This is a genomic window from Kosakonia sp. HypNH10, from assembly GCF_029850615.1.
Classification (GTDB): domain Bacteria; phylum Pseudomonadota; class Gammaproteobacteria; order Enterobacterales; family Enterobacteriaceae; genus Kosakonia; species Kosakonia cowanii.
This window is the reverse complement of record NZ_JAOTIU010000002.1, coordinates 287,541-344,847: the sequence shown is the minus strand read 5'-3', so window position 1 is coordinate 344,847 and position 57,307 is coordinate 287,541. Positions and strand designations below refer to the sequence as shown.

Annotated in this window: 55 protein-coding genes and 1 tRNA gene; 19 read left to right on the top strand and 37 right to left on the bottom strand. The window is 56.2% G+C overall.

The window, feature by feature from the left end; all coding sequences use genetic code 11:
- Positions 1-257: 257 nt before the first annotated feature.
- Positions 258-1,193: a transcriptional regulator LrhA gene (gene lrhA, locus N7V53_RS07870; protein ID WP_023479801.1), complete on the bottom strand. Its 936-nt coding sequence runs from the start codon at positions 1,191-1,193 to the stop codon at positions 258-260.
- 941 nt (positions 1,194-2,134) lie between these two features.
- On the opposite strand from lrhA, the gene N7V53_RS07865 reads away from it, so the two are divergent.
- Together N7V53_RS07865 and yfbR are read left to right on the top strand one after the other, a co-directional pair.
- Positions 2,135-3,349 (top strand): pyridoxal phosphate-dependent aminotransferase, encoded by a 1,215-nt coding sequence (locus tag N7V53_RS07865; RefSeq protein ID WP_023479830.1) that lies wholly within the window; start codon positions 2,135-2,137, stop codon positions 3,347-3,349.
- Between the two features lie 79 nt (positions 3,350-3,428).
- The gene (gene yfbR / locus N7V53_RS07860) at positions 3,429-4,028 is read left to right on the top strand and encodes a 5'-deoxynucleotidase (protein WP_124967760.1); all 600 of its coding nucleotides are present in this window, start codon (positions 3,429-3,431) and stop codon (positions 4,026-4,028) included.
- 19 nt (positions 4,029-4,047) lie between these two features.
- Here the strand turns inward: yfbR and N7V53_RS07855 are convergent, their stop codons facing one another.
- The 4 genes from N7V53_RS07855 to yfbV all read right to left on the bottom strand — a co-directional run bounded on the left by N7V53_RS07855 (position 4,048) and on the right by yfbV (position 7,733).
- Positions 4,048-5,880 (bottom strand): SLC13 family permease, encoded by a 1,833-nt coding sequence (locus N7V53_RS07855; protein WP_279792986.1) that lies wholly within the window; start codon positions 5,878-5,880, stop codon positions 4,048-4,050.
- Between the two features lie 76 nt (positions 5,881-5,956).
- Positions 5,957-6,616, bottom strand: coding sequence for a sugar phosphatase (locus N7V53_RS07850; RefSeq protein ID WP_023479691.1), 660 nt, complete (start codon positions 6,614-6,616; stop codon positions 5,957-5,959).
- Positions 6,617-6,626: 10 nt separating this feature from the next.
- Entirely contained in the window at positions 6,627-7,121 is a 495-nt protein-coding gene (locus tag N7V53_RS07845; RefSeq protein WP_124967757.1) for a YfbU family protein, read from the bottom strand.
- A gap of 156 nt (positions 7,122-7,277) precedes the next feature.
- A complete protein-coding gene (yfbV, locus tag N7V53_RS07840) occupies positions 7,278-7,733 on the bottom strand; it encodes a terminus macrodomain insulation protein YfbV (protein WP_023479712.1) in 456 nt (151 codons plus the stop codon).
- A 336-nt stretch (positions 7,734-8,069) separates the two neighbouring features.
- Here yfbV and ackA point away from each other — a divergent pair, with 336 nt between their 5' ends.
- Entirely contained in the window at positions 8,070-9,272 is a 1,203-nt protein-coding gene (gene ackA, locus N7V53_RS07835; RefSeq protein ID WP_023479643.1) for an acetate kinase, read from the top strand.
- Positions 9,273-9,354: 82 nt separating this feature from the next.
- Positions 9,355-11,496 (top strand): phosphate acetyltransferase, encoded by a 2,142-nt coding sequence (gene pta / locus N7V53_RS07830; RefSeq protein WP_279792985.1) that lies wholly within the window; start codon positions 9,355-9,357, stop codon positions 11,494-11,496.
- A gap of 216 nt (positions 11,497-11,712) precedes the next feature.
- Here pta and yfcD read toward each other — a convergent pair whose 3' ends face one another.
- The 3 genes from yfcD to yfcF are packed head-to-tail and all read right to left on the bottom strand — an operon-like array spanning position 11,713 to position 13,566.
- A complete protein-coding gene (gene yfcD / locus N7V53_RS07825; RefSeq protein WP_023479717.1) occupies positions 11,713-12,261 on the bottom strand; it encodes an NUDIX hydrolase YfcD in 549 nt (182 codons plus the stop codon).
- Positions 12,262-12,315: 54 nt separating this feature from the next.
- On the bottom strand, positions 12,316-12,867 hold the full coding sequence (gene yfcE, locus N7V53_RS07820) for a phosphodiesterase (RefSeq protein WP_270221745.1): 552 nt from the start codon (positions 12,865-12,867) through the stop codon (positions 12,316-12,318).
- A 54-nt stretch (positions 12,868-12,921) separates the two neighbouring features.
- On the bottom strand, positions 12,922-13,566 hold the full coding sequence (yfcF, locus tag N7V53_RS07815) for a glutathione transferase (protein WP_279792984.1): 645 nt from the start codon (positions 13,564-13,566) through the stop codon (positions 12,922-12,924).
- Between the two features lie 134 nt (positions 13,567-13,700).
- On the opposite strand from yfcF, the gene yfcG reads away from it, so the two are divergent.
- The 5 genes from yfcG (at position 13,701) to N7V53_RS07790 (ending at position 17,041) form a co-directional block, all read left to right on the top strand.
- The gene (gene yfcG, locus N7V53_RS07810; protein ID WP_023479771.1) at positions 13,701-14,330 is read left to right on the top strand and encodes a GSH-dependent disulfide bond oxidoreductase; all 630 of its coding nucleotides are present in this window, start codon (positions 13,701-13,703) and stop codon (positions 14,328-14,330) included.
- A gap of 39 nt (positions 14,331-14,369) precedes the next feature.
- The gene (locus tag N7V53_RS07805; RefSeq protein ID WP_279792983.1) at positions 14,370-15,266 is read left to right on the top strand and encodes a TIGR01777 family oxidoreductase; all 897 of its coding nucleotides are present in this window, start codon (positions 14,370-14,372) and stop codon (positions 15,264-15,266) included.
- Positions 15,267-15,331: 65 nt separating this feature from the next.
- On the top strand, positions 15,332-15,904 hold the full coding sequence (locus tag N7V53_RS07800; RefSeq protein WP_279792982.1) for a hypothetical protein: 573 nt from the start codon (positions 15,332-15,334) through the stop codon (positions 15,902-15,904).
- A 68-nt stretch (positions 15,905-15,972) separates the two neighbouring features.
- Positions 15,973-16,470, top strand: coding sequence for a GNAT family N-acetyltransferase (locus N7V53_RS07795; protein ID WP_279792981.1), 498 nt, complete (start codon positions 15,973-15,975; stop codon positions 16,468-16,470).
- Complete coding sequence (locus N7V53_RS07790; protein ID WP_279792980.1) at positions 16,439-17,041, top strand: hypothetical protein; 603 nt, start codon at positions 16,439-16,441, stop codon at positions 17,039-17,041. Before N7V53_RS07795 ends, N7V53_RS07790 begins: the two co-directional genes overlap by 32 nt.
- A 103-nt stretch (positions 17,042-17,144) precedes the next feature.
- Here the strand turns inward: N7V53_RS07790 and hisP are convergent, their stop codons facing one another.
- From hisP to pdxB, 15 genes are all read right to left on the bottom strand, one after another.
- On the bottom strand, positions 17,145-17,918 hold the full coding sequence (hisP, locus tag N7V53_RS07785; protein WP_023479919.1) for a histidine ABC transporter ATP-binding protein HisP: 774 nt from the start codon (positions 17,916-17,918) through the stop codon (positions 17,145-17,147).
- 7 nt (positions 17,919-17,925) lie between these two features.
- Positions 17,926-18,642, bottom strand: a complete 717-nt coding sequence (locus tag N7V53_RS07780) for an ABC transporter permease (RefSeq protein WP_023479676.1) — start codon at positions 18,640-18,642, stop codon at positions 17,926-17,928.
- Positions 18,639-19,325 (bottom strand): histidine ABC transporter permease HisQ, encoded by a 687-nt coding sequence (locus tag N7V53_RS07775; protein WP_023479875.1) that lies wholly within the window; start codon positions 19,323-19,325, stop codon positions 18,639-18,641. The genes N7V53_RS07780 and N7V53_RS07775 overlap by 4 nt, the downstream gene beginning before the upstream one ends.
- An 83-nt stretch (positions 19,326-19,408) precedes the next feature.
- Positions 19,409-20,191 carry a histidine ABC transporter substrate-binding protein HisJ gene (gene hisJ, locus N7V53_RS07770; RefSeq protein ID WP_279793174.1) on the bottom strand — a complete coding sequence of 261 codons (783 nt, stop codon included), beginning with the start codon at positions 20,189-20,191 and terminating at the stop codon, positions 19,409-19,411.
- Positions 20,192-20,456: 265 nt separating this feature from the next.
- Positions 20,457-21,239, bottom strand: coding sequence for a lysine/arginine/ornithine ABC transporter substrate-binding protein ArgT (argT, locus tag N7V53_RS07765; protein ID WP_023479789.1), 783 nt, complete (start codon positions 21,237-21,239; stop codon positions 20,457-20,459).
- A gap of 268 nt (positions 21,240-21,507) precedes the next feature.
- Positions 21,508-22,089, bottom strand: coding sequence for a UbiX family flavin prenyltransferase (locus tag N7V53_RS07760; RefSeq protein ID WP_279792979.1), 582 nt, complete (start codon positions 22,087-22,089; stop codon positions 21,508-21,510).
- Positions 22,090-22,183: 94 nt separating this feature from the next.
- Positions 22,184-23,701, bottom strand: coding sequence for an amidophosphoribosyltransferase (purF, locus tag N7V53_RS07755; protein WP_023479726.1), 1,518 nt, complete (start codon positions 23,699-23,701; stop codon positions 22,184-22,186).
- 116 nt (positions 23,702-23,817) lie between these two features.
- Complete coding sequence (gene cvpA / locus N7V53_RS07750; RefSeq protein ID WP_124967749.1) at positions 23,818-24,306, bottom strand: colicin V production protein; 489 nt, start codon at positions 24,304-24,306, stop codon at positions 23,818-23,820.
- Between the two features lie 220 nt (positions 24,307-24,526).
- Positions 24,527-25,201: a cell division protein DedD gene (gene dedD / locus N7V53_RS07745; RefSeq protein ID WP_279792978.1), complete on the bottom strand. Its 675-nt coding sequence runs from the start codon at positions 25,199-25,201 to the stop codon at positions 24,527-24,529.
- A complete protein-coding gene (gene folC / locus N7V53_RS07740; RefSeq protein ID WP_279792977.1) occupies positions 25,191-26,459 on the bottom strand; it encodes a bifunctional tetrahydrofolate synthase/dihydrofolate synthase in 1,269 nt (422 codons plus the stop codon). The genes dedD and folC overlap by 11 nt, the downstream gene beginning before the upstream one ends.
- 192 nt (positions 26,460-26,651) lie before the next feature.
- Positions 26,652-27,566 carry an acetyl-CoA carboxylase, carboxyltransferase subunit beta gene (gene accD / locus N7V53_RS07735; protein WP_023479916.1) on the bottom strand — a complete coding sequence of 305 codons (915 nt, stop codon included), beginning with the start codon at positions 27,564-27,566 and terminating at the stop codon, positions 26,652-26,654.
- Between the two features lie 103 nt (positions 27,567-27,669).
- A complete protein-coding gene (locus N7V53_RS07730) occupies positions 27,670-28,329 on the bottom strand; it encodes a DedA family protein (RefSeq protein WP_023479742.1) in 660 nt (219 codons plus the stop codon).
- Between the two features lie 25 nt (positions 28,330-28,354).
- On the bottom strand, positions 28,355-29,167 hold the full coding sequence (truA, locus tag N7V53_RS07725; RefSeq protein ID WP_279792976.1) for a tRNA pseudouridine(38-40) synthase TruA: 813 nt from the start codon (positions 29,165-29,167) through the stop codon (positions 28,355-28,357).
- Positions 29,167-30,180, bottom strand: coding sequence for an aspartate-semialdehyde dehydrogenase (locus N7V53_RS07720; RefSeq protein ID WP_042718475.1), 1,014 nt, complete (start codon positions 30,178-30,180; stop codon positions 29,167-29,169). Before N7V53_RS07720 ends, truA begins: the two co-directional genes overlap by 1 nt.
- A gap of 56 nt (positions 30,181-30,236) precedes the next feature.
- On the bottom strand, positions 30,237-31,373 hold the full coding sequence (pdxB, locus tag N7V53_RS07715; RefSeq protein ID WP_279792975.1) for a 4-phosphoerythronate dehydrogenase PdxB: 1,137 nt from the start codon (positions 31,371-31,373) through the stop codon (positions 30,237-30,239).
- A 113-nt stretch (positions 31,374-31,486) separates the two neighbouring features.
- Between pdxB and flk the strand changes: the two genes are divergently transcribed.
- A complete protein-coding gene (gene flk / locus N7V53_RS07710) occupies positions 31,487-32,494 on the top strand; it encodes a flagella biosynthesis regulator Flk (protein WP_034813031.1) in 1,008 nt (335 codons plus the stop codon).
- Between the two features lie 96 nt (positions 32,495-32,590).
- Here the strand turns inward: flk and N7V53_RS07705 are convergent, their stop codons facing one another.
- From N7V53_RS07705 to fabB, 3 genes are all read right to left on the bottom strand, one after another.
- Positions 32,591-34,024: a 6-phospho-beta-glucosidase gene (locus N7V53_RS07705; RefSeq protein ID WP_023479624.1), complete on the bottom strand. Its 1,434-nt coding sequence runs from the start codon at positions 34,022-34,024 to the stop codon at positions 32,591-32,593.
- Positions 34,025-34,132: 108 nt separating this feature from the next.
- Positions 34,133-35,317 carry an MFS transporter gene (locus tag N7V53_RS07700; protein WP_279792974.1) on the bottom strand — a complete coding sequence of 395 codons (1,185 nt, stop codon included), beginning with the start codon at positions 35,315-35,317 and terminating at the stop codon, positions 34,133-34,135.
- A 254-nt stretch (positions 35,318-35,571) separates the two neighbouring features.
- Positions 35,572-36,786, bottom strand: a complete 1,215-nt coding sequence (gene fabB, locus N7V53_RS07695; RefSeq protein ID WP_023479827.1) for a beta-ketoacyl-ACP synthase I — start codon at positions 36,784-36,786, stop codon at positions 35,572-35,574.
- A 155-nt stretch (positions 36,787-36,941) separates the two neighbouring features.
- Between fabB and mnmC the strand changes: the two genes are divergently transcribed.
- A complete protein-coding gene (gene mnmC / locus N7V53_RS07690; protein WP_279792973.1) occupies positions 36,942-38,942 on the top strand; it encodes a bifunctional tRNA (5-methylaminomethyl-2-thiouridine)(34)-methyltransferase MnmD/FAD-dependent 5-carboxymethylaminomethyl-2-thiouridine(34) oxidoreductase MnmC in 2,001 nt (666 codons plus the stop codon).
- Positions 38,943-39,258: 316 nt separating this feature from the next.
- Here mnmC and N7V53_RS07685 read toward each other — a convergent pair whose 3' ends face one another.
- From N7V53_RS07685 to prmB, 6 genes are read right to left on the bottom strand one after another with little or no spacing between them, the layout of a single operon-like run.
- Positions 39,259-39,537: a YfcL family protein gene (locus N7V53_RS07685; RefSeq protein WP_279792972.1), complete on the bottom strand. Its 279-nt coding sequence runs from the start codon at positions 39,535-39,537 to the stop codon at positions 39,259-39,261.
- 27 nt (positions 39,538-39,564) lie between these two features.
- Positions 39,565-40,104, bottom strand: coding sequence for an elongation factor P hydroxylase (locus N7V53_RS07680; protein WP_054804318.1), 540 nt, complete (start codon positions 40,102-40,104; stop codon positions 39,565-39,567).
- Positions 40,101-40,913, bottom strand: a complete 813-nt coding sequence (locus N7V53_RS07675) for a sulfite exporter TauE/SafE family protein (RefSeq protein WP_279792971.1) — start codon at positions 40,911-40,913, stop codon at positions 40,101-40,103. The genes N7V53_RS07680 and N7V53_RS07675 overlap by 4 nt, the downstream gene beginning before the upstream one ends.
- The gene (gene mepA, locus N7V53_RS07670; protein ID WP_279792970.1) at positions 40,913-41,737 is read right to left on the bottom strand and encodes a penicillin-insensitive murein endopeptidase; all 825 of its coding nucleotides are present in this window, start codon (positions 41,735-41,737) and stop codon (positions 40,913-40,915) included. The genes N7V53_RS07675 and mepA overlap by 1 nt, the downstream gene beginning before the upstream one ends.
- 3 nt (positions 41,738-41,740) lie before the next feature.
- Entirely contained in the window at positions 41,741-42,826 is a 1,086-nt protein-coding gene (gene aroC / locus N7V53_RS07665; protein WP_076770200.1) for a chorismate synthase, read from the bottom strand.
- A 36-nt stretch (positions 42,827-42,862) separates the two neighbouring features.
- Entirely contained in the window at positions 42,863-43,795 is a 933-nt protein-coding gene (prmB, locus tag N7V53_RS07660) for a 50S ribosomal protein L3 N(5)-glutamine methyltransferase (protein ID WP_054804316.1), read from the bottom strand.
- A gap of 165 nt (positions 43,796-43,960) precedes the next feature.
- On the opposite strand from prmB, the gene smrB reads away from it, so the two are divergent.
- The gene (smrB, locus tag N7V53_RS07655) at positions 43,961-44,512 is read left to right on the top strand and encodes an endonuclease SmrB (RefSeq protein ID WP_023479810.1); all 552 of its coding nucleotides are present in this window, start codon (positions 43,961-43,963) and stop codon (positions 44,510-44,512) included.
- A gap of 56 nt (positions 44,513-44,568) precedes the next feature.
- Here the strand turns inward: smrB and sixA are convergent, their stop codons facing one another.
- From sixA to N7V53_RS07635, 4 genes are all read right to left on the bottom strand, one after another.
- Positions 44,569-45,054, bottom strand: coding sequence for a phosphohistidine phosphatase SixA (gene sixA / locus N7V53_RS07650; protein WP_054804315.1), 486 nt, complete (start codon positions 45,052-45,054; stop codon positions 44,569-44,571).
- A gap of 209 nt (positions 45,055-45,263) precedes the next feature.
- Positions 45,264-47,411 carry a fatty acid oxidation complex subunit alpha FadJ gene (fadJ, locus tag N7V53_RS07645; protein ID WP_279793173.1) on the bottom strand — a complete coding sequence of 716 codons (2,148 nt, stop codon included), beginning with the start codon at positions 47,409-47,411 and terminating at the stop codon, positions 45,264-45,266.
- Positions 47,408-48,718 (bottom strand): acetyl-CoA C-acyltransferase FadI, encoded by a 1,311-nt coding sequence (gene fadI / locus N7V53_RS07640; RefSeq protein ID WP_094421292.1) that lies wholly within the window; start codon positions 48,716-48,718, stop codon positions 47,408-47,410. Before fadI ends, fadJ begins: the two co-directional genes overlap by 4 nt.
- A gap of 164 nt (positions 48,719-48,882) precedes the next feature.
- Complete coding sequence (locus tag N7V53_RS07635) at positions 48,883-49,167, bottom strand: YfcZ/YiiS family protein (protein ID WP_279792969.1); 285 nt, start codon at positions 49,165-49,167, stop codon at positions 48,883-48,885.
- Positions 49,168-49,544: 377 nt separating this feature from the next.
- Here N7V53_RS07635 and fadL point away from each other — a divergent pair, with 377 nt between their 5' ends.
- Positions 49,545-50,864, top strand: a complete 1,320-nt coding sequence (gene fadL, locus N7V53_RS07630) for a long-chain fatty acid transporter FadL (protein ID WP_124967735.1) — start codon at positions 49,545-49,547, stop codon at positions 50,862-50,864.
- 55 nt (positions 50,865-50,919) lie between these two features.
- On the opposite strand, the gene mlaA is transcribed toward fadL, so the two are convergent.
- The gene (mlaA, locus tag N7V53_RS07625) at positions 50,920-51,672 is read right to left on the bottom strand and encodes a phospholipid-binding lipoprotein MlaA (protein WP_023479799.1); all 753 of its coding nucleotides are present in this window, start codon (positions 51,670-51,672) and stop codon (positions 50,920-50,922) included.
- Positions 51,673-51,946: 274 nt separating this feature from the next.
- Between mlaA and N7V53_RS07620 the strand changes: the two genes are divergently transcribed.
- The 6 genes from N7V53_RS07620 to N7V53_RS07595 all read left to right on the top strand — a co-directional run bounded on the left by N7V53_RS07620 (position 51,947) and on the right by N7V53_RS07595 (position 57,265).
- A complete protein-coding gene (locus tag N7V53_RS07620) occupies positions 51,947-52,876 on the top strand; it encodes a formate/nitrite transporter family protein (protein WP_279792968.1) in 930 nt (309 codons plus the stop codon).
- Positions 52,877-53,013: 137 nt separating this feature from the next.
- On the top strand, positions 53,014-53,376 hold the full coding sequence (locus tag N7V53_RS07615; RefSeq protein WP_279792967.1) for a GtrA family protein: 363 nt from the start codon (positions 53,014-53,016) through the stop codon (positions 53,374-53,376).
- Positions 53,373-54,305, top strand: a complete 933-nt coding sequence (locus tag N7V53_RS07610; RefSeq protein ID WP_279792966.1) for a glycosyltransferase family 2 protein — start codon at positions 53,373-53,375, stop codon at positions 54,303-54,305. Before N7V53_RS07615 ends, N7V53_RS07610 begins: the two co-directional genes overlap by 4 nt.
- A gap of 5 nt (positions 54,306-54,310) precedes the next feature.
- Complete coding sequence (locus N7V53_RS07605; RefSeq protein ID WP_279792965.1) at positions 54,311-55,849, top strand: DUF6056 family protein; 1,539 nt, start codon at positions 54,311-54,313, stop codon at positions 55,847-55,849.
- A gap of 146 nt (positions 55,850-55,995) precedes the next feature.
- Positions 55,996-57,054 (top strand): acyltransferase, encoded by a 1,059-nt coding sequence (locus N7V53_RS07600; RefSeq protein ID WP_347882216.1) that lies wholly within the window; start codon positions 55,996-55,998, stop codon positions 57,052-57,054.
- Positions 57,055-57,190: 136 nt separating this feature from the next.
- Positions 57,191-57,265: transfer RNA gene (locus N7V53_RS07595), tRNA-Arg, on the top strand.
- Positions 57,266-57,307: the final 42 nt, after the last annotated feature.

Genomic DNA, 57,307 nt, shown 5'->3' with positions numbered 1-57,307 from the left:
CTTTTGTTAATTCATACAATGATTCGGCAACAATCTTGCTTGATTTTTAACATGAGCAGAGGGCATGAAAGACTATAGATGATAAAGGGGGATTGTGCTGTGAGGTGGATTAACAGATTGAAAGAAATAATGATTTAGAGCGGGAATAATTCAGTTGCTTATTATTTATGCAAAAAATGGCCCACTGTGATCGTTTCTCTCATCAGCGGGCCATTTTTACACTTACAAAATGTTACCAGTTAGCGGCGAAATTTTAGCTAGAAATCGCCATCAACCAGCAGCTGTTCATCTCCCCCCTCCGGGGTAGATCCTTTGTAATGCCAGGGATCGCGATAGTGCTCCATGGCATCGAAAATCACCTGCGCCAGCTCGTTCCCACTGTTCGGGTTGCGTGAAAGCAGATATTCCGTTTCCGGTAAAATCGGGAAACCTTCGGCGCTGCTTAAGACGCGCAGGTCGGGACTCATCATCTCCACCGGTCGCGCCGTGACGCCAAGCCCCGCTTTAACGGCAGCTTTCACCGCTGAGAGCGTAGAAGCCACATAGGCCATGCGCCATGGAATTTCGGCTTCATTAAGCGCGTTAAGCACCATATCGCGGAACGGGCTCGGCTCATCCAGCAGGACCAGCGGCACCGCCTCCCCTTTTTGCAGCACATACTCCGCCGCGCAATACCAGAGCGTCGGTGAGGTGCGCAGCGTTAAATAATCAAACGGCTGGACACGATGCGTGGTCACCACCAGATCAACTTCATCTTCCTGCAGCTGATCGCTGCTCATCGGATTGCGTTTCACCCGCACATCGAGCGCGAGCTTTGGATAGACCGAGCTAATACGATTAAGCAGGAATGGCAGTATGGTATCGGCGGATTCATCTGACGCGCCGATGGTTAATACACCCTGCAAATTGCTGAACATTAAAGAGGTGCAGGCTTCATCATTGAAGCGCAGGATCTTTCTCGCATAGCCTAATAGCTGGATACCATGCTCGGTCAGCAATTTATTGCGGCCATGACGGGCGAACAGCTCTTTTCCCACTAGCTGTTCAAGGCGCTGCATTTGCTGGCTTACCGCGGATTGCGTACGGCAAACCGCCGCGGCGGCCGCTGCAAAGGTGTTTAAATCCGCGACTGCAACAAAGGTTCTCAGCAGATCGAGGTCGAGATTCAGTATCGGACGATTTGCATTTATCATCATTTTTCACTTACGGGTTGCTCGCGCTGCGTGCCCCGGGTTTATGCTGTGTTCATAAGATTAAGTAAATCCATTTAAAAAGCGCATCCTGCACTGCCATTGCCGATGAAGCCAGACAACGTGTGTGATGTTTTTGTTCGCTACCTGGTGCAAGCAGAACTCAACGTCTTTATTTGGCGAACATCCCACGCGGAGATATATAAACCAGCCAAATTGTGTTGATGCATTTAAAACGCGTCTTTCGCGGCGAATACCGATTTAACATCGCGCGTCGCAGATAAAAGTGAACCCAACAGAGGCTCTGAAGTAAAAAAAAGAGTAATAGCAATTAAGTAAAATTAAGAATTCAACCTTACCGAACTCAGGGCTTTGCCCCTGAGCGCCCTTTCAGGCTGTCTGAGTTTACCCCAAAACCTTTTTATTTATAAGCGTTAATACGAATTATCTTAAATTCTTAAAATGTCAGTACGAAAAAATGAGACATATAAATATTAGTGATGGTCATAGTTACTATTCTCAATATTAAATAGCGAACGGTTCTGGAAATGGATCTCTTTAATAGAAATTAACATTATCTTCACAGCAACAAAGCGGGATGCTAACCGTTACTTTATATCTTCTCTTTATACACTCGATCTCATCTCTATCGTCCTGCCGAACGTCGCAAAAAATTAAATCCCGCACTGCGGGAAGGGTTCTACGCGGTGGAAAATATCATTAACAGATATTTAACTGACACTTATTACTATCAGTTTGCGAATAGTCAGCATGTAAAAGAGTAAAAGCGAACATTTAATAGTTAAAAGATCGTTAAAGGCAACTGCCCGGCCTGGCAAAATCTTCTCCTGTTAACCCTTCAAAATAAGCGGGCGTGGGAGTACATTGTTCCGTGTTCACTTCCACGGCAGGGAGTGGCGATTCCAGTAAAAAGGCAAAGGTTCATGTCCTCCATCGAAAAATCCAGCAAGTTAGATAACGTCTGTTATGACATCCGTGGCCCGGTTCTTAAAGAAGCAAAGCGTCTGGAAGAAGAAGGCAACAAAGTTCTCAAACTCAACATCGGTAACCCTGCCCCGTTCGGCTTCGAAGCCCCGGATGAGATTCTGGTCGATGTGATCCGCAACCTCCCTGGCGCCCAGGGCTACTGCGATTCGAAAGGGCTCTACTCGGCCCGGAAAGCGATCATGCAGCACTACCAGGCGCGCGGCATGCGTGAGGTCACCGTCGAAGATATCTATATCGGCAACGGCGTCTCTGAGCTGATCGTGCAGTCAATGCAGGCGCTGCTGAACAGCGGCGATGAGATGCTGGTTCCGGCGCCGGACTACCCGCTGTGGACTGCGGCGGTGTCGCTCTCCGGCGGCAAAGCGGTGCACTATCTTTGCGATGAATCCGCCGGCTGGTTCCCGGATCTGGACGATATCCGCGCCAAAATCACCCCACGCACGCGCGGCATTGTGATCATCAACCCGAACAACCCGACCGGCGCGGTTTACTCAAAAGAGCTGCTGCTGGAGATTGTCGAGCTGGCGCGCCAGCACAACCTGATTATTTTCGCCGATGAGATCTACGACAAGATCCTCTACGACGAAGCGCAGCACCACTCTATTGCCGCACTGGCACCGGATCTCTTCACCATTACCTTTAACGGCCTGTCGAAAACCTACCGCGTGGCCGGTTTCCGCCAGGGCTGGATGGTGCTGAGCGGGCCGAAAAAGCACGCCAAAGGCTATATCGAAGGGCTGGAGATGCTCGCCTCGATGCGCCTGTGCGCCAACGTGCCGGCGCAGCACGCGATCCAGACCGCACTCGGCGGCTATCAGAGCATCAGCGAATTTATCGTGCCCGGCGGGCGTCTCTATGAGCAGCGCAACCGCGCGTGGGAGCTGATTAACGAAATTCCCGGCGTCTCCTGCGTAAAACCGAGCGGTGCGCTCTATATGTTCCCGAAAATTGACGCGAAACGTTTCAATATTCTGGATGATCAGAAGATGGTGCTCGACTTCCTGCTGCAGGAGAAGGTGCTGCTGGTACAGGGTTCCGCCTTCAACTGGCCGTGGCCGGATCACGTCCGCATCGTTACCCTGCCGCGTGAGGACGATCTGGAGATGGCGATTACCCGCTTCGGGCGTTTCCTCTCCGGTTATCATCAGTAATTGACTCCGGGGGAGGGTTTGCATCTTCCCCCACTCTCTGCGCACAATGGCTCCAGTCGCATTCAAGACAAGGTTAACTATGAGTCAGAGTCACTTCTTCGCCCACCTCTCCCGCCTGAAATTGATCAACCGCTGGCCGCTGATGCGCAACGTGCGCACCGAGAATGTCTCCGAGCATAGCCTGCAAGTGGCAATGGTCGCGCACGCGCTGGCGGCGATCAAAAACCGCAAATTCGGCGGTGCGCTTAACGCAGAGCGCATTGCGCTGCTGGCGATTTATCACGATGCCTCGGAAGTGATCACCGGCGATCTCCCGACCCCTGTTAAGTACTTCAACTCGCAGATTGCCCAGGAGTACAAAGCGATTGAGAAGATCGCCCAGCAGAAGCTGGTGGAAATGGTGCCCGAAGAGTTGCAGGATATTTTCGCGCCGCTGATTGATGAGCATCACTACAGCGAGGAGGAGCGATTAATTGTTAAACAGGCCGATGCGCTTTGCGCCTACCTGAAGTGCCTCGAGGAGCTTTCCGCTGGCAACAATGAGTTTCTGCTTGCCAAATCGCGGCTGGAGAAAACCCTCGATGCCCGTCGCAGCCCGGAGATGGACTACTTTATGCAGGTGTTTGTGCCGAGCTTCCAGCTGTCGCTGGATGAGATCAGCCAGGATTCGCCCTTATAACAAGGGCGATCATGCCCGCTTAAAAGGGAAAGAGCATCGGGATCATCACCACGCACACCATCATCACCAGCAGCGTAAAGGGCACGCCGAGTTTGATAAAGTCGCTGAACCGGTAGTTGCCCGGCCCTAATACCAGCGTGTTCACTGGCGATGAGACCGGCGTCATAAACGCTGCAGAGGCGGCCATCGCCACCATCATGGCAAAGGGATAAGGCGATACGCCCATCGATTTCGCCGCAGCCAGCGCAATGGGTGCCATTAAGACAGCCGTGGCGGTATTGGAGATAAACAGCCCAATCGCCGCGCACATCACAAACAGACAGATCAGCATCAGGTGCGGGCCATAACCTCCGCCCAACTCCATCAGCCCTTTCACCACCAGATCGACACCGCCGGTTTTTTGCAGCGCCAATGCAAAAGGCATCATACCGACAATCAGAATGATGCTCGGCCAGTGGATCGCTTTATAGGCGCTTTCGGCGTCGATGCAGCGGAATTTCCCCATCAGCATGCAGGCGATAATGGCGGCAATCGGATTGGGAATATCGTCGGTCAGCATCAGCGCGACCATCAATACCAGGCAGAAAATCGCATGCGGCGCCTGGCTGTGCGCTGGCGAAGCTGCGCTCTCTTCAACGGGCAGGTTCAGCACCACAAAGTCGCGGGCGTGTCCGGCAAGCTGGCTGATTAACTTCCAGTTGCCGACCACAAGGAAAATGTCGCCCAGTTGCAGCGGCTCGTCAGTGACTGCCCCTTCCAGCGCCACGCCGTTGCGCTTCAGGCCCACCACGTTCAGGCCGTAGCGGGTACGAAAACCGATTTCGCGCACCGTTTTGCCCAGCAGTTCGGAATCAGGGATCAGCGAGACTTCTGCCATGCCGACATCCAGCGCCTGGTCGGAGAAGTACTCCCCGCGCAGGATCATCGGCTCCAGTTGCTGCTCGACGCAGAACTGACGCAGGTCTACATCGGCGGAGGACATATCAATCAGCAGCACGTCACGGGCGCGAAACTCCGAAACGCCATTGACGTTAACAATCACCCGGCGAAAACGCCGCCAGCGCTCAACGCCGATGACGTTAGCACCATAGCGCTCACGCAGTTGCAGATCGTCGAGGCGCTGACCAATCATCGGCGAGCCAGGGCGAATAGCTAACCGGCGCGCGCGGCCCGCCAGGTGATACTCGCGGATCAGATCGCGAAATGAGCGCCGCTTCCAGCTCTCGCGCTGGGCGTCGCTCCCCTCCGCGTTCAGCATAAAGCGCATTAACAGCATATAGACGATGCCAAGCAGCAGGATAACCAGGCCAAGCGGCGTAACGCTGAAAAAGCCAAACCCTTCCAACCCTTCGCGCAGCAGTTCGCTGTTCACCACCAGGTTGGGCGGCGTCGCCACCAGCGTCATCATCCCGCTGATAAGCCCGGCAAAGCTGAGCGGCATCATTAACCGCGACGGCGAGACCTGCATGCGCAGCGAGACGCTCAGCACCACCGGGATAAAAATCGCCACCACGCCGGTCGAACTCATAAAGGCGCCCAGCCCGGCGACGGTGATCATTAGCAGGATCAGCATTTTGGTTTCGCTGCTGCCCGCCATCGTCACCAGCCACGCGCCCATATTGGCCGCCACGCCGGTGCGCACCAGCCCGTCGCCGATAATAAACAGCGCGGCAATCAAAATAACGTTTGGATCGCTAAAACCGGAGAGCGCTTCGGGGAGTGTCAGGGTGCCGCTCAGCACGAAAGCGACAATGACAAACAGCGCCACCGCGTCCATGCGCACTTTGCTCGTCGCAAAGAGCAGCACGGCAATGCCCAGCAGAGAGAGAACCCAAATCAATTCACCGTTCACAACCTGTCCTTGTTTGTTGAGGGTGGTAAAAGAGTGCCATAAAAAAACCCCACCGGGGTGGGGTTACATCATTGAATCAGGCTTTTAGATCGACGCTGACGATGCCGTCATGCTCTTTTGTGACGCGTATCGCCTCCAGGCTGGTCAGCGAGAAGTCGACCTTCTCAAGCCCCGGTGAACCCGGCGGCACATTGACCGCAATCACGTGACACCCGGCCGCGAGACCGGAGAGCACGCCCGCAGCCGCATCCTCCACCACCACGCAGGTTTCGGGTGCCAGCCCTAACAGCTCGGCACCGAGCAGATAGGCGTCCGGTTCAGGTTTGCCATGCTTCACCTGTTCGGCGGTGACAAAGACTTTCGGCATCGGCAGACCGGTGGCGCGATGGCGCGCATGGGCGACCGGCACCGAGCCGGAGGTGACAATGGCCCACGGAATAGCGGATTCATCCAGATGCTGAAGCAGTTCAATCGCGCCGGGCAGCGGCGTAATGCCGTCCGTGTCTGACGCTTCAATCTCCTCAAGGCGGGTAAATTCAGCCGCAATCTCCGCTTCTGAGGCACCCGCCATAAAGTGACGCAGTGAGGTGATGGCCTGTTTGCCGTGAATAAAATTGAGCACCTCGTCATGGCTGATGCCAAAGCGATCGGCCCAGCTGCACCAGGCTCGCTCAACGGCGGGGAGTGAATTCACCAGGGTTCCATCCAGATCAAACAGAAAGCCTTTGCACTGCACGTTCACCTCCTCAGGCGTTGAGAATTTGATTAATTTCGTTACTGCTTAAGTGGTACTGGCGCGGGCAGGCGTGCCACACGCTCAGCATGCGCTGGTATTTATCCCACATCGGCGTTTGGGCATTAAAGCCGTGGGTACCGGCATCAAAGTGGGTATAGCGCCCTTCTATATTGACCATAAAGCGGACATAGCCGAGGTAGCGCGCTTCGGTCGCGGCGTCGAAGCCGAGGAACGTGACGCGGCGCTCGTCAATGGCGGCGTTATCTTTCATATTGGTCCAGGAGACATGGAGTGCGTGGTACATCTCCATGATATCGATGATGTTGCGGCACGTTTCCTCTTTCAGCTCGCCGAATTCGCGATCCAGCTCGCGCATCTGCAAACCATATCCCCGTTCAACAATGGTTTGCAAACGACGATAGCGCTCCGCATTGGCCGGGTCCATCATGGTCATCATCTTGTATTGATTGGATAAGATCAGACGTTGGGCATTGGTCATTTCCATCTTCGACTCCTGTGGCACTTCGGCGCAGTAAAATAAGTTGGCCTCAGTCTACCTGTGAGTAAAAGGCGCTTTCTTGATTTGCCGGGGGTGTTGCGCGTATCTACCAAAAAAGAAAGCATCCGGGGATGCTCTCTTCTTATCAATCACGCACAACTTTTACAGCTCATCGAGAAAGGTTTTATCCAGCTGCTTAAAGGCGCGCTTAAGGGTATCGGCCAGCGCCTGATAATCGGGCTTGCCTTCCACCGGAGCCAGCGCCTGGCCCGCCTCCTGCAACTTACCGCGCACTTCATAGAACCAGTTCAGAATCGAGGGCGGCAGCGGCGTGACCGAGCGCTTGCCCAGCCACCATAGCCCCTGCATCGGCAGGCTCAGGGCAAACAGCGCGGTGGCAACAGCCGGGCCGAGCTGGCCGCCGAGGGCGATTTGCCAGCAGAGCGTGAAGATTGCCAGCGGCGGCATAAAGCGAATCGCGTAGCGTGTCGCGCGAATAGTGCGGTTCTCTACAAACATGGGAGCGAGGCGTTTTTCCATAGGCCAGGTCTTCGCATAGTGCTGACCCCGGCGAAATAAACTGAAGAAACTGACGGGTCGAATCTCAGGATTTGACATGGCTTCACCTCAACTTCACGTATAAAAATTAAAAAAATTATGCAAAACAACAACTGTGAATGACAACGTTAAAATTTTTTGTCAATCCCACCTGCTATCGGGTATTCTGTGGCGGCCTTTACCAGGCCTTAGACGAATAGGTTTGAGTCGTCAAATAATAAGCTCATTATGCCACTGTCTGAAAATTGCGCAAAATAGCTTAAAATTTTAACTATTCTTTCATCGTGTCAGAAAGTTCTCTCGACATGATGTTAATCATAAATGTCAGCGTCAACCTGCGCTACGCTGTGCGACTCACTGACCTTTTTTAGCCACGTATCATAAATAGGTACTTCCATGTCGAGTAAGTTAGTACTGGTTCTGAACTGCGGTAGCTCCTCACTGAAATTCGCAATTATCGATGCTGTAAACGGTGAAGAGTACCTCTCTGGTTTAGCCGAATGTTTCCACCTTCCTGAAGCACGTATCAAGTGGAAAATGGATGGCGGTAAACAAGAAGCGGCTTTAGGTGCAGGTGCCGCTCACAGCGAAGCGCTTAACTTTATCGTTAACACTATTCTGGCACAAAAACCAGAACTGTCTGCTCAGCTGACCGCAATCGGTCACCGTATCGTCCACGGCGGTGAAAAATACACCCGTTCCGTAGTGATCGATGAGTCTGTGATTCAGGGTATTAAAGACGCGGCCTCTTTCGCCCCGCTGCACAACCCGGCTCACCTGATCGGTATCGCCGAAGCGCTGAAATCCTTCCCGAGCCTGAAAGAGAAGAACGTTGCCGTGTTTGACACCGCGTTCCACACCACCATGCCGGAAGAGTCCTACCTCTACGCCCTGCCGTACAAACTGTACAAAGAGCACGGCGTTCGTCGCTACGGCGCGCACGGTACCAGCCACTTCTATGTGACTCAGGAAGCGGCAAAAGTGCTGAACAAGCCGGTTTCTGAACTGAACATCATCACCTGCCACCTCGGCAACGGCGGCTCTGTTTCTGCTATCCGTAACGGCGAGTGCGTTGATACTTCCATGGGTCTGACCCCGCTGGAAGGCCTGGTAATGGGTACCCGTTCTGGTGATATCGACCCGGCAATCATTTTCCATCTGCATGACACCCTGGGCATGAGCGTTGAAGCGATCAACAAAATGCTGACCAAAGAGTCCGGCCTGCTGGGTCTGACCGAAGTCACCAGCGACTGCCGTTATGTAGAAGATAACTACGAAACTAAAGAAGACGCGAAGCGTGCGATGGACGTTTACTGCCACCGCCTGGCGAAATACATCGGCTCTTACACTGCGCTGATGGATGGTCGTCTGGACGCGGTGATCTTCACCGGCGGTATCGGTGAAAACGCGGCGATGGTACGCGAGCTCTCCCTGGGCAAACTGGGCGTGCTCGGCTTCGAAGTTGACCACGAACGCAACCTGGCTGCCCGTTTCGGCAAGTCTGGTTTTATCAACAAAGAAGGCACCCGCCCGGCGATCGTTATCCCGACTAACGAAGAGCTGGTGATTGCGCAAGACGCAAGCCGCCTGACTGCCTGATAGCTTACCCACACCGCCAGCCAACGCTGGCGGTGCTGTTTTGTAACCCGTCCGCTTCGACGGTAACGAAAGAGGATTAACCGTGTCCCGTATTATTATGCTGATCCCTACCGGAACCAGCGTCGGCCTGACCAGCGTCAGCCTTGGCGTGATCCGTGCTATGGAACGCAAAGGCGTTCGTCTGAGCGTCTTTAAACCGATCGCCCAGCCACGTGCGGGCGGCGATGCGCCTGACCAGACCACCACTATTGTGCGCGCCAACTCCGGGCTGCCGGCGGCTGAACCGCTGAAAATGAACCACGTCGAGTCGCTGCTCTCCAGCAATCAGAAAGATGTGCTGATGGAAGAGATCATCGCCCGCTACCACGAAAGCAGCAAAGACGCTGAAGTGGTGCTGGTTGAAGGCCTGGTCCCGACCCGTAAACACCAGTTCGCCCAGTCCCTGAACTTCGAAATCGCGAAAACGCTGAACGCGGAAATCGTCTTCGTCATGTCCCAGGGCACTGACACGCAGGAGCAGCTGAAAGAGCGCATCGAGCTGACGCGCAACAGCTTCGGCGGCGTGAAAAACAGCAACATCACCGGCGTTATCGTTAACAAACTGAACGCCCCGGTTGATGAGCAGGGCCGTACGCGCCCGGATCTCTCTGAGATCTTTGATGACTCCTCAAAAGCAAAAGTAGTGCATATCGATCCGGCACAGCTGCAAGAGACCAGCTCTCTGCCCGTGCTGGGCGCGGTGCCGTGGAGCTTCGATCTGATCGCCACCCGTGCGATCGATATGGCGCGCCACCTGAATGCAACCATCATCAACGAAGGCGATATCAAAACCCGCCGCGTGAAGTCCGTCACCTTCTGTGCGCGCAGCATTCCGCACATGCTGGAACACTTCCGTCCGGGCTCACTGCTGGTGACCTCTGCCGATCGTCCTGACGTGCTGGTTGCGGCCTGCCTGGCAGCGATGAACGGCGTTGAGATTGGTGCCGTGCTGCTGACCGGCGGCTACGAGATGGAAGAGAGCGTGCGCAAGCTGTGCGAACGCGCGTTTGCTACCGGCCTGCCGGTATTTATGGTGAACACCAACACCTGGCAGACCTCCCTGAGCCTGCAAAGCTTCAACCTGGAAGTGCCGGTTGACGATAACGAGCGTATTGAAAACGTGCAGGAATATGTTGCCCGTTATATCAACGCGCAGTGGATCGACTCCCTGACTGCCACCTCCGAGCGCAGCCGTCGCCTCTCGCCGCCAGCCTTCCGTTACCAGCTGACCGAGCTGGCGCGTAAAGCGGGCAAACGCGTCGTACTGCCGGAAGGCGACGAGCCGCGTACCGTGAAAGCGGCCGCTATCTGTGCTGAACGCGGTATCGCGACCTGTATCCTGCTGGGCAACCCGGATGAGATCAACCGCGTTGCAGCGGCTCAGGGTGTTGAGCTGGGCGCCGGGATCGAAATCGTCGATCCGGACGTGGTGCGTGAAAGCTACGTCGCTCGCCTGGTTGAGCTGCGTAAGAGCAAAGGCATGACCGAAGCCGTAGCACGTGAACAGCTGGAAGACAACGTGGTGCTCGGCACGCTGATGCTGGAGCAGGATGAAGTTGACGGCCTGGTCTCCGGTGCGGTTCACACCACCGCGAACACCATTCGTCCGCCGCTGCAGCTGATTAAAACCGCACCGGGCAGCTCGCTGGTCTCCTCCGTGTTCTTTATGCTGCTGCCGGAACAGGTTTATGTTTACGGTGACTGTGCAATCAACCCGGATCCGACCGCTGAGCAGCTGGCCGAGATCGCTATTCAGTCCGCTGATTCTGCGACTGCGTTCGGCATCGAGCCGCGCGTGGCGATGCTCTCCTACTCCACCGGCAACTCCGGCGCGGGTAGCGACGTTGAGAAAGTGCGTGAAGCGACTCGCCTGGCGCAGGAAAAACGTCCTGACCTGGTTATCGACGGTCCGCTGCAGTATGACGCCGCGGTCATGGCGGATGTGGCGAAATCCAAAGCGCCGAACTCGCCGGTTGCCGGTCGCGCTACCGTGTTCATCTTCCCGGATCTGAACACCGGTAACACCACCTACAAAGCGGTACAGCGCTCTGCCGACCTGATCTCTATCGGGCCGATGCTGCAGGGTATGCGCAAGCCGGTGAACGACCTCTCTCGTGGCGCGCTGGTAGACGATATCGTCTACACCATCGCTCTGACCGCGATTCAGGCGTCCCAGCAGCAGTAAGATGTCGGATGGCGGCTGTGCCTTATCCGACCTACGGTTTGATAAGCTTCTCCGCCACCAGACAAAAAAGGCGACCTTCGGGTCGCCTTTTTTATACTGAGGTGTGTAGGCCGGATAAGCGCAGCGCCATCCGGCAATAAACCAGCCTCCTTACGCCGGCTATCGGGCAATAAAAAAGCGACCCTGAAGGTCGCTTTTTCTACTAAGCAAGGAGGGTTACTCCGTCTCCTGCTCGCGCTTTTCCACATCATTGCTGGCGTTACGGCTCATCCACAGCGCCAGCGCTTTCAGTGAATCGTCGGTAAACTCATCGCAGCGGGCGGTGATCTCTTCCGGCGTCATCCAGAAGACCTCACTCACCTCCTCTTCCTGCAGGGCAAACGGCCCGTGGGAAACGCAGCTAAACAGCCCACCCCACACCCGACAATGCTCATCTTCAAAGTAGAACTGACCATGTTCGGCAAACGGTACACCGGCAATGCCCAGCTCCTCTTCCGCTTCGCGGCGCGCGGATTCCAGCAGGTTTTCACCCGCCTGTACCACGCCGCCCGCGGTGGCGTCCAGCTTACCGGGCATAAAGTCTTTTAGCTCGGTACGACGCTGCACCAGAATATTGCCCATCCCATCATGCACCACAATATAGGTTGCGCGATGACGCAGGCACTGCGCGCGCATTTGCTCCCGGCTGGCCTGTGCGATCACCTCATTGTCTTCGTTGACAATATCTACCCATTCCATGCCTGCAAAATGACTCTGTTCCACCATCGGGACATCTTCTCTTTATGGCGCTCTTACGGCGCGTTTCGGTTGACGGGTAAATTACGGATTAATCGCAACCTGCGCAATAACCCGCTGATCATTAAGTGCGATAACACGTAACATATTCTCTTCCAGCATGCCGTAGCTGGCGGCAAATCCACCTTTCGGGATAGAGACCGAACCGGGGTTGAAGTGCACAATCTCATCACGCTTTTCAGCAACCGGAATATGGGTATGCCCGTACACCAGCACATCGCCTGCTTCCAGCGGCGGAATATTCTCCGCGCCGAAGAGATGACCGTGGGTCAAAAACAGGCGGCACGCAGGTAATAAAACCTGCTGCCAGGGCGCGGTAATGGGAAAGCGCAGCAGCATCTGATCCACTTCGCTGTCGCAATTGCCGCGCACGGCGATAATCCTGCTCGCCTGCGTATTGAGCCGTTCTGCCACCTGCGCCGGATTGTACCCTTCCGGCAGCGCGTTGCGCGGGCCATGATTGAGCACATCGCCAAGCAGAACCAGCCAGCGGGCGCCGCTTTGCGCGAACCGTTCCAGTATGCGTTCCGTCGCGGGCAACGACCCGTGAATATCCGATGCAAACATCAGTTTCATCACTGCACCTCTTTGAAAAAAACGCCCATATGATACCGGAACGCGAACCGCTTATCAGCCCGCGCGCTTAGCGGAAAGTGCAACATAGCGCTGAACCGAGGAGCGCTGCCACTGGAAGGTGGCGTACTCCGCTAAGCGCTCCGGCACCGGGTCGCCATGCATCACCAGTCGGTTAAGCATCAGGGCGAGATCGACATCGGCAATAGACCACTCGCCAAACAGGTTCGGCTTACCGTGCGCCAGCAATTCACCCGCGATGGTAAACAGTTTATCGGCGCTCGCCTGGCCTGCTTCGCTGAGCGGCCCTTTTTTCGCTCCGGCAAACACCACGTCCGTTGAGCGCGCTTCGCGGATCGGCAGCAAGTCGCTGCGCAGCCAGGCCTGCACCTGCCGCGCGCGGGCGCGGTTCTCGCGGTCGTGGGGATAGAGACGCTCCCACTCCGGCGGCGCAAAACGCTCATCGAGATATTCGGCAATCGCTGACGACTCGCTCAGCACAAAGCCATCAATCTCTAAGGAGGGAACACGTTGCGTCAGACGAAAGCCGGGCCAGCCCGCGCTATGCTGCGCCCCGCTCGCCAGATCGACGGTTTTCAGCGTGAAGGGCAGCGCCTTTTCATGCAGGGCAACGTACGCCGACAGCACATACGGGGAGAAGTACTCATTGTCAGACCACAACGTGATTGCCGGTTCGCTCATAACATCCTCGTTTAGCGGGTAGGTTTCGACCAAAATATAGCCTCTTCTGCCTTCTGTCACTTGCGGAAAACTCTGTCATTACGGGGAACACCTATACTTAACAGGCGACGCCCATTCCGCTCACAGGAGTTTCGATGATAGACCTCTATTTCGCCCCGACACCGAACGGCCATAAAATCACGCTGTTTCTCGAAGAGGCCGGGCTGCCGTATCGTCTGATCCGCGTAGATATTAGTAAAGGCGAGCAGTTTCGCCCGGAATTTTTAGATATCTCACCAAATAATAAGATCCCGGCGATTGTCGATCATGAACCCGCCGACGGCGGCGCGCCGCTCAGCCTGTTCGAATCGGGCGAGATCCTGCTCTATCTGGCGGAGAAATCCGGCCAGCTCCTGAGCGGTGAGTTGCGCGAGCGTCATGTCACTTTGCAGTGGCTATTCTGGCAGGTGGCGGGGCTTGGGCCGATGCTCGGGCAGAATCATCACTTTAACCACTTTGCACCGCAGCCAGTGCCCTATGCCATTGAGCGCTACCAGGTGGAGACGCAGCGGCTCTACCAGGTGATGAATAAACGTCTTGAGCAGGTGCCGTGGCTGGCGGGCCAGCACTACAGCATTGCGGATATCGCCGCCTGGCCATGGATCAACGCCCATGCGCGCCAGCGTATTTCGCTTGAGGATTACCCGGCGGTCTTTAACTGGTTTGAGCGCATTCGCACGCGCCCGGCCACCGAGAGTGCATTGCAGAAAGCGCAGCTGCCATAAGCTGCGCCTTTTAAGGATAATCACGCTTCGGAGGGAAGCATGAAGATACTCGTTACTGGCGGTACCGGCCTGATTGGCCACCATCTGATCCCCCGTCTGCTGGAGCTGCACCACAGCGTAACGGTGGTCACGCGAAATCCGGCCAAAGCGCAGCAAAAGCTTGATGCCCGCGTCAGCCTGCTGAAGGGGCTTAACGATCTTACGGATCTCAACAACTTTGATGCGGTGATCAATCTTGCGGGCGAGCCGATTGCTGATAAGCGCTGGACGGAAGAGCAGAAACAGCGCTTATGCAACAGCCGCTGGCAGATTACGCAACGGCTGGCAGATCTGATCAAAGCCAGCGACAACCCGCCGCAGGTGCTGATCTCCGGTTCCGCCTGCGGCTATTACGGCGATCTCGGCGAAGTGGTGGTGACAGAAGAGGAGCCGCCGCATAACGAGTTTACCCATAAGCTCTGCGCGCGCTGGGAGCAGATCGCCTGCGAAGCGCAGAGCGACCGCACCCGCGTCTGCCTGCTGCGCACCGGCGTGGTGTTGACGCCGAAAGGCGGCATTCTCGGCAAACTATTGCCGCTTTTTCGCCTCGGTCTCGGCGGGCCGATTGGCACGGGCCGGCAATATATGGCGTGGATCCATATCGACGATATGGTCAACGCGATTCTCTGGCTGCTGGATAACGATCTGCGCGGGCCGTTTAATATGGTCGCGCCCTACCCGGTGCGCAACGAGCAGTTCGCTCACGCGCTCGGTCATGCCCTGCACCGCCCGGCGTTTATGCACGCGCCCGCCACGGCCGTGCGCCTGATGATGGGGGAATCGTCGGTGCTGGTGCTAGGCGGCCAGCGCGCGCTGCCTAAACGCCTGCAAGAGGCCGGGTTTGCCTTTCGCTGGCACGATCTCGAAGAGGCGCTGACGGATGTGGTAAACACATAAATTTTGTCGCCTTGAGCCTGGGATGATGGTGGTAAGCTACGCCTTTTGAAGCAAAAGGGTTGCCATTGACCAGGTCGCAAAAAATCCGCCTCTCCGCACTCTGTCTGCTGGTGCTGGTATGGGCACTCTGGATGTGGGAGAGCGATCGGCTGGGCGTAATGGTCTTTATGCGTGATGATGCGCCCGATACGCCAGTTCTGCTGGGGGTTGCCCTGCTGACTGGCCTCTGGTGTGGCAGGCGCAGGGCGGTGCGCGGCGAGGCGAGCGCATTTAAGGCGTTAGCTCCGTGGCAGCTTTGCCTCTGCGTCGCGGCCTTTGTTGGCGTCACGCTGCTCAATGTCCCGGAAGGCTGGGTGCGTCTGACGGCAGGCGAAACGATACGGAGCGACGTGACCTTTCGCCTCACCTACCCCGGCCCTTCTCTCGGGCGCAAAAGCCACTGCGAAGCGGGTCTGCGCATTGATGATGCGTGGCTCGGGCGATTAGTGACCCTCTGCACTCACACAGGGAGCGTGCCGCGCGATGCCAGCTCGGTGCAGGTCGAAAAACGCCTCGCCGCACGCGGTGCCTGGTTTACCCGCTACCGCTTTATCGCTGAGAATGGCAAAACCTACGCCTGGCAGCCCGCTACCCCCTAATATTTGTGGCGCTCGCGCCCGCCTTTGCAGTGCTAAGCTTCTTCGTTTGATTCTCACAAGGACGCGTAATGACGTTGCAGACCCCCCGTTTTACCCTGACGCCATTTCAGGCGTCTGACTGGCCCTTCTTTTTGCAGATACGTCAGGATAAAAGCGTGATGCGCTATATGGCGGAGATCGCGTCTGAAAGCCAGATCCGCACCCTGTTTGAAGACCGGCTTAACGATCCGAATGCCTTTGTGATCCGCGATGAGCAAGGCCGTGCAATCGGTGATGTCGGCCTGCGCCCGAGCCAGCATCTTTTGCAGGAAGCGGATCTCGGCTACTCAATCCTGCCTGAAGCGCAGGGCCAGGGCGTGGCGTCAGAAGTCGTTGCCGCCCTGTGCGATTTCGCCTTTACCCAGCGTGATATTCACGCCCTCAATGCCTGGGTGCTGTCGGACAACCTCGGCTCGGTGCGGGTGCTGGAGAAGAGCGGTTTCACGCGCGTACAGGTGCTGGAGCAGGCCTATTTGCTGCGCGGGAAATATTACGATGACTGGATCTATCGCCGTGAAAAACGCTAAACGGATATTGCGATCGGGGAGAGTGCAGCTCGCCTTGTGCGTGCTATTTTTCTTTCTGTGGTTAATATGGCTGCTTTACGCCGTCGGGCTTGACAACCGGGTCTACCTGCAAGCGGGTGCGCCGGACACCTGGGCGGTATTAATCGTTGCCGTGGTGTTAAGCCTGCTGATCATCTGGCGTATCCCTTTTATCACCAGGCTGCGTAGTAAGCTTATCGGCTTTGTGGTTCTCTTTATGTATTGCATTGCAACGTTGTGGAACGTGCCGGAAGCGTGGGTAAAGTTTACCGCAAGCGAAATAGTACAGAGCGAGGTGACGTTTACCATCGCCCACCCAGGCCCGATTATCAGCCGCGCCAACCGCTGCCCGGCAGGGCTGCGATTTTACGATGCGTGGTTAAAGCGCCCGGTGGAGATTTGCACCCGCGACGCGCTTGTGCCGCCTGGTGCGCAAACGGTTCAGCTTGAGAAGCGCGTCTCCGCGCGTGGGGCGATATTTACCCATTACCGTTTTATTTCCGCCTCGGGCATTCCGCAAGGCTGGTGGCCGGTTAATCGCCCCGATAAGTGATGTTGCAACGGTGCAGTGCCGGATGGCGGCGTTCGCCTTATCCGGCCTACAACTGCACTCTCCCGTAGGCCTGATAAGCGCAGCGCCATCAGGCAGTCATGGCTTACTTCAGCGATCCCTTGAGGAACTGCTGCAAGCGCAGGCTTTTCGGGTTGCCGAACAGCTCATCCGGCGTGCCCTCTTCTTCAATTTTTCCCTGATGGAGGAAGATCACGTGGCTGGAGACATCGCGGGCGAAGCCCATTTCGTGGGTAACCACCACCATGGTTTTCCCCTCTTCTGCCAACTTCTGCATGATGCGCAACACTTCACCCACCAGCTCCGGGTCGAGGGCTGAGGTCGGTTCATCGAACAGCAACACTTCTGGCTCCATCGCCAGCGCGCGGGCAATCGACACGCGCTGCTGCTGGCCGCCGGAGAGATGCACCGGGTACTTTATCTGCTGCATCGCATCGATGCCCACTTTCGCCAGATATTTCACCGCCCGCTCGCGCGCTTCCTGCTTGCTCAACCCCAGCACCTGAATCGGCGCTTCCATCACGTTCTCCAGCACCGTCATGTGGCTCCACAAATTAAAGTGCTGGAACACCATTGTCAGGCGCGTACGCAGCAGGCGCAGCTGATTTTTGTCGGCGACTTTCAGCTGACCATCTTTGTCACGCACCAGATTGATATTCTGCCCGCTCACCACAATGGTGCCTTCGCTTGGTTTCTCAAGGAAGTTGATGCAGCGCAGGAAGGTGCTTTTGCCGGAGCCGGAGGAGCCGATGATGCTGATCACATCCCCGGCATTAGCCTGCAACGACACGCCTTTCAGAACTTCATGCTGGCCGTAGCGCTTATGCAGATCGGTAACGTTTAATTTATTCTCAGACATCGTGCTCTCAGTGCGTCGAAGAGGGCTTCATATGCTGTAAAAAGCGCTTTTCCGCGCGGCGGAAGAGGCTAATCAGGACATACGAAATAATGAGATAGAGCACCGCCGCAATACCGAACGCCGTAAAGGGCTGGTAGGTGGCGGAGTTAATATCACGGGCGATTTTCAGCAGATCCGGCACCGTCGCGGTAAAGGCCAGCGCCGTAGAGTGCAGCATCAGGATCACCTCGTTGCTGTAGGCCGGCAGCGCGATACGCAGCGCCGAAGGCAAAATAATGCAGCGGTACATTTTAAAGGATGAGAAGCCATACGCCCGCGCCGCTTCAATTTCACCGTGCGGCACCGAGCGGATCGCCCCGGCGAAAATCTCGGTGGTGTAAGCGCAGGTATTCAGCGTCAGCGCCAGCACCGTACAGTTGAGGCCGCTGCGGAAAAAGGCGTTTAACAGCTCGGTGCCTTTCACGATCTCCAGCGTGTACATGCCGGAGTAGAAGACCAGCAGCTGCACATAGAGCGGCGTGCCGCGAAAGATATAGGTGAATAACCAGATCGGGAAGCAGATGAATTTGTTGCTGGAGACGCGCCCGATAGCAAGAAACAGCGCCAGAATGCCGCCCATCACCACGGAAGCGATCAGCAGCCATAACGTAATCGCCACGCCGGTAATGCGGTAGCCATCGCTCCAGAGCAGGGATTGCCAGTACTCCTGAATAATCTCAATCACAGGTCGGCCCTCTTCACACCCACCGAGTAGCGACGTTCAAGCAGTAGCAGGACGCCGTTGGAGGCCGTGGTAAAAATGAGATAGATTGCGCCGCAGACAATGGCGAAGTAGAACGGCTCCCAGGTGCTTTTGCCGGCGAGCTGGGTCGCTTTCACCACATCTTCCAGCCCCAGTAAGGAGACCAGCGCCGTCGCTTTCAGGATCACCTGCCAGTTGTTGCCGATGCCCGGCAGCGCAAAACGCATCATCGCCGGAAACAAAATTCGGCGGAATACCTGGCGGCCGGTAAAGCCAAACGCCGTCGCCGCTTCAATCTGCCCTTTCGGTACCGCCATAAAAGCGCCGCGAAAGGTTTCGGTAAAGTAAGCGCCGTAAATAAAGCCGAGGGTGATGATACCGGCCACCATCGGATCGATATCCAGCTGCGCCATGCCGAGCGCGTCGGTAATGGCGTTAAGGGCAATTTGCAGGCCGTAGAAGATAAGCAGCATCAGCACCAGATCGGGCACGCCGCGAATAAGGGTGGTATAGCCTTCAAAAATCAGTGCCAGCGCGCGGCTTTTCGATAGCTTCGCGCCCGCGCCCGCCAGGCCAATCAGCACCGCCAGCACCACGGAGCTGAGCGCCAGCTCGAGGGTCACCAGCGCGCCCTGGAATATCACTTGAGAAAACCCGTGCAGCATGCAGCCTGTCCTGTCGTGTGTGGTGTTTGCCGTGTCTCTTCCCCTCCCTTGCGGGAGGGGTCGCACGTTAGTGTTGTGTGGGATTAACCACCGTAAACATTAAAATCGAAATACTTTTTCGCCAGCTTGTCGTAGGTGCCATCAGCGCGCATCTCGGCGAAGGCTTTGTTCAGCGCGTCACGCAGTTCGCTATCGCCTTTGCGCACGCCCATGCCGGTGCCGACGCCAAACAGCTTCTCATCTTTAATCGACGGCCCGCCGAATTTGTAGGCTTTGCCCATCGCGGTTTTCAGGAAACCTTCGCTGGCGGCGACTTCATCCTGGAACGCGGCATCAATACGGCCTGCGGTCAGGTCGGCGTAGATATTGTCCTGCCCCTGATAGGAGACGATTTCGACCCCTTTCGGCGCCCAGTGGACGTTACCGTAGGTCTCCTGGGTGGTGCCCTGCAATACGCCGATGCGTTTGCCTTTCAGCTTGTCCAGCTCCGGCTGGATAGCAGAATCTTTTGCTACCACCAGGCGGGAATCCGCCGCGTAGAGCTTGTCGGTGAAGTCAATCTCCTGCTGGCGCTTTTCGGTGATCGACAGCGAGGACATAATCGCGTCGATTTTCTTCGCTTTTAAAGAGGGGATCAGCGCGTCCAGCGGGTTCTCAACGAACACACACTGCGTACTAATGCGCTTACAGAGCTCTTTTGCCAGATCGATATCAAAACCGACTAACTCACCCTGCGCATTTTTTGACTCAAACGGGGCGTAAGTCGGATCGGTACCGATACGTAATTTTTGCGGGATGGCAGCAAATACAGTAGAGACGCTGGATACAGCGAGCACCAGAGAAAGGGAGAGCACCAATTTTTTCATCATTATCCTCAACAGACTGTCTTTCCTAAGGGAATTCTCACAACTTAACGGTGCGTTATCGTGCCATCATCTCCCCCGGCAAGGCAAAAGATAAACGCGGCAGCCTAACTTTTTTTGCAATCTGAATGCGTAACTATGCAGCTCTGCACTGTTGTGATGCAGCCGCTGCACCACGCTGGAACAGGCACCGTTTGCTGCACCATGCCGCGAAAGGCGCATGGCGCACCGTTTTCCCTCACGGCCCGCTGGCGCAGGCCGTACAGCCTTACTCGCCGTAGACGTTAAAGTCGAAATACTTTTTGGCGAGCTTGTCGTAGGTTCCATCTTTACGCAGCTCGGTAAAAGCTTTGTCGAACGCCGCTTTCAACTCGGTATCATCTTTACGTAGGCCAATCCCGGTGCCGTCGCCAAAGTATTTTTTGTCTTTCACCGATGGGCCTGCAAAAGCAAACTCTTTGCCCGCAGGCTGTTTCAGGAAGCCTTCGCTGGCGGCTACTTCATCCTGGAATGCCGCATCGAGACGACCGGCAGCCAGGTCAGAGTAGATCTGATCCTGGTTCTGGTAGGCGACCACGTCGATGCCTTTGCTGCGCCAGTTATCGTTGGCGTAGCCTTCCTGCGTTGAGCCTTGCAGCACGCCGACATGTTTACCTTTCAGCGACTCCAGCGTCGGTTTGATGGGTGAGCCTTTGGCGGCAATCAGGCGTGAATCCGCCGCGTAGAGCTTCTCGGAGAAGGCGATCTCCTGCTGGCGTTTTTCGGTAATGGAGAGCGACGAGATAATGGCGTCAATCTTCTTCGCTTTCAGAGAGGGGATCAAGGCATCAAAATCGCTGCCGACCCAGGTGCATTTCACCTGCATGCGTTTGCACATCTCATTACCAAGATCGATATCAAAGCCCACAAACTCCCCTTTCGCATCTTTCGAGGAGAAAGGTGCATAGGTGGCATCGGTGCCGATACGGACTGTCTGGGGAAGCGCTGCATAAACGCTGGCGGTGGCGGAGAGCCCCAGCAGTAAAGACAGAGCGAGGACCGTCTTCTTCATACATTACCCTCAAGTGTGCTGTTTTTTTATTGTGTCGTGTGTTGTGTTGCAGCCAGTAGCCTTGCACGTCTTATGCCACTTTCCCGATGACGAAATAACGCGGCGCGGGAATTGTTAATAAAACGTTGCAGATTGACCGTTGTGATGAAAGATAGCAGGTCTGCGGAACGAACCGCAGCAGTAAGCGGGGGAAAAGAGGATTAAATGTTGAGGATATGATCGCGCTTACAAATTTGCCCTAAAAAAGCGCATCCGGCGATACGTTGCACTATTTTGCAGCATCGCCGCCCTGCCAGCGGGCGAAAAGATCTTCCGGCAGTTCGATATCAAACTGATCCACGACGCGGTTGACGGTCTGATCGACGATATCTATCACGCTCTGCGGACGATGGTAAAAGGCGGGCACGGGGGGCATGATCACCGCACCAAGTTCTGCCGCCTGGGTCATCAGGCGCAAGTGTCCAAGATGCAGCGGCGTTTCACGCACGCAGAGCACCAGCGGGCGACGCTCTTTCAGCACCACGTCCGCCGCGCGGGTCAGCAGCCCGTCGGTGTAGCTATGGACAATGCCGGAAAGGGTTTTGATAGAACAGGGAAGGATCACCATGCCTGCGGTCTTGAACGAGCCAGAGGAGATGTTGGCAGCGATATCGCGGGCGTCGTGCACCACGTTTGCCAGCGCCTGTACATCGCGCAGGGAGTAGTCGGTTTCAAGGGAGAGGGTTTGCCGGGCGGCCTGGCTCATCACCAGATGGGTCTCTACTTCAGCGACATCGCGCAGCACCTGTAACAGGCGAACGCCATAAATTGCGCCGCTGGCGCCGGAAATGCCCACAATCAGTCGTTTCATCTGCTTATCCACCCGCTAACATAAGCGCAAACTTTGCCTGATTACAGAGGGTGTTGCAACAAGTTGCGCCCCTCATGCGAGGGGCGCGGCGGGATCAGCCTTCGTTGTGCATCTCTAAGCTTTCAACTTCGTTCTGCAACTGTACCGCTTTGGCATCGTCATTACGCAGGGAGTCGAGGTAATCAAGATACTGCTGATCGACATCTTTGGTGACGTAAATACCGTTAAACACCGAGCACTCGAACTGCTGAATGTCCGGGTTCTCTGCGCGTACGGCATCAATCAGATCGTTGAGGTCCTGGAAAATCAGCCCGTCTGCGCCGATGATCTGGCGGATTTCATCCACTTCACGACCGTGGGCAATCAGCTCATTGGCGGTCGGCATATCAATGCCGTAGACGTTCGGGAAGCGAATTTCCGGAGCCGCGGAAGCGAGGTAAACCTTCTTGGCCCCGGCTTCGCGCGCCATCTCGATAATCTGTTCCGAGGTGGTGCCGCGCACGATGGAGTCATCCACCAGCAATACGTTCTTATCACGGAACTCGGCGCGGTTGGCGTTCAGCTTGCGGCGCACCGATTTACGGCGCAGCTGCTGGCCCGGCATGATAAAGGTGCGGCCAACGTAGCGGTTTTTCACAAACCCCTGGCGGTAAGGCTTGTCCAGAATGCGGGCGATCTCCAGCGCGATATCGCAGGAGGTTTCCGGAATCGGGATCACCACGTCAATATCAAGATCTTCCCACTCGCGGGCGATCTTCTCGCCGAGCTTCATGCCCATATTGACGCGGGCGCTGTAGACGGAGATTTTGTCGATGAAAGAGTCCGGGCGCGCAAAGTAGACGTACTCGAACAGGCACGGGTTGCTGACCGGGTTTTCCGCGCACTGGCGGCTATAAAGCTGCCCTTTCTCGGTGATATAGACCGCTTCGCCCGGGGCGACATCGCGCAGGAACTCAAAGCCCAGCGTATCGAGCGCCACGCTCTCGGAGGCCACCATATATTCGGTGCGGCCATCGCCCAGTTCGCGCTTGCCCAGCACCAGCGGACGAATGCCGTTCGGGTCGCGGAAGGCAACCATACCGTGACCAATAATCATCGCCACGCAGGCGTAGGCACCGCGGATCTGGCGGTTGGTCGCGGCAATCGCGGCGAAAACGTTATCCGCTTCAAGCGGATAGTGACGGAAGTTATCCAGCTCGCTGGCGAAAATATTGAGCAGGATTTCAGAATCTGAGGTGGTGTTAATGTGGCGACGCTTCTCTTCGAACAGCTTTTTACGCAGTTCGTGCGCGTTGGTCAGGTTGCCGTTGTGCGCAAGCGTAATGCCGTACGGGGAGTTAACGTAAAAGGGTTGCGCTTCTGAAGCGCTGGAGCTGCCCGCGGTGGGGTAACGAACGTGGCCAATCCCCATATTGCCCTGCAGGCGCTGCATATGGCGGGCTTCAAATACATCATTCACCATGCCATTCGCTTTACGCAGACGGAAACAGTTATTGGCATCAATGGTGATGATGCCCGCTGCATCCTGCCCACGGTGCTGCAGCACCGACAACGCGTCATAAATCGACTGGTTTACCGGCATGAAACCGGCGATACCGACAATACCGCACATACGTCTTTTCCTCGTTAAGAGCTTGGTTTACCAGGCGTAATCGTCAAAGACCGCTTGAACAGCGACAGCGCGCGAAAACCGCCTGTTAAACCAAACTCTAAGCCACATCTCAGGGCTTAAACCCTGGGCAAGAAACTCGACGAGCTTTGCAGATAGTCAAAGAACCACCTGATGATGAAGCTGAATTGCGGGATAAGCTGCGACTTTTGCCAGTCTTCGCTTTTCGACAGGCCTGTAAAGGTATCCAGAAAGAACAGAATGGCGGCGACGATCAGCACGCCGCGAAGCGCACCAAAGCAGATCCCCAACACCCTGTCTGTACCCGACAGGCCGGTTTTCTCCACCAGCGTACCGATAACGTAGTTAACGATAGCGCCCACAATCAACGTCGCGATAAACAGCACCGCGATGGCAATTCCATTACGTACCAGTTCCTCTTCAAAGCCCGTGAACCAGACTGACAGGTAAGTGTAGTAATGGCTGGCGACAAAGAAAGCACAACCCCATGTCACCAGCGATAACGCTTCACGAACAAAGCCGCGGATCAGGCTTACCAGACAGGAAAAACCAATCACCGCGATGATGGCGTAATCAATCCAGACCATATGTGTCCCACGATTTTACGCCCTGTCATCCAGTTCGGGGCGCATTCTAACAGAAAAAGAAAACGTTTGCGTAGGGATTTCCTTCCCGCGCGGAAATAAAAATGGCGCTGAAAAAATATTCAACGCCAGCAGAACATTGGCCTTAATGACCGCACATTTATCTGGCTCCCCTGCCCCGTTTTACGGGCCATTGCCAGCAAAATAGCGCAGGGTTGCGCGGTTAATTGGCGCTGTAGTTCATCACCACGCCATTGAGGCCTGACAGCTGGTTCAGCTCACCAAGCGACGCTTTGAGTTTATCGCGCGAAGCATCAGGGCCAACCAGAATGCGGGTGATTTTACCCTGAACTGGCGTCGTCGGCGATGTGTAAGCGCGATAGCCCGCAGCGCGCAGTTTACTTACCACTTCATTCACTTTATCGGCGTTTTTCAGCGCACCCAGCTGGACCACATAAGCTTTGCCGGTCGGAGCAGGTTTCTCCTCCTGCGCTTTAGCCGGAGCCTCGTTCGCCGCCGTCTGCTGCTCGCGCACAGGCTGCGGTTTAGGCTGCGGCTTTTCAACGGGTTTTGGCTTCGGCGTTACCGGCGTGGTGGTCACTTCCGGGTCGGGATTGCTGTTTGCCGCAAGCCTTGAAGCATCAAGCGACGGTGCGGCGGCATCGCCAGCACGCACCTCTTCCGCAGCACCTTCCGGCGGCTGCGCGGGCAGCGCCTGGGTTGCGGCCGGCATCATATCCGGCTCGTCGCGATCGCCCGGCTTCGGCACCAGCGGGATCGCCGCGAACTCATCCTGATAATGCTTTTTCTGCCCGTCGAGCAGCCCGGGCAGAATAATCACCCCGAGCGCGACCAGTATAACGGTGCCCATTAAACGGTTCTGAAACTTACTTGCCACCGGTTCTCCCCGCTTCCATCGCTTCCATGACATGCGCCACGGTGTGGAACGAGCCACACACCAGCACGGTATCGCAGGCGTCGGCCTCCGCCATTGCCGCCTGCCAGGCCTGGGTCACGTCCGGGAATGCTTGCCCCGACGCCAGGTGCGCCAGCAACTGCTCCGCCGTCGCGCCGCGCGGCCCCTCCAGAGGGGCACAATACCAGCTATCGACCACCGGCTCCAGACAGGCAAGCGTTCCGCTAATGTCTTTATCATGCAGCATGCCAACCACCGCCAGCACGCGACCGCTTTTCGGCAGCGCTGCCAGGCGTCCGGCAAGATAGCTTGCGGCATGAGGATTATGCGCAACATCGAGGATCAGACGTGGTGCTTCGCTCACAATCTGAAAACGACCGGGTAAAATCGCCCGCTCAATGCCGTCGCGGATCGCCTGCTCGCTTACTGCCAGTTTACTGGCGCGCAGCGCGGCCAGCGCGGTAGCCGCGTTCGGCTGCGGCACCTGCGGCAGCGGCAGATCGTTCAGCTCGCCCTGCGCATCGCGAAAACGCCAGCTTTGTGCGCCAACCTCGTAGTGCCACGCCACATCGCGCTGTAACAGCTGCGCGCCTTTCTCCTGCGCCACCTCCGCGATGGTGTGCGGCATATCCGGCTCGCCAACCACCGCGGGTTTGCCGGTGCGGAAGATACCCGCTTTTTCACGGCCGATGCTTTCACGATCCGGCCCGAGCCAGTCGGTATGATCGAGCGCGATGCTGGTGACCACCGCGACATCGGCATCGACCATATTGGTGGCGTCAAGACGTCCACCAAGGCCCACTTCGAGGATCACCACGTCCAGCTGTGCCTGCTTAAACAGCCACAGGGCTGACAGGGTGCCAAATTCAAAATAGCTTAAAGAGATATCGCCGCGCACGGCTTCGATCTCCGCGAAGGAAGCGGTGTGCGCGCTTTCTGCCAGCTCCCCGCCCTGTACGCGTACGCGTTCGGTGTAGCGCACCAGATGCGGCGAGCTATAAACGCCGACGCGATAACCGGCCGCCAGCAGGCTCGACTCCAGCGTGCGGCAGGTGGTGCCTTTGCCGTTAGTACCGGCGACCGTGAAGACAAACGGCGCGGGACGCAGCACATCAAGCCGCGCCGCCACCTGGCTTACGCGATCGAGCCCTAAATCAATAGGTTTACTGTGCAGCTGTTCCAGATAAGAGAGCCATGCGGCCAGGGGCGACGTGGCTTGCGGAGTAGAGAGAGTGTCCATGATGCCCGTTGATAGTGTGCGGTTTGAAAAGCAAAAGGGCAGTGCCTTTTGGCCCTGCCCTCATGAGTATACACATGCTCGTTTTCGCTGCTGGCGCGTGGTCACATAGCCATCCCGCTTTCCTGTGTGGAGAAAGAGCGAGCTAAGCAAGGCGCGTCAACGCACCTGCAGCAGAAAGCGTGACGTGTATTATCAGGCTTCGCCTTCCTGATCCGGCTCTGGCGTTACCACCGTGCCAATATGCGTATCGTCCGCATCCGGCGCAGGCAGATTCATCATCTTCGCCAGAATACGCGCCAGCTTAAAGCGCAATTCCGGGCGGCGAATGATCATATCGATAGCGCCTTTTTCGATCAGGAACTCACTGCGCTGGAAACCGGCAGGCAGTTTCTCGCGCACGGTCTGCTCGATAACGCGCGGGCCGGCAAAGCCGATCAGCGCTTTCGGCTCAGCGATGTTGAGATCGCCCAGCATCGCGAAGCTGGCAGAAACGCCGCCCATGGTCGGGTCGGTCAGCACGGAGATGTACGGCAGACCGCGCTCCTGCATTTTCGCCAGCGCTGCAGAGGTTTTCGCCATCTGCATCAGCGACATCAGCGCTTCCTGCATACGCGCACCGCCGGAAGCGGAGAAGCAGATCATTGGGCAGTTATCTTCCAGCGCCTGCTCAACCGCACGCACAAAGCGCGCGCCAACTACGGAACCCATTGAACCGCCCATGAACGCGAACTCAAAGGCCGCTGCGACAACCGGCATGCCATGCAGCGTGCCCTTCATCACTACCAGCGCGTCTTTCTCGCCGGTCTCTTTCTGAGCTGTCGCCAGACGGTCTTTATACTTCTTCGAGTCGCGGAACTTCAGCACATCTTTCGGCTCAAGTTCGCTGCCCAGTTCAACCAGCGATCCTTCATCCAGCAGGCTATGCAGGCGATTACGCGCTGACATCCGCATGTGGTGATCACATTTCGGGCAGACTTCAAGGTTACGCTCCAGTTCGGCGCGGTAAAGCACCTGACCACAGCTATCGCATTTTGTCCACACGCCCTCAGGGATGCTCGCCTTACGGGTGGGGGTGATGTTGCTTTTAATTCTTTCAATCCAGCTCATTGATAACCTTTCTACATGAACCTGGTAGCCCTTGACTGGGGCACATTAAAACATAACGGTTCGCAACTTGGGATAAAAAAGTGGTCGAACCGCCAACAGGTGATTATTTTGTCTGCCGGGACGCGGCGCGGCGATGGCGGATAATCTCAAAGACCCCGGGAAGTATAGACACTACGATAATTCCGACAATCATCAGCTTGAGATTCTCCTGAATCATCGGGATGGTGCCAAAGAAGTATCCGGCGTAGGTGAAAAGTAACACCCACAGCAGCGCGCCCGCGACATTATAGAGAGCAAAATGGCGATAAGACATATGCCCCATGCCGGCAACAAAAGGTGCAAAAGTACGCACAATCGGCACAAAACGCGCGAGGATAATCGTTTTCCCACCATGTTTCTCATAAAACTGATGCGTTTTATCAAGATGGCTGCGACGGAAGATCTTTGAGTTGGGGTTACTGAATAACCGCTCACCGAACAGCCGCCCGATGGTGTAGTTCACCGCATCGCCCGCAATAGCGGCCACCAGCATCAGCAGCACCATCATATGCACATTGAGATCGTTGGTCTCAAGGGACGCCAGCGCGCCCGCGACAAACAGCAGCGAGTCGCCCGGCAGGAACGGCGTGACCACCAGACCCGTTTCGCAAAAGAGAATAATAAACAGGATCGCGTAGACCCAGACGCCATACTGCGCCACCAGCTCAGCGAGGTGAACGTCAATGTGAAGAATGAAGTCAATCAGGAAGCGTATTAAGTCCATCTACTTATGCCTTATTAATGTGCGACTAGTCCGCCAGGAACAGCGGGCCCATTGGCGCAGCGGGCAGCGCAAAGTGTGATGGATAATCCACCGACACCAGATAGAGCCCTTCCGCTTTCGCCGTTGCTGCTGCAAGCGTTCTGTCCTTTGCCGCCAGCAGCTCTGCTATCCAGCTCTCCGGCTGGTTGTGGGCGCCTACTTCCATCAGGCTGCCGACAATATTCCTGACCATATGATGTACAAAGGCATTGGCTTTGATATCGACCACAATATAAGTGCCGTAGCGGCTGACGTTGATATGCATCAGATTGCGCCAGGGCGTACGCGACTGGCACTGCACGGCGCGAAACGAGGTAAAGTCGTTTTCGCCAATCAGACACTGCGCCGCGCGGTGCATGCGTTCGGCATCCAGCGGCTGATGATAGTGCGTAACACCATGACCGAGCACCGCCGGACGCAAGCGATGATTGTAAATGACGTAGCGGTAACGGCGCGCCGTCGCGCTAAAACGCGCATGAAAATCATCGGGCACATCTTTGACCCAACGCACCGCGATGTCTTTAGGCAAATTCGCATTTACGCCCAGCGTCCAGGCGGCGTCTTTGCGCAGCGCAGTCGTCTCAAAATGGACCACCTGCCCTGTTGCATGCACGCCGGCATCGGTGCGCCCGGCGCAAAAGATTGAGATCGGCTCATTGGCGACCTGCGAGAGCGCCTTTTCCAGCTTCTCCTGCACGCTGCGCACTTCCTGCTGACGCTGCCAGCCGTAGTAGTGGCTGCCGTCATACTCAATTCCCAGCGCGATTTTGTAGCGCGGCGCGGTGGTTTCTTCCTGCATCAGTACAGATACTCCTGCACCAGTTTCTCCGCGGTTTTCACTGCCATCAGCGCGCCGCCAAAGCGGACGTTATCAGCGACCGACCAGAACTGGATCTGCTCCGGCATGCCGTAGTCGTTGCGTATGCAGCCGACGGAGAGATGCGCCTGACCGGAAGCATCCGCCACCTGGGTCGGGAATGCGTTCGCTTCAGAGAGCGCAATATCCTCAAAGCGGGCAAACGCATCGCGCGCCTCTTCCGCCGCCAGCGGGCGTAACGCTTCGAAGTTCACCATCTGCGCGTGACCGTAGAAGACCGGCGACTGCACGCAGTTAGCGGAGATCATCAGCCCGTCGTCCTGCAGGATTTTACGCATCTGATCGATAATGATGCGCTCTTCGCGCACGCTGCCTTCACTGTCCGGCAGCAGCGGCAGCATATTGAATGCCAGCTGGCGACCGAAGAAGTCATCATCATCAATGGGAATACCGTTCAGCAGTTTGGCGCTCTGCCCTGCCAGCGCATCCACCGCCTGTTTACCGCTGCGGGAAACAGAGAGCAGGCTGGTCACGGCAATACGCGACAGGCCGCCTTCGTCGATCAGCGGCTTCAGGCCTGCCAGCAACTGGCTGGTGAGGCTGTCCGGGATAGCGATAACGTTGCGGTTGCGGTAATCCGCCAGCACGAACGGGTTGACGTCCGGCATCACCAGCGGCACGTCCGGCTCGAGGGCAAACAGACCGCTGGTGTCGATCACCAGACAACCGGCGTTGGTTGCTTCTTCAATATAGGTGGCGGTGGCTTGCGCACCGGCCACAAAGAACGCCAGCTGCGCCTGCGTCCAGTCGAATTCGGCAGCATCTTCTACGCGTACGGTTTTACCGGCATAACGCAGGTTTTCTCCGGCACTTTCGCTCCTTGCCAGCGCATAGAGTTCGCCAACCGGGAACTGGCGCTCTGCCAGCGTTTCGAGCAAGGCTTCTCCGACCGCGCCGGTGGCGCCGAGAACGGCAATATTCCAGCCTTCAGACATGGTGATTCACTCCAGAAAAAAGCGTCCCCGTCGGCGACGGGGAGCATAAAGATGAATTAACGTACCGGGTGATAAACGGCGTCGAAGCCCAGTTTTTGCAGCAACGCCGAGGCGTCCGCGTCGTCGCACTCAACGGTGAGTGACGACCATTCACGGCGCTCAAGATAGTGCTTACGCAGCTTATCGAACTCACCCGGTGTGCCCGCCGCTTTTCGCAGCAGGGCATCGTCGCGGCGCACATCATACACCAAATGCACCAACCTTTTTAACATTGCCTGTCCAACCGGACCATGAAGGGAGATGCGGCTGCACTCTGGCGCAGGAAGCAGCGTATTCAGCGCCACCTGCTGCGGCTGGCCGAGGAATTCACTATAGGCTTCAAACACCTGCGTGGTGCCGCGCGCTTTCCCCTCCAGCGTGTAGCCCGCGATATGCGCCGTGCCGATATCCACCTTTGCCAGCAGCTCAACGTTGAGATCCGGCTCCGGCTCCCAGACGTCCAGCACGACGCTGAGATCCTGCCCGGCCTGCAGGTGCTGCAACAGTGCGGCGTTATCCACCACCGGCCCGCGACAGGCGTTAATCAGAATAGTGCCAGGTTTGAGGCGGCTAAGCAGCGCGTCATCGACCAGATGCAGGGTTTTATAAGACCCCTCTTTAAACAGCGGGGTATGGAAGGTAAGGATATCTGCTTCATTGACCAGCTCATCCAGCGAGCGGAAGTCGCCCGCGTCACCGCGATCGGCGCGCGGCGGATCGCACAACAGCGTGCGGACGCCCAGCGCTTCCAGCCGCGCCTGTAAGCGGCTGCCGACGTTACCGACACCGACAATCCCCACGGTACGATCCGTGAGCGCAAAACCGTCGCGCTCCGCCAGCATCAATAAAGAGGAGAAGACATACTCCACCACGGCGATAGCGTTACACCCCGGTGCTGCGGAGAACGCGATGCCCGCCTGTTTCAGAAAATCCTCATCAACATGGTCAGTTCCCGCCGTGGCGGTACCGACAAATTTGATCCCGGTCCCTTGCAGCAAATCGCTATTCACCCTGGTGACGGATCGCACCATTAATGCTTCTGCATCAGCCAGTTCTGCCAGCGGAATCGGGCGTCCGGGCACGGCTTTAACCTCGCCCAGTCGGCTAAAAAGATCGCGGGCGTAAGGCATATTTTCATCAACAAGGATTTTCACACTACAGTACCTGTTTGAGAGCGGGAGTTGAGCGCGCAAGTGTGCCATAATCTCGCCGCCAGGCATACCCGCAATGCCGGCCACCGCCATGCGAGAGTAAGAGGAAACCCATGATTCAACCCATTCCGGGCGCACCCGCGCGTCCTCCCGGGCAAGAGCCACCGCAAGCCGCTAACCCTGTCGGCGAGCAGCCATTATCCACCCAGCAGCGTACGGTGCTGGAGCGGCTGGTGACGCGTTTGATCGCCCTGACGCAACAGCAGAGCGCTGAGGTCTGGGCAGGCGTAAAGCATGACCTGGGGCTGAAAAACGATGCGCCCCTGCTCTCGCGCCACTTCCCTGCCGCTGAGCAGAATCTGACTCAGCGTATGGAGACGGCCACGCAGAACCACACCACGCGCCAGATGGTGACCCAGTTGACCGAGCTGCTCGGCAAGGGGAACAATCGCCAGGCGGTGAGCGATTTTATTCGTCAGGAGTTCGGCCAGACGGCGCTCAGCCAGCTTACGCCGCAGCAGTTAAAGACCGTGCTGACGATGTTGCAGAACAACCAGATTGCGATCCCGCAACCGCAGCAGCGCCCGGCAACCGAGCGTCCTCTGGTGGCGGCGGAGCACAACTCCCTCAACCAGGCGGTGACGAAACTGGCGGCGGCAACCGGCGAATCGAGCAAGCTTATCTGGCAATCGATGCTGGAGCTCTCCGGCGTGAAGAGCGGCGAGCTGATCCCGGCGAAACATTTTACGCCGCTGATGACCTGGCTGCAGGCGCGCCAGACGCTGGCGACGCATACGGCACCGACACTGCAAACGGTGCAGGCCGCGCTGAAACAGCCGCTGGACAGCGCCGAGTGGCGCGGCATCAGCGACTATGCGCAGCAGACATTCCAGGTGACGCCTCAGACGGTGCTGACCAATGCCCAGGTGCAGGATATTCTCAATCAGGTCTTTTTACGACGCACCGAGCGCGCGTCGGGAATGATCGAAGTGCGTGATGTGCAGCCGATTTACAGCCCCTTCGTCGCGCCGATAGTCGATACGGTAAAAGCGATGTCGATGCGTCCGGGCCTCTTTTTTATTGCCCTGCTGGTGGTGATGTTTGTACTGTGGCTGGTGATCTAGCTTTCTGTAAGCCTGTAAAAAAACCGCAGGCCTGATAAGCGAAGCGCCATCAGGCAAAGACCTGATGGCGCTTTTAACATCCTACGGCCCAACCTCTTACTTGATGTTATCGCCGTTCTGTTTGATCACATCCTGGTACCACCAGAAGGATTTCTTACGGCTGCGCGCCAGCGTGCCGTTCCCTTCATTGTCCTTATCGACGTAGATAAAGCCGTAGCGTTTTTTCATCTCGCCGGTGCCGGCAGAAACCAGGTCGATACAGCCCCACGGCGTATACCCCATCAAATCGACCCCATCTTCCACCACCGCTTTTTTCATTTCGCGGATGTGGTTGTGCAGGTACTCAATGCGGTACTGGTCGTCGACCACGCCGTCGCTTCCCAGCTGATCGATAGCCCCAAAGCCGTTTTCAACAATAAACAGCGGCAATTGGTAGTGGTCGTAGAAGTAGTTCAGCGAGTAGCGCAGGCCAACCGGATCAATCTGCCAGCCCCAGTCCGATGCCTTGACATACGGGTTTTTCACCAGACTTTTGGTTTCGTCGTAATCAAGCTGCGGGTTATCTTCCGTCGCTTTGGTGGCAAAAGACATGTAGTAGCTAAAGCCGATGTAGTCGACGCAACCGCGGGTCAGGATCTGCAAGTCTTCGTCGGTAATATCAAGCTTGAAATCCCGGCGGGCAAAGTAGTTGAGCAGGTGCTGCGGGTAGTAACCGCGCACGTGTACATCGGTGAACCAGTAGCGGCGATGCATCGCTACTACCGACATCATCATGTCGTTTGGATCGCAGGTGAGCGGGTAGATCGGGCACATGGCGATCATGCAGCCAATCTTGAAATCGGGGTTAATTTTATGACCCGCTTCCACCGCCAGCGCGCTGGCTACCAGCTCATAGTGCGCGGCCTGGTACATGATCACTTCACGATCTTCGCCCGGCTGATACTTCACGCCGGAGTTGGTAAATGGCGCGAAGTCTTCGTTGTAATTAGCCTGGTTGTTGATTTCGTTGAAGGTCATCCAGTATTTGACCTTGCTGCGATAGCGGGTGAAGACGGCGTTGGCAAAACGCACAAAGAAGGTAATGACTTCACGGTTGCGCCAGCCGCCATATTTTTTGACGAGGTGATAAGGCATTTCGAAATGGGAGAGCGTGATTACCGGCTCAATGTTGTACTTCAGGCACTCGTCGAACAGATCGTCGTAGAACTGCAAACCGGCTTCGTTTGGCTCCAGCTCATCCCCATTAGGGAAGATACGCGTCCAGGCGATCGAGGTGCGAAAACATTTGAAGCCCATCTCGGCAAAGAGTTTGATGTCCTCTTTGTAGCGGTGATAAAAGTCGATGGCATCGTGGTTAGGGTAGTTTTTCCCCGGCAGTACGCCATCGGTGATCTCACGCGGTACGCCGTGCGCGCCTGCGGTCATCACATCCGCTACGCTGACGCCTTTACCGCCCTCCTGCCAGCCGCCTTCCAGTTGATGCGCAGCAACCGCTCCGCCCCACAGAAAATCCGCTTTAAAACCGGACATATCTCTCTCCTTTCGCTCATCAGTGCGAAAAGCATAAACGCGACCGCGCAGAGATGACATCGCCGCGGTCGCGTTTTGTGAAACCGGTTGCAAAGAGAGTATTTGCTTCTATTTATTGCGCGGGCGAAACGCGATCAGCGTTACGACAATCCCGATTGCCGCTGAGATTGCCCCTGCAAGAAAGACGGAGGCGTAACCGAGCGAGGTGGCCAGAAAGCCGGTCAGCGGGCCACTGGCGGCGTAGGCAATATCCTGAAACGCCGCATAGCCGCCCAGTGCCGTCCCACGAACCTGCGGCGGTACGCGTTTGACCACTTCTACCCCTAACGCCGGGAAGATCAGCGAGCAGCCACAGCCGGTTAACGCCGCGCCGAATAGCGCCATCCACGCACCGCTGGCCTGCCACAGCAATACCAGCCCGGCGATTTCCACCAGCAGAGAAACGAGCGCTACCCGCACGCCGCCAAAACGGTCCGGCGTCCAGCCAAACAGGATACGCATCAGAACGAATGCGCCGCCAAACGCGGTCAGCGTAAAGCCTGCCATCGGCCAGCCTTCGCTGGCGAAATAGAGGGAGATAAAGGTGCCGATCACCGCAAAGCCGACGCCCTGCAGTGCCAGCCCGAGGCCCGGCTGCCAGATAAGGCCGACCACGCTCCAGAGCGACGGACGCTCTCCGGCATGGGCCGGGACTTTACGCACACCGCCGTTAAATGCACAGGCGAGCAGCGGTAAGAGAAGAGAGATCGCCGCCAGCGCCGCGAAGCCAAAATAGCTATTGATCAGCAGCCCGAGCGGCGCCCCGGCGGCCAGCGCGCCATAAATCGCCATACCGACCCACGACATCACTTTGCCCGAACGCACCGGACCAACCAGGCCAACGCCCCAGGTGAGCGTGCCGGTCAGCAGCTGGCTTTCACCGAAACCGAGGATCAATCGCCCGACGATCAACAGCGCAAACCTGGCCCATACATCAACCGGCAAGAGTGCCGCCAGCAGCAAGGCGACACCCGCCAGCGAACAGGCAAACAGGCCCTGTAACGCCGAGCGTTTTGCGCCATATTGATCGGCCAGCCGACCGGCGTAGCTGCGCGTTAAGACCGTGGCGAGAAACTGCGCACCAACGGCGATACCGACCATGGTGTTGCCAAAGCCCAGCTCATGATGAACAAACAGCGGAATGACCGGCAGCGACAGGCCAACCGTCATATAGGTCAGGAACACCGCGAAGGCGATGCGAAACAGCGAGAATGTGGCTGAAGGGGTATGAACAGCGTCTGCTTGAACGGACATGCATTACTCCATAGGGCAGAGCAAGGCGGGAAGAGATTTTGACCACGCCCCCTCCGCCTGACAGTCAGGATTAGGGTGCGTTGGTTGACGTTAAACGCTTACGCATTATCAAAACGATAATGTTGGGCCGGAGTTTGCCTGTCGCGACAACGGCTTGTCAATACCAAAAAAAGGGAGCCGAGGGCTCCCTTTTTTAATACAGCTGCTCAATCATTCATGTAAAGCCGTGGCAGTACATGAATGAAATCGCTCACTTATTTCAGCTTGCGCATTACCAGCGTGGCGTTGGTACCGCCGAAGCCGAAGCTGTTGGACATCACCGTGTTCAGCGTCTGCTCGGTCGGCTTGGTCACGATATTCATGCCCGCCGCCTGATCGTCAAGATCTTCAATGTTGATGCTCGGCGCGATAAAGCCGTGCTCCAGCATCAGCAGAGAGTAGATCGCTTCCTGCACGCCAGCCGCACCCAGTGAGTGACCGGTCATTGCTTTGGTGGCGGAAATGGCAGGCGTGTTGTCGCCAAACACTTCACGAATCGCACCCAGCTCTTTCACATCGCCAACCGGCGTGGAGGTGCCGTGGGAGTTGAGATAATCGATCGGCGTATCAACACCGTGCATTGCCATCTTCATGCAGCGCACTGCGCCTTCGCCTGATGGTGCAACCATGTCAGCGCCATCGGAGGTTGCGCCGTAGCCGACGATCTCAGCGTAGATATGCGCACCGCGCGCCAGCGCGTGCTCCAGCTCTTCAACCACTACCATGCCGCCGCCGCCAGCGATAACAAAGCCATCACGCTCTTTATCGTAGGTACGGGACGCTTTGTCCGGCGTTTCGTTGTATTTGGTGGAGAGCGCGCCCATGGCGTCGAACTCACAGGCCATTTCCCAGCACAGCTCTTCGCCGCCGCCGGCAAAAACGATGTCCTGTTTGCCCAGTTGAATCTGTTCTACCGCGTTACCGATACAGTGTGCGGAAGTGGCACACGCGGAGCTGATGGAGTAGTTAACGCCGTGAATTTTGAACGGCGTGGCGAGGCAGGCGGAAACCGCAGAGGCCATCGCTTTGGTCACTACGTAAGGACCAACAGCTTTCAGGCCACGCGGGGTGCGCATTGCATCCGCGCCGAAAACCTGAGCTTTAGACGAACCACCGGAACCTGCAATCAGGCCCACGCGCGGGTTGTTCTGATAGACCTCTTCTTTCAGGCCGGCATCTTCGATGGCCTGCTGCATGGAGAGGTAGGAATAGATAGAGGCATCGTTCATGAAACGAACCACTTTACGGTCGATCAAACCCGTAGTGTCCAGTTTGACGTTACCCCAGACGTGGCTGCGCATGCCGGAATCTTTGAACTCCTGAGAAAATGTGATCCCTGAGCGTCCTTCACGCAGAGATGCCAGGACTTCCTGCTGGTTACTACCAATGCTGGAAACGATGCCCAGGCCAGTAATTACTGCACGCTTCATTCAATACCCCTAAGTCGCACTAATTAAGTTTCGTGTCGCAAGATAGCGTACACTTGTACGCCGAACAAGTCCGATCAGACATTTCACACAGAAATTTGCGCCTTTCTTTGACCCTCGTTAAGATCGACGCACTGCTTGCCGGACGAGTAACTTACGTGAAACACACCGCTATACAGACCGCTAACCTCGAATTCAACGCTGAGGGTACACCTGTTTCCCGAGATTTTGACGATGTCTACTTCTCTAATGATAACGGGCTTGAAGAGACCCGCTATGTTTTTCTCGGCGGTAACGACCTCCAGACGCGTTTTCCAGAACATTCAAGGAAGCTATTCATTGTTGCGGAAAGCGGCTTTGGTACCGGCCTCAACTTCCTCACGCTGTGGCAGGCTTTCGCCGCTTTTCGCGCCGAACATCCTGACGCTACCCTGGAAAGATTACATTTCATCAGTTTCGAAAAATTTCCGCTTACCCGTGATGACCTGCAAAAAGCCCACGCCCACTGGCCGCAACTGGCCTCCTTTGCAGGGCAGTTGCAGGCACAGTGGCCGCAGGCGTTTGCCGGGTGTCATCGGCTGTTACTGGATGAGGGAAGTGTGACGCTCGATCTCTGGTTCGGCGATATCAATCAGTTAACCGATACCCTCGATGAGAGCCTGAACCAGCAAGTCGATGCCTGGTTCCTTGATGGCTTTGCACCGTCGAAAAACCCCGATATGTGGACGCCCGCGCTTTTTCAGGCAATGGCGCGCCTCACCCGCCCAGGCGGGACGCTGGCGACCTTTACCTCCGCCGGGTTTGTGCGCCGCGGTTTACAGGAAGCGGGCTTCACCATGCAGAAACGCAAAGGCTTTGGCCGTAAGCGGGAGATGCTGAGCGGTGTGATGGAAAACGATGTTGCCTGCGCGTCGCGCGCACCGTGGTTTGCCCGCAGCGGCACAGATAAGCGGGAAGTCGCGCTGGTTGGCGGCGGTGTTGCAAGCGCGCTGCTGGCCCTTGCGCTGCTGCGCCGTGGCTGGCAGGTCACACTCTACTGCGCAGATGACGCCCCGGCAGAGGGCGCATCCGGCAACCGCCAGGGCGCACTCTACCCGCTGCTTAGCGCGCACGATCCGGCGCTGGCGCGCTTTTTCAGCGCCGCGTTTACCTTTGCCCGCAGGCTTTATGATGGGCTGCCGGTGGCATTTGATCACCAGTGGTGCGGCGTCACGCAGCTTGGCTGGGACGAGAAGAGTCAGCATAAAATCGAACAGATGCTGACACTGGAACTGCCTCACGAGCTGGCGCACCGCATCAATGCGCAGGAGGTGCTGGCACAGAGCGGCGTGGAGACTGGCTGCGGCGGCATCACCTACCCTGCCGGCGGCTGGTTGTGCCCGGCGCAATTGACCGCGGGCGCTATTGAACTGGGAATCGAACAAGGTTTGCAGGTGCGCTATTGCCATGAGGTTGAAGCGCTTGTTCGGAACAGCGATGGCTGGCAGCTGCGTTTCACCGATGGCAGTGAGCGCCAGCATGAGAGCGTGGTGCTGGCCAACGGTCACCGCATTCAGCACTTTTCCCAAACTGAGAAGTTGCCGGTTTACCCGGTCGCCGGTCAGGTAAGCCATATTCCCACCACTGAGCCGCTGGCCCGCCTGCGCCAGGTGCTCTGTTATGACGGCTATCTGACGCCGCACAACCCGCATAACCAGCAGCACTGTATTGGCGCGAGCTACCATCGCGGTCAGCAGGAAGCGACCTACAGCGAAGCGGATCAGCAGCAGAACCGCCAGCGCCTGATTGACTGCTTCCCGCAGGCTGAATGGGCGCAAACGGTGGATGTCAGCGCCGGAGAGGCCCGTTGCGGCGTGCGCTGCGCCACGCGCGATCATCTGCCGATGGTCGGTAATGTGGCGGATTACGACGCCACGTTGTCGGCTTATGCACAGCTTGCGGAACATCCGCAGGCGGCGGTCAGTGCGCCGGTGCATGAGGGGTTATTTATGATCGGTGCGCTCGGTTCGCGCGGCTTGTGCAGCGCGCCGCTGGCGGCAGAAATCCTCGCCGCGCAGATGAGCGATGAACCCATTCCGCTGGATGGCGAAACGCTGGCGGCGATGAACCCGAATCGTTTATGGGTGAGAAAGTTGTTGAAGGGAAAAGCGGTGAAATAAGGGGTTGCGGCCGTGTATCGCCGTAAACAGATTGCCGGATGGCGCGTAAACGCTTATCCGGCCTACGCCGTTTCAGCCGCTCCATACACGTTTCCGCATCCTTGACCCGTAGGCCGGATAAGGCGGAGCCGCCATCCGGCAACCCGTGCATACCCGACCACACGGTTTCAGCATCCCCGCCCCCCAGGCCGGATAAGGCGGAGCCGCCATCCGGCAATCCGTGCATACCCGACCACGCGGTTTCAGCCGCTCCATACCCGTAGGCCGGATAAGGCGGAGCCGCCATCCGGCAACTCCGCCACAGGTTAAAGCAGGCTTAGTGCGCCTTCGCCTGCTGGTAAAGATTTTCCCACATGCTGAGCACCAGCGCCTGGTCACGCGGCGACAGCTCACCGGCCTGGATGGCGTTTTCCACACTGGTGGTCACGCGTGCGGATACCGCTTCCGGCGAGTGGTCGTCGCCGCTCTCCAGATCGGCCACCGCCAGCGTCAGGTGCCCGCGCAGATAACCGCCAGCAAACAGTTCATCATCACTGGCGTGATCCACCATATTGTCAATTAACGCCAGAATGCGTGATTCAAACTCCGCGATCATCTCTCTTCCTCTCGTAAAAACGTGGCCCTACAGATCTTCCGGCCACGGAAACTGTGCTGCCGCTAATGGCGGCGTCTGGTAATAATCCTGTAATGCCTTGATAAAGCGCGCCGGACGCGCCGGGATCCCCTGCTCCAGCCACACCATCACCTGGGCGTGTACGCGGCGCTGAAACGCCACGCGATCCGGCTCGACGTCGCCTTCAAGGTTGTCGCAGCTGACATTAAACGGGAAGCCCGCTGCCGCGCAGAACAACCACTCCAGCGCCTGTGGCTTTACTTCGACATCTTCAAACTGCCCCTGGGTTGCAGCATCACGCCCGTCCGGGCAGTACCAGTAGCCGAAATCAACCAGCTTGCGCCGCTCTGCCCCGGCGATGCACCAGTGTGAAATCTCATGCAGGGCGCTGGCGTAAAAGCCGTGGGCAAACACTACCCGGTTATAAGGCGCATCGGCATCTGCGGGAAGATAGATCGGTTCGTCGTCGCCTTTAATCAGACGGGTATTAAAATCGCTGGCAAAGCAGCCATCAAAAATATCAATTAATTGCTGATAGTGGTGCGTCATACATTCCCCCCCAGAAACTGGAGGATCTCCTGGCCGTGACTGTCATAGAGAAGTTTTGCGCTCATCACCGCCGAGACAATCACAATCATCGGACGGATAAGCTTCTGCCCTTTACTGAGCACCAGCCGCGATCCCATGCGCGCGCCGAGAAACTGGCCGACAAGCATCACAAAACCGGTGCCCCAAATGACTTTGCCGCCGATGATAAACAGCAGCAGACCGCCGACGTTGGAGGTGGCGTTAAGCACTTTGGCGTGCGCGGTAGATTTCGCAAGATTGAACCCGCAGAGGGTGACAAACGCCAGCGCGTAAAACGACCCGGCACCGGGGCCGAAAAAGCCGTCATAGAAGCCGACGCAGCCGCCTGCTACCAGCGCAAACGGCAGGCCATACAGCCGACGCTGCCGATCCTCTTCGCCAAGCTTCGGCATTAATAAAAAGTAGAGGCCGATACAGATAACGAGGATTGGCAGGATCTGGCGCAGCACGTCCGATTTCACGTACTGCACCAGCAGCGCGCCGCTGGTTGAGCCAATAAAGGTCATCAGAATATTGAGCTTCTGGTCGGCGATATTGACCACTTTGCGGCGAATAAAGTAGAGCGAGGAGGAGAGCGATCCACCGCAGGCCTGCAATTTGTTGGTCGCCAGCGCCTGCGCAGGCGTCATTCCGGCGGCCAATAGCGCCGGAACGGTTAATAGCCCGCCGCCGCCCGCCAGCGCATCAATAAAGCCCGCCAGCAGCGCGACCAAAAAGAGCACCGCCAGCATCAGCGGTGTCATCATAAACAGCGAGTCAAAGAGTTCCATCAGAGGGCGTGTTCATCCAGTAGAGCCTGACAGGAAGGCGGCAACGGTGGCGGCGTCTTTTTCTCAGGCGTACTGCTGCCCGGTTTCGCCGGTTCAAACCAGCTCTGCAATTCTGCGCCACAGCCGTCGCCCGGCGGCGGCACTGGCTGATCGACACACTCAAGGCTGTCGGCCGGGCAGCGCAGGCGCACGTGCATATGCGCGCGATGCTGGAACCACGGACGCACCTTGCGCAGCCAGTCGCGATCCGTGCCGGCATCGAGGCAGAGCTGCTGTTTGATCGCCGGGTTAACGAAAATACGCGTCACCTCATCATCCTGCGCGGCAAGCTTAATCAGGCTGCTGATTTCCGGCTTCCACAGCGAAGGCACCACGCTTTTTCCATCCTGCGAGACCAGATCCAGCGCCTGCGGTTTTAGCAGCTGCGCCGCGCTCCAGCGCGTGGTCGGCAGTTGCAGGAAGATATCCACATCCAGACCCGACTGATGGCTGGCGTGACCGCCATTAAAGCGCCCGCCCGCCGGCATGCCCATATCGCCCACCAGCACTGTGCCAAGCCCAAGGTTATGCACCTGGGTGCTGAGGCGCTGAATAAACAGCACCAGATCCGGGTGACCGAAATAGCGGCGCTGATCGGTGCGCATCACCTGATAGGCGTCAGATTGCAGCGGCAGCTCCTGCGCGCCGACGATACAGCCATTCGAGAATGCGCCAATCGACTGCGGGCTGCCGGGCACCGGATGGGTCAGTTTTTGCCACGGTGTCGCCGCCGTAGCGGCGGCGCTCAGCAGCAGCGCAAACAGCGCGATTGCCGTGTTTTTCATCGGTTACCAGCGTGGAAGTGAAGGAGTGACATCAGCGTTTTGACCGCGCTGACGCAGGAAGTGATCCATTAAGACGATCGCCAGCATCGCTTCGGCGATCGGCACCGCGCGAATGCCAACGCAGGGATCGTGACGCCCTTTGGTGATCATCTCCACTTCATCGCCGGAACGCGTCACGGTTTTACCCGGCACGGTGATGCTGGAGGTAGGCTTCAGCGCGATATTGGCAACGATCTGCTGACCGCTGCTGATTCCGCCGAGAATGCCGCCAGCATGGTTGCTCTGGAAGCCGTCGCGGGTCAGTTCATCGCGGTTCTGGCTGCCACGCAGCTTCACCACCTCAAAGCCGTCGCCAATCTCAACGCCTTTCACCGCATTGATGCTCATCATAGCGTGGGCAATATCGGCATCCAGACGGTCAAACACCGGCTCACCAAGGCCTGGCGGAACGTTGTCAGCAACCACCGTCACTTTCGCGCCGATGGAGTCGCCCTCTTTCTTCAGGCCGCGCATCAGTTCGTCCAGCGCCTCGATCTTGTCCGGATCCGGGCAGAAGAAGGGGTTAAGCTCAACCTGATCCCACGCTTTGATCTCCAGCGGAATGTCGCCCATCTGGCTTAAACAGCCGCGAATGACGATGCCGAATTTCTGTGCGAGGTATTTTTTCGCAATTGCGCCAGCCGCGACGCGCATCGCCGTTTCACGGGCGGAGGAGCGACCGCCGCCGCGATAGTCGCGCACGCCATACTTCTGTTCGTAGGTGTAATCCGCATGGCCGGGGCGGAAGAGATCTTTGATCGCACCGTAATCCTGCGAGCGCTGATCGGTGTTTTCAATCAGCAGGCCGATGCTGGTGCCGGTAGTCACGCCCTCAAACACGCCGGAGAGGATTTTGACCTGGTCCGGCTCGCGGCGCTGGGTGGTGTAGCGCGAGGTGCCAGGACGGCGGCGGTCGAGATCGTGTTGTAAATCCGCTTCCGTCAGCGGAATGCCCGGCGGTACGCCATCAACAATACAGCCCAGCGCCAGCCCGTGCGATTCACCGAAAGTGGTGACGCGAAAGAGTTGTCCAATCGTGTTTCCTGCCATCACGGCTCCGTTATTCGTTGTGTGTTTGCGCGTTGATCAGTCTTTGTAGATGCTGAAATGTTCTTGTGCCGCAATCAGTTGCGCTTTGGTCAGCATAAAGACACCGTCCCCGCCGTTGTCGAACTCCAGCCAGGTGAACGGCACATCGGGGTACTGGTCCATCAGATGTACCATGCTGTTGCCGACTTCACAAATCAGGATGCCGTTATCAGAGAGGTACTGCGGAGCGCAGGCGAGAATGCGGCGCGTCAATTTCAAACCATCGCTGCCGGAGGCAAGACCCAGCTCCGGTTCATGACGGTATTCCGACGGCAGGTCGGACATATCCTCTTCATCAACGTACGGCGGGTTGGTGACAATCAGGTCGTACTGCACTTTCGGCAGATCGCGGAAGAGATCGGAGCGGATTGGCGTGACATGGTGAATAAGGCCATGCTCTTCAATATTGTGTTCCGTTACCGCCAGCGCATCGGCAGAGATATCCACCGCGTCCACTTCCGCTTCCGGGAAGGCGTACGCGCAGGCGATAGCGATACAGCCGCTGCCGGTGCACATATCAAGTATGTGCTGCGGTTGCTGATCGATAAGCCCGGCGAAGTGGTTGTTAATCAGCTCGCCAATCGGCGAACGCGGCACCAGCACGCGCTCATCGACATAAAATTCGTGGCCGCAGAACCAGGCTTTATTGGTGAGATAGGCCACCGGAATGCGCTCGTTAACGCGGCGGATCACGCGCTCAACGATGCGGTGGCGCTCGCTGGAGGTGAGGCGCGCGTTACGCATCTCTTCGGGAATATCCAGCGGTAAATAGAGAGTTGGCAGCACCAGCTGCACCGCTTCATCCCAGGGGTTGTCGGTGCCGTGGCCGTACCAGATGTTGGCGGCGCTAAATCGGCTGACCGACCAGCGCAACATGTCCTGAATGGTGTGCAGCTCGTTCACTGCTTCGTCGACGAAAATTTTATCCATACTATCCCCCAGGGCATGCTCGCAATAAATTCGGCGGCTAGTTTGCCATGAAGATGGGGATAAATCAGCATCCACGCGCATCTGCGCGGCGTAAAAATGCATTTTGCTGCACCGCAGCCGCCTGCAGTCGGGTACACTGGCGCAAAGAAAAAACAGGATGCGCAAATGAAAAAGAAACCATCGCTTAGCGAGGAGGAGCAGGCCCTGTTCCGGCAATTGATGACCGGGACGCGCCAGATGAAGCAGGACACCGTTGTTCACCGCCCGGCGCGCAAGAAGATCGCCGAAGTGCCGGTCAAGCGCCTGTTGCAGGAGCAGGCGGATAACAGCCACTACTTTTCCGACGAGTTTCAGCCGCTGCTCAACACCGATGGCCCGGTGAAATATGTTCGCAGCGATGTCAGCCACTTTGAGTTGAAAAAACTGCGCCGCGGCGATTACTCCCCGGAGCTGTTTCTCGACCTGCACGGTTTAACGCAGATGCAGGCCAAACAGGAGCTTGGCGCGCTGATTGCCGCTTGTCGCCGCGAGCATGTCTTTTGCGCCTGCGTGATGCACGGCCACGGCAAGCACATTCTTAAGCAGCAAACGCCACTCTGGCTGGCACAACATCCGCACGTGATGGCGTTTCACCAGGCGCCAAAAGAGTACGGCGGCGATGCGGCAGTGCTGGTGCTGATTGAAGTCGAAGAGTGGCAGCCGCCGGAGTTGCCGTGAGGCAGAAATGAGAAGAGCCGCACAGTGCGGCTCTTTTTTTGCATCGGTCCGATGGATCAGATGGCTTTCGGCATCTTCAGGTTGCAGGGACTCATTTGCCAGTTGAACACCCCTTTGCCCTCTTTATCCAGCGTGACGCTGGCGATAGCCGAGGTGGTGAACATGGGCGGCGTTTCACCGGGACAGAGCTCGGCGACCAGGTAGCCTACCAGCGGCAGGTGCGAGATCACCAGCGCTGTTTCGGTGCCTTCATTGGCCAGCGCCTGCAGATAAGCGCTTACCAGGCCGACATCGCCGCAGGGCGTCAACTCCGGCAGGACATCCACGTTGTCAGGCAGGTTCATGCACTCCCCTACCTTCTCCAGCGTCTGTTCAGCGCGTAAAAACGGGCTAACCAGAACACGATCGATATCCACTTTTTGGCCTTTCAACCACGTTGCCATTTGACGCGATTCGTCGCAGCCGCAAGGGGTAAGCGGACGAACGGAGTCACTGGCTGCATCGAGGGCAGCATCGCCGTGACGCATGATAAAAACTTGCATATTGCACCGCTTTTGTTAACCAGAAGCATCGCGCTTTTGCCGGTGAAAAGAGATCACGCTGGCAAAAAAACGGGATGGCCGGGCATTTTGCCTGATTCATTCGTTGAATGAAACGCTGTTTTTTACCTCAATGGCGCAAGTATAGTCAATCACTGTTTATGAAATAACCGCAAAGGCCATGAGGTATAACAAATTTACTTTTTTCGACCTTAACTTACAGGCTCACTTTCCGCTGTCGGCCAGAAGCGTTTCCCCTCCTGAGCCATGCGTAACAGGGCTTCACACGGTGCAAATCGTGCCCCATAACGCGCCTCCATCTGCTGCAGCGACGCCACGACGCTTGCCGCGCCCAGCGTATCCATATAGTGGAAAGGCCCCCCTAAAAAAGGTGGGAAGCCAATGCCGAAAACGGCACCGATATCGCCATCGCGCGCGCTACGGATCACCTGTTCATCAAAACAGCGCGCCGCTTCGTTAAGCATCAGCAGGACGCAGCGCTCGGCAATCTGCTGCGCCGACGACTGCCCTTTCGCCGACACGCCGATTAAACGGTAGATCGAGGGGTCGGGCTGTTTTTTGCTTTTACGCCCTTTTGTCGGGTAAAGATAGAAACCACGACCATTTTTTCTCCCTTTGCGATCGTCATTCAAAATCGCGGAGACAAGCGTTGCAGGCGCGCTAAAACGTTCGCCATAAGCGGCCTCAAGCACCGGAATGATCTTCGTCCCGGTATCGATGCCTACTTCATCCAGAAGCTGAATCGGGCCTACCGGGAAACCAAACTTCACCAGCGCCCGGTCGATGGCTTCAATCGGCTCGCCCTCGCTCAGCATGCGCATCGCTTCACTGATATAGGGTGCGAGGATGCGGTTAACGTAAAAGCCCGCTTTATCGGCAACGACAATCGGCGTTTTGCCCTGCTTCTTCGCCAGCTTCACCGTGGTGGCAATGGTCTGCTCATCGGTACCGGCATGCGGAATCACTTCCACCAGCGGCATCTTCTCTACCGGGCTGAAAAAATGTAATCCGATCACCTTACCGGGACGCGCCGCGTTTTCGGCAATATCTGCAATCGGCAGCGACGAGGTATTAGAGGCAAAAATGGTGTGCGGCGCGCAGTGCGCCTCCACTTCACTCACCATCTTCTGTTTAAGGGAGAGATCTTCAAACACCGCTTCGATTACAACATCGCGATGCGCAAAGCCGCGGTAATCAAGCGAGCCGGAGATCTTCGCCATCTGGCTGTCGCGCTCGCCGGGTTTGATAAAGCGGCGACGCACTTTTTTATCTAATTCCTGCCAGCTGTACTTCAGCGCGTGGTTAATGCCTTTCGCATTAATATCTTTAATGCGAACCGGCAAACCGCCCTTGCTGGCGGTGACATACGCAATGCCGCCGCCCATCAATCCGCCGCCGAGAATACCGACGGTATGCAGCGGCGCGGCAGCAACAGTGCTGCCAGGATCTTTTTTGATGTCGGTCGAGGCAAAGAAGATGTTACGCAGCGCCTGCGACTGCGGCGTCATCGCCAGTTGACCAAAGGCGCGCGCTTCCGCTTCATAACCACTACTGCGCCCCTGCGCCAGGCCGGTTTCAATCACCGATAAAATTCGCGGTGCAGCTGGATAGTTACCGTGGGTTTTCTGCTCGGTGCGCTTCGCCGCCATCTTAAACAGCACCGTGCGGCCAAGCGGCCCGGCGAGAATGCGCTCACGCACCGGTAAACGGCGGCTGAGCGGACGCTCCTGCTGCGCCAGCTCGACTGCGGTTTCCAGCAGAATATCGTGCGGCACCACATCATCCACCAGCCCCACTTTCAGCGCCTGCCGCGCACGAAGCTGCTTGCCGGTCAGGATCATATCCAGCGCAGTGCTGACACCGACAAGCCGCGGCAAACGCTGGGTGCCGCCGGAGCCGGGCAGCAAGCCGAGCTGCACTTCCGGCAGGCCGAGAATGGTTTTGCCATCATCCGAACAGACGCGGCGATGGCAGGCCAGCGCCAGCTCCAGCCCGCCGCCGAGACAGGCACCGTGGATGGCGGCAACAACCGGGATCGGCAGGGCGTGGATCTCTGCCATGATCTTCTGCCCCTGGCGCGCCAGCTCTTCCGCCTCTTTCGCGCTCTGGCAACGGCCAATCATGTTGATATCGGCCCCGGCAATAAAGTTGTCCGCCTTCGCCGAAATAAACACCACGCCGCGCAGAGCGCGGTTATCACGGATCTCTTTTAAGATGGCGCGCACCTGTGCGCCAAACTCCGCTTTCAGGGTGTTCATCTTTTCATTGGGTACATCAATGGTAACGACCGCGACATTGTCGGGGCGCACATTAAGGGTAAATGCAGAAACCGTCATTATTCCGCCTCCAGAACCATTGCCGCGCCTAATCCTCCCGCCGCGCAGGCGGTGACCAGACCGAAACCGCCGCCGCGACGTCGCAGCTCATGCAGGGTTTGCGTGATCATCCGCGCGCCGGTGGCGGCAAAGGGGTGACCATAGGCAATCGAGCCGCCAAGCACGTTAAATTTGCTCTCATCCACCTCGCCGGTGGCCTGCGAACGCCCGAGCACCTCGCGGGCAAAGCGGTCGCTGGCCATCAGTTTCAGGTTGGTTAAGGTCTGGGCGGCAAAGGCTTCATGCATATCAAAAAGGGTCAAGTCGGCCATGGTTAACCCGGCGCGATCCAGCGCCAGCGGCGTCGCCCAGGCCGGGCCGAGCAGCATATCTTTCTGCACGCCAATTGCCGTAAAGGCGTAGCTGCGCAGATAGCCCAGCGGCACGAGGCCCAGCTCTCTGGCGCGTGATTCGGTCATTAAGATCACCGCCGCCGCGCCGTCGGTAAGCGGCGTGCTGTTGGCTGCGGTAACGGTGCCATGTTTGCGGTCAAAGGCCGGGCGCAGTTTGGCGTAATCGGCGAGGCTGGAGTTGCCGCGCACGTTATTGTCCTGCCCGATGGGATCGCGGAACGGTGGCGCGTAGGCGGTCATCACCTCCTCAGCCAGCTTGCCTTCGGCCCAGGCCTGAGCGGCAAACTGGTGGGAGCGGTGCGCCAGCGCATCCTGCTCCTGACGGCTAATGGCGTAGGTTTTCGCCATCTGCTCGGCGGTATCGCCCATGCGCAGGCCGGTCGAATACTCAGCAACCGCAGGCGGGACGGGCAGCAGATCGCGCAGACGCAGGCGCGAGAAGAGTTTGAGTTTCTGCCCGACGGTGCGCGCTTTGTTGGCATCCACCAGCACGCGCGCCAGTTTTTTACTGACGCCAATAGGCAGTACAGAAGAGGAGTCGGCGCCGCCAGCGATTCCGGCGCGGATGGTGCCGGCCAGCAGGCTTTCCGTTACGTTCGCCACCGCCTGAAAACTGGTCGCGCAGGCGCGGCTGACGCTATAAGCATCGGTGTGCACGCTCATGCCGGTGCCGAGCACGATTTCACGCGCGATATTCGGCGCTTCCGGCATCTGCACCACCTGGCCGAAGACCAGTTGTTCAATCACTTCGGGGGGAATTTCGTTGCGCGCCAGCATCTCCCCCACCACCATTTTGCCGAGATCGATTGCCGGTACGCCGTGAAACGCGGTCGCCTGGCGGACAAATGGGGTTCGTAACCCGCAGACAATGGCAATGCGGTCGCCCTGACGGGTGACAAGCGGTAACGCCTGACTCATAACACTCCCCTGTTAACAACGGAATCAATAAAGTGGTCTGACCTGATAACAGTCTTAACCAATCTTTTACATTTAGCCAATGGCAGGGAGATAAAAATGGGAGCTAAGGCACAGATAAACGGATAAAAAAACGCTCCCACAGAGGGGAGCGTTGAGAGCGGGGTTTAGCGCAGACTGAGCTGGAAAATCAGGGTTTCCGCTTCGCAGGCGAAAACAAAATCGATATCCAGCTGAACGCCCTCTGCCACCTCGGTGAAAGTCGGGGTAATTTCGCATGGTTCAGACTCAACGCTGCGTGCTTTGGCGCTCAGTGCCGCCAGCGTCTCTTCTGCTTCGGCGCGGTTAGCGAATACGCGGCTGTAGGAGGCGGTACAGTCGGAGTTGTCCATAATGGTTCCGACATCCATACAGCAGCAAACCGGGGTTTCATCAGCACTGCATTTACTCATAGAAGATTTCCTCTAAATTCGCACCCTGGGTGCCAGGTCAAGATTGCACATATTTTACGCCGCCGCGCAGGGGCGCTCCAGTCGTTAATCGCCGGAACGGCCTTAAGTGACCGAAATCACAATTAAAAATGATCTAAAACAAAAACTACCGAAAACGGGGATCCGTGCTACGGCCAAATTTGCCACGCAGATCCCGTTTCGGAGATCACAATTGAAAAATCTTGATTACATACTTGCAACATTAGTTCTGGTCAGACCTATACTCTCGCCACTGGTCTGATTTCTCTGCGGTAGCTCAGACCCTACACTTCGCGCTTCTTTAACAAGGCGTAAGAAAGTTTGTATAAAAATAACTCGCTTCGAATGAGGTTATGGTCATGAGCCAGAAAACCCGTTTTACCAAGTCTGCTCTGGCAGTCGCAGTGGCACTCGTTTCTACCCAGGCCTGGTCCGCAGGCTTTCAACTCAACGAATTTTCCGCCTCCGGCCTCGGTCGCGCTTACTCTGGTGAAGGCGCAATTGCTGATGATGCAGGCAATGCCAGCCGTAACCCGGCACTGATCACCATGTTTGATCGCCCGACCTTCTCTGGCGGCGCGGTGTTTGTCGATCCGGGTGTGGATGTCACCGGCAGCTCTCGTTTCAATAACGCCAGCCAGGACAACATCGCACCAACAGCATGGGTGCCGAACCTGCACTTTGTTGCGCCGATTAACGATCAGTTTGGCTGGGGCGCATCCGTCACCTCCAACTACGGCCTGGCGACAGAGTTCAACAACAACTATTCAGCTGGCTCCGTGGGCGGTAAAACCGATCTCGAAACGCTGAACCTTAACCTTAGTGGCGCATACCGTCTTAATAACAACTGGAGCTTCGGCCTCGGTTTTGACGCGGTATATGCACGCGCGAAAATTGAACGCTACGCGGGCGATCTGCCGCAGCAGATTGATGCCAGCACCGGCAATACTTTTGGTCTCAGCCGACTGATCCCGCCTGATACGCAGATTGCGCATCTGAAAGGCGACGAGTGGGGCTTCGGCTGGAACGCCGGTATCCTGTATGAGCTGGATAAAAATAACCGCTGGGGTCTGACCTACCGTTCAGAAGTGAAAGTTGATTTCGACGGCGACTATAAGAGCAACCTGCCGCTGGCGGTTAACGCAGTCGGTCAACGACTGGGTCTACAAGGCCTGCCTGTCGCCACCGGCGGTGCCACCATTCCTGGCTCGCTGACGCTGAATCTGCCGGAAATGTGGGAAGTGTCAGGTTATAACCGTGTCGATCCGCAGTGGGCGATCCACTACAGCCTGGCTTACACCAGCTGGAGTCAGTTCCAGCAGTTGAAAGCGACGGGTAGCCAGGGTCAGCAGCTCTTCTATAAAGAAGAGGGCTTTAAAGACGCCTACCGTATCGCGCTCGGTACTACCTATTACATGGATGATAACTGGACCTTCCGCGGCGGTATCGCCTTTGATGACAGCCCGGTTCCTGCCGATAAACGCTCTATCTCCATTCCGGACCAGGATCGCTTCTGGCTGAGCACCGGTGCAACCTATGCATTTAATAAAGATGCATCAGTGGATGTCGGCGTCTCCTATATGCACGGTCAGAAAGTGAAGTTCACCGAAGGGCAATATACTTTCAAATCTGAAGGTCGCGCCTGGCTGTATGGTGCCAACTTCAACTACGCCTTCTGATAAGCGCGTAGGGATAAAAAAAGGTGAGCTTCTGGCTCACCTTTTTTATTGGCTCTTATTCCGAGTCGATATCTTTTAAATCACCCTCAATCGCCTGCGCATTCGGGTTCTCCTGCGGTTTCAGCTTACCGCCGTTGGCGATAAAGTCATGGCGCTGGAAGTAGGCTTCACGCACAAGGATGTAGGGATCGGAGGACTGGCGCAGCAGGCCGTCGGAGTCGAGAAGCTGGGCGCGCGATTCGATGCCTTCAACCGTCCATTTACCGACGGAGAGCGGCCAGGTGAGCCAGGAGAGCACCGGATAGAGTGTATCCGCCATATCGCCGCCATCTTCACGCAGGGTGAAGCTGCCATAGAACGGCAGTTGCACATACGGGCCGTAACCCATGCCGTAGTGACCCAGCGTGCTACCAAACCGGTGCGGCTCTTCGCGCTGCAGTTTCGGGTTGGACATTCCGGCCACATCCATTAAGCCACCCATCCCCAGTACGGTATTAAGGAAGAAGCGGGTGAAGTGAACCATCCCCTGATAAGGGTTGCCCTGCAGGAAGTAGTTCGCCATCACTGCCGGCTCTTCAAGGTTACTGGTGAAGTTGCTCAACCCGTTACGCGCCGGCTGCGGCACATAATCACGCCAGGCAACGGCAACCGGTCTGACAACATAGGGATCCAGCACATTGAAGTTGAAGTTATACATGGTGCGGTTAAACCCTTCTAACGGGTCCGAGCGCCCTTGCGTCTCGTTCGAGCTGGCGCAGCCGACCAGCACAGTGGTGGCCAGCGCAAGCGCCGACAGGCGGTATTTCATCATTCTCTCCCTGCAGAATACGGCCTTCTTCGAGGCCATTCATCAAAATGCAACGCATTGTAACAGCGCGTCTTATGATGTCTATGTCGTGGTCTGTGTGATTCACTTCAGCATAGCCGCAGTTGCCGGTGCGGCGTGTTAATAATCTTATACATTGTTTCCAGGCAATCTATCGCCTTTTTTGCTCTTCACTATAATTTCGGAGGATACCGCCCTGAATACGGGGAGAAAGCCGCTACGCTTAACGCACAAAAATCAATGAAGTGAGGCCTTCGTGGACAAAATAGAAGAAGAGAAGATCGACCAGCACAGCGATGATATGAAAGTCGAAAGCGAAGAGAAGCAGCGCGGCGAGGAGATAGAGGTTGATGAAGAGCGTCTGCCCTCGCGGGCGATGGCGATCCATGAACATATTCGCCAGGATGGTGAAAAAGAGATGGAGCGCGACGCAATGGCGCTCTTCTGGTCAGCGATTGCCGCAGGCTTATCGATGGGCGCATCGTTACTGGCAAAGGGCATTTTTCATGTCCAGCTGGAGGGGATTCCCGGCGGATTTTTGCTGGAGAACCTCGGTTACACCTTCGGTTTTATTATCGTCATCATGGCGCGTCAGCAGCTCTTTACTGAGAACACCGTCACCGCCGTTCTGCCGGTGATGCAAAACCCAAGCTGGAAAAATATGGGCCTGCTCGGGCGCCTGTGGGGCGTGGTGCTGCTCGGGAACCTGGTCGGTACCGCCGTGGCCGCCTTTGCCTTTGAGTATATGCCGATCTTCGATGAGCCAACGCGCGATGCCTTTGTCAAAATTGGCATGGATGTGATGAAGAACACGCCGCTGGAGATGTTCTCCAATGCGATTATCTCCGGCTGGATCATCGCCACCATGGTATGGATGTTCCCGGCGGCGGGAGCGTCAAAACTGGTGGTGATTATTCTGATGACCTGGCTTATCGCGCTCGGCGACACCACCCATATCGTCGTCGGTGCTGTAGAGATCTTCTACCTGGTGTTTAATGGCTCGCTGCACTGGAGCGAATTCCTCTGGCCTTTCGCCCTGCCGACCCTCGCCGGGAATATTTGCGGCGGCACCTTTATTTTCGCCCTGCTCAGCCATGCGCAGATCCGCAACGATATGAGCACCGCCCGCAAAGCGGAGGCGAAAGCCAAAGCGAAAGAGGAGAAGCAGGCGCGTGGTGAAGCGTAATTTGTCAGCGACTGATAAATTGCGGTGATATATCACATTGAGCAATGAGCGCTGGTTTTCGCGGACTGGCGCCCTTTAATGACCTTCCAGGGGTTGTCTGCTACACTCGCGCCATCAGCGACTCATTGCTCAGAATTATGTTTAAACGATTTTCTACCTACGCCTCTATTGGTTTATTAAATACCGCCCTGCACTGGCTTATTTTTTGTCTGTGCGTTTATGGTTTCTCCACGCGCCAGGCGCTGGCTAACCTTGCCGGCTTTATTGTGGCGGTCAGTTTCAGCTTTTTCGCTAATGCGAGATTCACCTTCAAATCATCAACGACCGCCGGGCGTTATCTGATGTATGTCGGATTTATGGGCATGCTGAGCGTTGCCGTTGGCTGGCTGGCCGATAGCTCCGGCATGCCGCCTATCGTGACGCTGATTCTCTTTTCCGCTATCAGTCTGGTGTGCGGCTTCGCCTGGTCAAAGTTAATTGTTTTCAGGGATGCGAAATGAAGATCTCTTTGGTGGTTCCCGTCTTTAATGAAGAAGAGGCGATACCCATCTTTTATAAAACGGTGCGCGGCTTTGACGCGTTAAAGCCCTATACCGTTGAGCTGGTTTTTATTAATGATGGCAGCAAAGATGCCACTGAAACCATTATTAATACTCTCGCGCTCTCCGATCCGCTTGTCGTACCGTTATCTTTCACGCGTAATTTCGGCAAAGAGCCGGCGTTATTTGCCGGGCTTGAGCACGCGACGGGAGAGGCCATTATTCCGATGGATGTCGATTTGCAGGATCCGGTTGAGGTCATCCCCCATCTGATTGCGAAGTGGCAGGCGGGTGCCGATATGGTGCTGGCCAAGCGCAGCGACCGCTCAACCGATGGCCGAATGAAGCGCAAATCAGCAGAGTGGTTTTATAAGCTGCACAATAAAATCAGCTATCCGCAGATAGAAGAGAACGTTGGTGATTTTCGGCTGATGTCCCGGGAGGTCGTCGAAAATATCAAACTGCTTTCCGAACGGAATCTGTTTATGAAAGGCATCCTTTCGTGGGTTGGCGGTAACACCGATATTGTTGAATATATTCGCGCTGACCGCGTGGCCGGTAAGTCAAAATTCAACGGCTGGAAGCTGTGGAATCTTGCGCTTGATGGCATCACCAGTTTCTCCACCTTCCCGCTGCGTATCTGGACCTATATCGGGCTTAGCGTCTCGTTGCTCTCCTTTTTCTACGCCATCTGGATGGTGATCGATAAGTTGTTATGGGGAAATCCGGTACCCGGTTATCCCTCTTTGATGACGGCGATCCTCTTTTTAGGCGGTATTCAGCTTATCGGCATCGGTATTCTTGGCGAATATATGGGACGCGTTTATACCGAAGTGAAAAAGAGACCGCGTTATCTTATTAAGAACAGAAAAAGAAACCTGGAACGTTAATTACTATGTTAGAGAAATCTTATAAAGCTCTGCTTATTGCGCTCGCCTTTGCGAGCCTGTTCGCCATTGAGTGGCTAACGCCGATTCACTCAGATGATTACCGCTACTATCTGTTGGGTATCTCCCCTGCCAGTCATTATCATCACTATATGACCTGGAGCGGTAGGATCGTGGCAGATTATGCCAGTTCGCTGATCCTCTTCACCCGGTCGCAATTTGTCTACGCTTTTTCAACCGCGTTTGCAGCTTTGGCTTTCTGTTATTTCATTGCCAAAACGCCGGGCAAAACCCTGCGCTGGCAAAAAAGCGATAATATTTTGCTGCCGTTGGTCTTCTGCACCTACTGGATTGCTAACCCCAACTTAGGGCAGACCACCTTCTGGCTGGTCGGCGCGGCCAACTATCTCTGGACAAACCTGTTTGTCGCCGCGTGGATTTTTTATCTCTACCGCATCACCGTCGATAATATTAAAACCATTAATCCATTACTGATGGTGCTCGCTTTTATGGCGGGCTGCTCGAATGAGAGCGTGTCGCCTTTTGTGGTGCTTCTCGTGCTGGTCGCTATTGGCTATGAAATGGTCACGGCGAAATCGGTAGCCAAAAACAAAATCATCTATGCCCTTTCAGCGCTGGCTGGCTCCTGTACGTTGATCTTTTCCCCGGGTAATTTTGTGCGTGCGGCCAGTAAAACCTACTGGTACGGCAAACCGCTGCTGGAGCGTATTACCATTCACTTAACCGAGCGGGTACACAATCATCTGGCATTAATCTGGATTAGCTACGTTGTGCTGCTGCTGTTGGTGCTGGTTATTCTCTTTAATAAAGAGGTGAAAGCGAAAATTACTCGTCGCACGGTGCTGCCGGCTATCCTGACCGCAATTTTTGGCGTCGGCACGGTGCTGATTATGTTCGCCTCGCCCTCCTATCCGGACCGGGTCGTCAACGGCACCTTTATGTTTTTCCTGTTGACCATCGCTTTTATCGCCTACGGCATTTTAATGAGCGGCGTCAGAAAAGCCGTTATTTGCACAACGATTATCACCCTGCTGTGCGCGGGCACTTTCGCCTGGTCCTGGACGCTGATGCATAAAAGCTACACGCGTATTGCGCTGCAAGAGCAGGTGCGGATGAGCATTATCGAAAAAGAGTCCGCGCAGGGAAACAGAGAGATCACCATTCCAGATTATTACTTTATTAAAATGCAGAACAGCGGCGGTCAGTTTGGCCTGTTCCACGATCCTGAAGTCTACGGCGAATATTTTGGTGTTGATAATGTTTACCGCGAAACGGTGGACTTTGATTACTCCGCTATCGCCAATGGTGAGGTTATCCGGGTTGCGGACAATATCACCGCCTACAGCAACGCGCAGGGTGATTTAATCATCATTAGCCCGCAGCCGATTACTCAGCCGGTTACTGTTGAAGTGGGTCACGCGCGCCGTACCCTCGCGGCAGAGAAGCTGAAATCAACGGAAATCAATGGCGAGCACTGGTATTACGGCCATATTCCTGAAGGTCATGTAGAAAAGGTTTCATTGTAATTTTTAGCCTCCCTACGCGGTAATGGTGGGGAGGTTTGCTTCTCTTCGGGCATTTAGCCTTGGTTTTAGATTGACTTAACGACACTAAAAATGCGTGTTAGCGACATCACAATAAAAAAACACGTGGCAGTAAAAACTCATAAAATATGGATGATGTGATGACTGATAGAAATTTCTATTCAATACAGGCATTGAGGGCATTCGCTGCGGTAATAGTGATGTGCTTTCATTTTAAAAGCTTTATTAATCAGTCATTTCAGGGCTGGGGCGATCGGCTATTTCTCAATGGTGATATCGGCGTCGACCTCTTTTTCGTTATCAGCGGGTTTATTATTTACTACATCACCCGCGACGATAATGGCGGTTTATCCTCTGCAAAGCTCTTTTTTATTAAGCGCTTTTGCCGTGTCTTCCCGCCCTATTTCGCCATTACGCTGTTGGTGGCTGGCAGTAGCGTTGAGTCGTGGATGCAAACCGCCACTTCACTGCTGTTTATTCCGTTAGACACGACGCAAATCGCGCCCTGGTTTGGCGTCGCCAAACTGTTTGTTGGCTGGACGCTCAACTACGAATTTATTTTCTACACGCTGTTTACCCTCTGCATGTTGTTTAAAACACGCAAAAACAGTGTGCTGTTTATGACTGTGGCACTGGCGGTCGCCATACCTGCCTGGCTGCACAACGTGGCGATTTCGCCCTCAAACCACTATAACTATCCGGGGTATCTCGCCACTCTCACCAACAGTTTGATGCTGGAATTTCTTGTCGGCACCTTTATCGGCTGGCTGGTGGTGAATAAAAAGATCGCTTACGGAAAAGGCGTCAGCATTGCCTTAATCGTGCTCAGCTTCGCGCTGTTTCTCTTTATTCTGTTAACCCATTACAGCAAGATCGGCGGCCTCGGTTATATTCTCGCCGCCTTTGCCCTTGTTTTTTCTCTGACCAACCACGAAGCGCAATACGCTTTTTGGGCACCGAAGCCGGTGCTCTATACCGGGAAAATTTCTTTCTCACTTTATCTTGTTCACTACCGCGCGAAATCACTGCTCGGCAAAGCTCTGCACCATAATCAATCTGCATGGGGCGGTTTAATGCTGTTTATTCTCGCGGTGATCCTCTCATTTATCTTTGCCGTTATTTCATACTATTTGTTAGAGAAAAAGCTCAGCTCACTGTTCAGAAAATACTTATTAAAAAAAGCCTGAACAGAGGGATGCCATCTCAGGATGGCATCCTGCCCCTACGCAATATCGCCCCACGCCAAAACAAAAGAACAAAAACCTTGAAGCGCAGCAAGCAGTTACGGTAGCATACGCACGCCAATTCACGGCCCCGCTCTGCGTCCCCTTAGTTAAATGGATATAACGAGCCCCTCCTAAGGGCTAGTTGCAGGTTCGATTCCTGCAGGGGACACCATACACACCTCGCCTGGCATCTACCAAATTCAATAAAACCCTC

What these genes read in the sequence shown, in the direction of transcription:
- lrhA (WP_023479801.1), bottom strand. Translation starts at nt 1,193, where the DNA reads ATGATAAATGCAAATCGTCCGATACTGAATCTCGACCTCGATCTGCTG.
- N7V53_RS07865 (WP_023479830.1), top strand. Translation starts at nt 2,135, where the DNA reads ATGTCCTCCATCGAAAAATCCAGCAAGTTAGATAACGTCTGTTATGAC.
- yfbR (WP_124967760.1), top strand. Translation starts at nt 3,429, where the DNA reads ATGAGTCAGAGTCACTTCTTCGCCCACCTCTCCCGCCTGAAATTGATC.
- N7V53_RS07845 (WP_124967757.1), bottom strand. Translation starts at nt 7,121, where the DNA reads ATGGAAATGACCAATGCCCAACGTCTGATCTTATCCAATCAATACAAG.
- yfbV (WP_023479712.1), bottom strand. Translation starts at nt 7,733, where the DNA reads ATGTCAAATCCTGAGATTCGACCCGTCAGTTTCTTCAGTTTATTTCGC.
- ackA (WP_023479643.1), top strand. Translation starts at nt 8,070, where the DNA reads ATGTCGAGTAAGTTAGTACTGGTTCTGAACTGCGGTAGCTCCTCACTG.
- yfcD (WP_023479717.1), bottom strand. Translation starts at nt 12,261, where the DNA reads ATGGTGGAACAGAGTCATTTTGCAGGCATGGAATGGGTAGATATTGTC.
- yfcE (WP_270221745.1), bottom strand. Translation starts at nt 12,867, where the DNA reads ATGAAACTGATGTTTGCATCGGATATTCACGGGTCGTTGCCCGCGACG.
- yfcF (WP_279792984.1), bottom strand. Translation starts at nt 13,566, where the DNA reads ATGAGCGAACCGGCAATCACGTTGTGGTCTGACAATGAGTACTTCTCC.
- yfcG (WP_023479771.1), top strand. Translation starts at nt 13,701, where the DNA reads ATGATAGACCTCTATTTCGCCCCGACACCGAACGGCCATAAAATCACG.
- N7V53_RS07805 (WP_279792983.1), top strand. Translation starts at nt 14,370, where the DNA reads ATGAAGATACTCGTTACTGGCGGTACCGGCCTGATTGGCCACCATCTG.
- N7V53_RS07795 (WP_279792981.1), top strand. Translation starts at nt 15,973, where the DNA reads ATGACGTTGCAGACCCCCCGTTTTACCCTGACGCCATTTCAGGCGTCT.
- N7V53_RS07790 (WP_279792980.1), top strand. Translation starts at nt 16,439, where the DNA reads ATGACTGGATCTATCGCCGTGAAAAACGCTAAACGGATATTGCGATCG.
- hisP (WP_023479919.1), bottom strand. Translation starts at nt 17,918, where the DNA reads ATGTCTGAGAATAAATTAAACGTTACCGATCTGCATAAGCGCTACGGC.
- N7V53_RS07775 (WP_023479875.1), bottom strand. Translation starts at nt 19,325, where the DNA reads ATGCTGCACGGGTTTTCTCAAGTGATATTCCAGGGCGCGCTGGTGACC.
- hisJ (WP_279793174.1), bottom strand. Translation starts at nt 20,191, where the DNA reads ATGAAAAAATTGGTGCTCTCCCTTTCTCTGGTGCTCGCTGTATCCAGC.
- argT (WP_023479789.1), bottom strand. Translation starts at nt 21,239, where the DNA reads ATGAAGAAGACGGTCCTCGCTCTGTCTTTACTGCTGGGGCTCTCCGCC.
- N7V53_RS07760 (WP_279792979.1), bottom strand. Translation starts at nt 22,089, where the DNA reads ATGAAACGACTGATTGTGGGCATTTCCGGCGCCAGCGGCGCAATTTAT.
- purF (WP_023479726.1), bottom strand. Translation starts at nt 23,701, where the DNA reads ATGTGCGGTATTGTCGGTATCGCCGGTTTCATGCCGGTAAACCAGTCG.
- cvpA (WP_124967749.1), bottom strand. Translation starts at nt 24,306, where the DNA reads ATGGTCTGGATTGATTACGCCATCATCGCGGTGATTGGTTTTTCCTGT.
- folC (WP_279792977.1), bottom strand. Translation starts at nt 26,459, where the DNA reads ATGGACACTCTCTCTACTCCGCAAGCCACGTCGCCCCTGGCCGCATGG.
- accD (WP_023479916.1), bottom strand. Translation starts at nt 27,566, where the DNA reads ATGAGCTGGATTGAAAGAATTAAAAGCAACATCACCCCCACCCGTAAG.
- N7V53_RS07730 (WP_023479742.1), bottom strand. Translation starts at nt 28,329, where the DNA reads ATGGACTTAATACGCTTCCTGATTGACTTCATTCTTCACATTGACGTT.
- truA (WP_279792976.1), bottom strand. Translation starts at nt 29,167, where the DNA reads ATGCAGGAAGAAACCACCGCGCCGCGCTACAAAATCGCGCTGGGAATT.
- N7V53_RS07720 (WP_042718475.1), bottom strand. Translation starts at nt 30,180, where the DNA reads ATGTCTGAAGGCTGGAATATTGCCGTTCTCGGCGCCACCGGCGCGGTC.
- N7V53_RS07705 (WP_023479624.1), bottom strand. Translation starts at nt 34,024, where the DNA reads ATGTCCGGTTTTAAAGCGGATTTTCTGTGGGGCGGAGCGGTTGCTGCG.
- N7V53_RS07700 (WP_279792974.1), bottom strand. Translation starts at nt 35,317, where the DNA reads ATGTCCGTTCAAGCAGACGCTGTTCATACCCCTTCAGCCACATTCTCG.
- fabB (WP_023479827.1), bottom strand. Translation starts at nt 36,786, where the DNA reads ATGAAGCGTGCAGTAATTACTGGCCTGGGCATCGTTTCCAGCATTGGT.
- N7V53_RS07685 (WP_279792972.1), bottom strand. Translation starts at nt 39,537, where the DNA reads ATGATCGCGGAGTTTGAATCACGCATTCTGGCGTTAATTGACAATATG.
- N7V53_RS07680 (WP_054804318.1), bottom strand. Translation starts at nt 40,104, where the DNA reads ATGACGCACCACTATCAGCAATTAATTGATATTTTTGATGGCTGCTTT.
- N7V53_RS07675 (WP_279792971.1), bottom strand. Translation starts at nt 40,913, where the DNA reads ATGGAACTCTTTGACTCGCTGTTTATGATGACACCGCTGATGCTGGCG.
- mepA (WP_279792970.1), bottom strand. Translation starts at nt 41,737, where the DNA reads ATGAAAAACACGGCAATCGCGCTGTTTGCGCTGCTGCTGAGCGCCGCC.
- aroC (WP_076770200.1), bottom strand. Translation starts at nt 42,826, where the DNA reads ATGGCAGGAAACACGATTGGACAACTCTTTCGCGTCACCACTTTCGGT.
- prmB (WP_054804316.1), bottom strand. Translation starts at nt 43,795, where the DNA reads ATGGATAAAATTTTCGTCGACGAAGCAGTGAACGAGCTGCACACCATT.
- smrB (WP_023479810.1), top strand. Translation starts at nt 43,961, where the DNA reads ATGAAAAAGAAACCATCGCTTAGCGAGGAGGAGCAGGCCCTGTTCCGG.
- sixA (WP_054804315.1), bottom strand. Translation starts at nt 45,054, where the DNA reads ATGCAAGTTTTTATCATGCGTCACGGCGATGCTGCCCTCGATGCAGCC.
- fadI (WP_094421292.1), bottom strand. Translation starts at nt 48,718, where the DNA reads ATGAGTCAGGCGTTACCGCTTGTCACCCGTCAGGGCGACCGCATTGCC.
- N7V53_RS07635 (WP_279792969.1), bottom strand. Translation starts at nt 49,167, where the DNA reads ATGAGTAAATGCAGTGCTGATGAAACCCCGGTTTGCTGCTGTATGGAT.
- fadL (WP_124967735.1), top strand. Translation starts at nt 49,545, where the DNA reads ATGAGCCAGAAAACCCGTTTTACCAAGTCTGCTCTGGCAGTCGCAGTG.
- mlaA (WP_023479799.1), bottom strand. Translation starts at nt 51,672, where the DNA reads ATGAAATACCGCCTGTCGGCGCTTGCGCTGGCCACCACTGTGCTGGTC.
- N7V53_RS07615 (WP_279792967.1), top strand. Translation starts at nt 53,014, where the DNA reads ATGTTTAAACGATTTTCTACCTACGCCTCTATTGGTTTATTAAATACC.
- N7V53_RS07610 (WP_279792966.1), top strand. Translation starts at nt 53,373, where the DNA reads ATGAAGATCTCTTTGGTGGTTCCCGTCTTTAATGAAGAAGAGGCGATA.
- N7V53_RS07605 (WP_279792965.1), top strand. Translation starts at nt 54,311, where the DNA reads ATGTTAGAGAAATCTTATAAAGCTCTGCTTATTGCGCTCGCCTTTGCG.
- N7V53_RS07600 (WP_347882216.1), top strand. Translation starts at nt 55,996, where the DNA reads ATGGATGATGTGATGACTGATAGAAATTTCTATTCAATACAGGCATTG.